Source organism: Geodermatophilus sp. SYSU D00696 (assembly GCF_054050235.1).
Genome location: NZ_JBJGYY010000007.1, coordinates 1 through 56,177, shown reverse-complemented (window position 1 = coordinate 56,177; position 56,177 = coordinate 1). Strand labels below are relative to the sequence as shown.

The window sequence follows — 56,177 nt, the reverse complement described above, 5'->3', positions numbered from 1 at the left end:
CCCGGCGTCAGCGCACACGCTCGGCAGGTCCCACCAACGCGAGCGAGCCCGCCCCACAGGTCGGGGACGGGCTCGTCGGGTGGAGCAGAGGGGTTACGCGCTCTTCTCGCGGCGCTCGCGGGCGGGCTTGCGCGGCACGATGGTCGGGTTGACGTGCTCCAGCACGACCTCCTTGGAGATCACCACGGAGGCGACGTCGTCGCGGCTGGGCACCTCGTACATCACCGACTGCAGCACCTCCTCCATGATCGCCCGGAGCCCGCGGGCGCCGGTGCCGCGGAGGATGGCCTGGTCGGCGATCGCCTCGAGCGCGTCGTCGGTGAAGTCGAGCTCCACCCCGTCGAGCTCGAACAGCCGCCGGTACTGGCGCACCAGCGCGTTCTTCGGCTCGGTGAGGATCTGGATCAGCGCGTCGCGGTCGAGGGCCTGCACGCTGGTGATCACCGGCAGCCGGCCGATGAACTCGGGGATCATCCCGAACTTCAGCAGGTCCTCGGGCATGACCTCGGCGAAGGCGCTCGAGGCCTCGATCTCCTTCTTGCCGCGGATCTCCGCGCCGAAGCCGATGCCCTGCTTGCCGACCCGCTGCTCGATGACCTTCTCCAGACCGGCGAAGGCACCGCCCACGATGAACAGCACGTTCGTCGTGTCGATCTGGATGAACTCCTGGTGCGGGTGCTTGCGCCCACCCTGCGGCGGCACCGACGCCGTCGTCCCCTCGAGGATCTTCAGCAGCGCCTGCTGCACGCCCTCGCCGGAGACGTCGCGGGTGATCGACGGGTTCTCGCTCTTGCGGGCGATCTTGTCGACCTCGTCGATGTAGATGATCCCGGTCTCGGCGCGCTTGACGTCGTAGTCGGCGGCCTGGATCAGCTTGAGCAGGATGTTCTCGACGTCCTCGCCGACGTACCCGGCCTCGGTGAGCGCGGTGGCGTCGGCGATCGCGAACGGCACGTTGAGCATCCGCGCCAGCGTCTGGGCCAGGTGCGTCTTGCCGCAGCCGGTGGGGCCCATCAGCAGGATGTTGGACTTGGCCAGCTCGACGGAGTCGTCGCGGCTGGAGCGCTCACCGCCGGCCTGCACCCGCTTGTAGTGGTTGTAGACCGCGACGGCGAGCGTGCGCTTGGCCTTCTCCTGGCCGATGACGTACTGCTCGAGGAAGTCGTGGATCTCCCGGGGCTTGGGCAGCTCGTCGAACTTCAGGTCCGACGACTCCGAGAGCTCCTCCTCGATGATCTCGTTGCAGAGGTCGATGCACTCGTCGCAGATGTAGACGCCGGGGCCCGCGATGAGCTTCTTGACCTGCTTCTGGCTCTTCCCGCAGAACGAGCACTTGAGCAGGTCACCGCTCTCACCGATTCGTGCCACCTGCTGACCTCCACCTCGGGGGGATGCAGGCCCTGGGGAAGCGGACCTGCCGATTGTGTGTCACTTCTGTGCCCGTGCTCGGTCCCGCTGGTGACGGGTGCCGTGAGGACGGTCCTCCCGGCGCTGCTGGCCGGGGATCGGGCGCTCGCCGACCGTACCTGTCGCCGCCGACGCCGCGGGGCTCCGACGCCCCGGTGCGCCGGGGGCGCTCGGCTCGCTCGTCACTCCCGGCACTGCCCCCCGAACGGTACGGGGTACGACCGCGACACGCGCGGGTTTCTCCCCGTCCCGTTCGGGGGACGACGGCGGTCATGCCGGGAGCGCGTTGAGCTTCCGGCTCTGGATGACCTGGTCGACGATGCCGTACTCCTTGGCCTCCTCGGCCGTGAGGATCTTGTCGCGGTCGATGTCGGAACGGACCTGCTCGGCGGTCCGGCCGGTGTGCCGCGCGAGGATCTGCTCCATCTGCGTGCGCACCCGCTCGATCTCCGCGGCGTGGATCTCCAGGTCCGACACCTGGCCGCCGGCCTCACCGGAGGGCTGGTGGATCAGCACCCGGGAGTACGGGAGCGCCAGCCGCTTGCCCGGGGTCCCGGCCGCCAGCAGCACGGCGGCGGCCGACGCGGCCTGGCCCATGCAGACGGTCTGGATGTCGGGCCGGACGAACATCATCGTGTCGTAGATGGCCATCAGCGAGGTGAAGGAGCCACCGGGCGAGTTGATGTAGATCGTGATGTCACGGTCCGGGTCGGCGGACTCGAGCGTGATGAGCTGCGCCATCACGTCGTTGGCGGACGCGTCGTCGATCTGCACCCCGAGGAAGATGATGCGCTCCTCGAAGAGCTTGTTGTACGGGTTGGACTCCTTCATGCCGTAGCTGGTCCGCTCCACGAAGGAGGGCAGCACGTAACGGCTGGAGGGCATCTCGAAGCTCATGGCAGTTCTCCTCTCAACCGTCAGTTGTCGGTGACCGGGTTGGACTGGTCGGTCATGGCCGCGCGGGTCACGACGTGGTCGACGAACCCGTACTCCAGGGCCTCCTGGGCGGTGAACCAGCGGTCGCGGTCGGAGTCCTTCTCGATCTGCTCGATGCTCTGACCGGTGTGGAAGGACTGCAGTTCGTTGAGCTCGCGCTTCGTCCGGCGGAACAGGTCGGCCTGGATGGCGATGTCGGCCGCGGTGCCGCCGACGCCGGCCGAGGGCTGGTGCATCATGATCCGCGCGTGCGGCAGGGCGTAGCGCTTGCCCTTGGTGCCGGCGGTCAGCAGGAACTGGCCCATCGAGGCGGCCAGGCCCATCCCGTAGGTGGCGACGTCGCAGTCGATGAACTGCATCGTGTCGTAGATGGCCATGCCGGCGCTGACCGAGCCGCCGGGCGAGTTGATGTACAGGTGGATGTCGCGCTTGGGGTCCTCGGCCGACAGCAGCAGCATCTGGGCGGCCAGCTGGTTGGCGATGACGTCGTCGACCTGGGTGCCCAGGAAGATGATGCGCTCGCGCAGCAGGCGCTCGTAGACCGAGTCGTTGAGGTTCATCCCACCGGCGCCACCCCGCAGGAGCGGGGAGTACGCCGGGTTCGGGTCGGTGCTCACGGGTGTGGTGACCTCCGTTGGCGTGGTCGAGTCGGTCTCTCGGTGGGCGGGGATCGGGGCCGGCGGCCCGAGCGGGCCGTACCCCCGGCGTCCGCCCCGAGTCACGTCGACCCTAACGCGCACCCCCCGGCGGGCAGTCCCGGCGCGGGGCGGTGTTCGCCGTGGGCGCAGCGCCGGAGGCGGAGACGACGGACGCCGCCCTCCCCCGCGCAATCGGGGCAGGACGGCGTCCGTCGAGGAGGGGTGGCAGCGTCAGCCCTTGGTGACGTCCTCGCTGTCCTCGGTGGCGCCCTCGGCGGCCTCGACGGCCACCGCGGTGGCGACCTCGGCGTCGGGGGCCTCGTCCTCGGTGGCGTCCTCGGTCGCGGAGGCGTCCTCGGTCGCGGCGGCGTCCTCGGTCGCGTCCTCGGCGGTCGCGACCTCGGCCTCGGGGGCGGCGGCCTGGCCGGCCCGGACGGTCTGCGGGCGCAGCGCGTCGAGGTCGACGACGTTGCCCGACGCGTCGGTGATCGTCGTCTGCTCGAGCAGCTGGGCCAGCGTCTTGGTGCGGCGGACGTCGGCGACGAACTCGGCGATGTTGCCGCTCTGCTGCAGCTGCTGGGCGTACTGCTCGGGGCTCACCCGGTTGCGCGAGGCCTGGGCCATGATCTGCGCCGACAGGTCGTCGTTGTCGACGGTGACCTCCCGCGCGTCGGCGATCGCGTCGAGGACGAACTGGGTGCGGACCGCCTCCTCGATGCTCGTGCGCATCTCGGCGTCGTAGGCCTCGCGGCCGCCCTCGGTGCCCGACATCGACAGGAAGGCGTCCCAGTCCATGCCGGCCTGCTGCAGCTCGCGCTCCAGGGCCTTGTTGCGGAACTCGAGCTCCCGCTCGACGAGGCCCTCGGGGATCGGGACCTCGGTGACCTCGAGCAGGTGCTCGACCAGCTTGTCGCGGGCCTGGGCGCCCTGCTGCATCGTCTTGGCGCGGCCCAGCCGGGTGCGGACGTCGTCGCGCAGCTCGGCGAGGGTGTCGAACTCGCTGGCGGTGGAGGCGAACTCGTCGTCGAGCTCGGGCAGGTCCTTGGCCTTGACCGAGCGGACGGTGACGGTGACCTGGGCCTGGCGGCCGGCGTGCGGGCCCTGGTGCAGGTCGGTCTCGAAGGTCGCCGACTCGTCGGCCGACAGCCCGCGGACGGCGTCGTCGAGGCCGGCCATGAGCGAGCCGGAGCCGACCTCGTAGGACATGCCGCTGGTCGTGCCGTCCTCGAGCACCTCGTCGTCGACGCGGGCCTCGAGGTCGAGGGAGACGTGGTCGCCGTCCTCGGCCGGGCGGTCGACGGCGGTGAGCATGGCGAAGCGCTCGCGCATGACCGAGACCTGCTGGTCGATCTCCTCGTCGGTGACCTCGACGGCGTCGACCGTGACCGACAGGTCCTCCAGCGGCGGGAGGTCGATCTTGGGGGCGACGTCGACCTCGGCGGTGAAGGCGAGGGTGTCGCGGTCGTCGAGGCGGGTGACCTCGATGTCGGGCTGGCCGATCACGCGGACCTGGTTCTCGCGGACGACCTCGGAGTAGACCTCGGGGATCGCGTGCTGGACGACCTGCTCGAGGACCACCGGGCGGCCGACGCGCTGGTCGAGGACCCGCTCGGGCACCTTACCGGGCCGGAAGCCCGGCACGCGGACCTGCCGCTTGAGCTCCTTGTAGACCTCACCGAAGGCGTGGTCCAGGTCGCCCCACGGCACCTCGATCGCCATCCGGACCCGCGTGGGGCCCAGTTCCTCGATGGTGCTCTTCACAGCGGCAGTGCTCCTCGGTACGACGGAAGGGGGGACGCCGGGACGGGCGCCGGGTCGACCCCCGAGTCTAGAGACGCCGGGGGCGGGGTCGGGGTGGCGGGATTCGAACCCACGGCCCCCCGCTCCCAAAGCGGGTGCGCTACCAAGCTGCGCCACACCCCGTGGCGGCTCCCGAGTCTAGGCGCGCCCCCCGGGACGGCTCAGGCGGCGACCGCCGGACGGCGGCCGGCCCACGGCGCGGCCTGCTCCAGCGCCGCGGCCACCCGCACCAGCACGTCCTCCCGGCCGTAGGCGGCGACCAGCTGCACGCCCACCGGCAGGCCGTCGTCGGTCCAGTGCAGCGGCAGGCTGACCGCCGGCTGGCCGGTGACGTTGAACTGCGCGGTGTAGGGGATGTAGCTGTTGATCCGCCGGCCCTCCTGCTCGGGCCCCTCGGCGGTGAACCAGCCCAGCTCCGGCGGCGGCGCCCCGACCGTCGGCGTCACCAGCAGGTCCACTCCCCTGCCGCCCTCCTCCGGCGACGCCCAGAAGGCGGCCATCCGCCGGACCCAGTGGCCCAGCCACGTCCGCGCGCCGAGGTAGTCGGTGGCCGGCATCTCCGCCCCGACCGCCCGGTAGACGGCGTTGCGCGGCTCGAGCTCCTCGTCGGCGACCCGGCGGCCGAGGACCCGCTCGAACGCGGCGATGGTCAGCGCGACGTCGGCGGCGATGGTCGCGGTGAAGAAGCGCGGGAAGCGCTCGTCGAACATGCCGGTGGGCGTGCCGGGCTCGACCGCGCAGCCGAGGTCCTCCAGCAGCCGGCCGGCGTGCTCGACGGCGGCGCGGCAGTGCGGGGAGTCGAGGTAGGCCCCCGGCGGGTCGGTGTCGAGCAGCGCCACCCGCAGCCGGCCGACCGGTGCGCCGACCTCCTCGGCGAGCGGGCGCGGCAGCGGCGGGGCGGTGTAGGGATCGCCGGGCATGGGGCGGCCGATCCAGTCCAGGGCGGTGGCGGTGTCGCGCACCGAGCGGGTGACGACGCCGTCGATCGTGGCTCCGGCCCAGCCCTCGCCGACGTCGGGGCCCTGGCTGACGCGGGCGCGGGTGGGCTTGAGCCCGACCAGCCCGCACTCGCTGGCGGGGATGCGGATCGAGCCGCCGCCGTCGTTGGCGTGCGCGATGGGCACCAGCCCGGCGGCGACCGCGGCCGCCGAGCCGCCCGAGGAGCCGCCGGCGGAGTGCGCCGGGTCCCACGGGTTGCGCGCCGGGGGGTTGCAGGCCGGCTCGGTGGTGACCGTGGTGCCGAACTCCGGCACGTTGGTGCGGCCGACGGTGACCAGGCCCGCCTCGCGGAAGAGCCGGCCGAGGTGGCTGTCGTGCGGCCAGCGCACGCCGGCGAGGAACGACGTCCCGTAGCGGGTCTCCTCGCCGGCGACGTGGCAGCCGATGTCCTTGAGCAGCACGGGCACGCCGCGGAACCGGCCGTCGGGCAGCTCGCCGGCGGCGTCCTTACGGGCGTCCTCGAAGCGGGCCCGGACGACCGCGTGCAGCTGCGGGTTCAGCTTCTCGATGCGGGCGATGGCCGCCTCGACCAGCTCGGCGGGGCTCGCCTCGCCCCGCCGCACCAGCTCCGCCTGCGCCGTCGCGTCCAGCCACGTGGTCTCGGTCACGGGATCGGACGCTAGCGCCACGGCGGCCACCGGGAGGGCCGGGTCAGCCCACGGGCAGGCGCGCCGTTCGGCTCAAGGGTGCCGCGTCAGGAGGAGGTTGGCACGACGACGGCCCGGTGCCAGGCTGTCCCATGACCTCGCCCGTCCCGGTAACCGCTGACACCTCGCCCGAGTCGGTCATCCGCTGGACGTTCGACCGGCTGAACGCGCACGACTCCTCGTCACTGCGGCAGCTCTACGACGACGAGTCCGTGAGCCACTTCCCGCAGCGGGTCTGCCGGGGCGCGGACGAGATCGTGCGCTTCTGGGTGGAGACGTTCACCGGGATGCCCGACTTCCACGTCGAGATCCTCACTCTCGCCGGGCACGGTGATGACGTGTTCGTCCACTGGCGCATGACGGCGACCCATCGCGGCACGCTGCAGGGCATCGCGCCGACCGGGAAGGCGATCGCACTCGAGGGCATGGACCACTTCGTCGTCCGGGAGGGCCGCATCCGCACCGGCTTCGTCGCGTTCGACCAGATGGAGTACGCACGGCAGCTGGGCATGGTCCCGCCTGACGGCTCGCCTGCCGACCGCCTGATGAAGAGGATGTTCAACGCCCGGACGCAGCTGAAGCGCCGACTGCGCGGCTGACGCGCGGACGGCGCCGAGCCGGCAGCGCTGGGGCCCGTCCGTCGGCCGGAGGTCGATGCCGGCGCGGACCACCGCGCGCTCCTCCGCGAGGTCCTCCAGGACGGCAGACACACCCAGCCCGGAACCGGAGTCCTGGGGCGCCGTAGGGCATGTAGTCACGGAGCGGGGCGCGCTCCGGATCCGGCGCGCGCTACCCTCGTGCCGGACTGAACCCCGGTCGATCCTGGTCGCCTGGGTTCTCGTGGCGAGGGGACGGGTTTCCACACGTTCGCTCCCACGGTCTCGCGGGTGTAGCTCAATGGCAGAGCCCCAGCCTTCCAAGCTGGCCATGCCGGTTCGATCCCGGTCACCCGCTCCACGCGTTTCCGCAGCTCCACGGCCCGTCAGCCCTCCCGGAGAAGGTCTGGAGGACCCTCCGGACGGCCCGTTCGAACCCTTTCAGGACCCCTGTCTTCGGCCGTGTGGGTAGTGAGTGGGTCACGCGCTTGTCCTGAAACGGCCCGGTGAGGACCCTCGTCAACGGCAGCGGGACCGACCTCATGACCCAAGTGGGTCACGCGGCAGTTCCTCCCGACTGGGGGCCGCCGAGGTTGACGGCCACCCGGCCAAGTTCGCCGACTCGTTGAGCCCACGCCGGCCCCACGATGCGCCAGCGCGTCGCCACCGTCAGCCCTCCGACCTACGCGGCCGCGGCAACGTGTGTATGCAGCGCAGCAAAGCGGCTCGCCGGCGCGCTCGGCGATCCGGGGCACGTCCTGCCGGGTGAAGAGCCGATGGCCCCCTGGTAGAGGCGGAGCGTTGCAGACTCCGGAGGCGGAACCGCGTCGTCGCCGAGGTGCCGGCGCCAGTGCCCTGGGTCGAACGCGGTCTGCTGCGCCGAGACCCAGGCAGGCCGGTCGGGTGGGTAGCCCGGCAAGGGCAGCGGATGGGCTGACTGCACGTGCACGCCGCCGTCATTCGTCAAGATCAAGAGGGATACACCTCGTGCACTCGGCGTCCCGGAAGTCGTTGTGACGGGTTACCGGAGACCGCCGCAGACGGTGAGGGCCTGGCGAGAAGGGACAGAGTCGACGACCGAGCACGCCGCCGGGAGCGCGAGCGTCAACGCCGCAAGCGCCGGAGCCAGGCAGACCCCAACGAGATCCCTCAACGGCTGACGAGTGCCCCCGGGCAGGCAGTTGACGCGCCAGAGCTATTCACTTGATACCTACTCATGGTGTAGACATCCTGTATGTCGTTGACCGAGCTCCACCTGGCCCTGCTGGCGGGCTCGCCGCGGCACGGCTACGACATCAAGCAGGAGCACGATTCGTGGTTCCCGGACACCCGGCCGCTGCCGTATGGCCAGGTGTACGCGACGTTGGCGCGTCTGCAGCGCGACGGGCTGGCCGAAGTCGTGGAGACCCGTGTAGAGGGCGGTCCCGAGCGGACCGTGTACGCGCTGACCGCCGAGGGTGCCGCGCGGCTACGGGCCTGGCTGGCCGAGCCCGCGGCGCCCACCGGGGTGGGCGCGGAGGAGATCGTCCGAAAGACCGTGGCCGCGTTGCACACCGGCATCGACGTCGCCGGGTTCGTCGCCCGCCAGCGAGCGGCGCACCTGCGGCGCATCCGGGAGCTGCAGGCCACTCCACCGGGCGCCGGCGCGGCCGAGCGACTGGTCCGGGAACACCTCATCGCCCACCTCGACGCCGACCTGCGCTGGCTCGAGCTGGCCACCGACCTGCTGCCGGCCCCTGACGGCCGGCAGACCGTCCGCCCCGATCAGGAGGAGAACCGCGCATGAGCACGGTGGAGCTGTCCAGTGTCAGCCATGTCTACGGCCGCACGCAGGCGCTGAGCGACGTGTCGCTGAGCGTGGAACCCGGGGAGGTCGTCGCCGTGACCGGGCCCAGCGGCTGCGGGAAGTCGACCCTCCTCCTGCTGACCGCGGGAGTGCTGCGCACCCAGTCCGGCCGCGTCGTGGTCGCTGGCACCGAGCTGTCCGGGGCCGACGACGCCGCGCGCGCACGGTTCCGGCGCCGGCACATCGGCCTGGTGCTGCAGTTCGGGCAGCTGGTTGCGGATCTGTCGGTGCGGGACAACGTCGCGCTGCCGTTGCTGCTGGACGGCCACCGGCCGGCCGAGGCCCGCGCTGCGGCCGACGGCTGGCTCGACCGGGTCGGGCTGGACGTCGGGCCCGACACGATGCCGGCGGACCTGTCCGGCGGCCAGGCGCAGCTGGCCGCCGGCGCCCGCGCCCTGGTCACCGGGCCGCAGCTGCTACTGGCCGACGAGCCGACCGCCAGCCTGGACACCACCGCCGGGCGGGCGCTGCTGGACCTGCTGGTGGGCACCACGGCGCAGGCCGGCGGGTCGGTGGTCCTGGTCAGCCACGACAACGCGGTCGCAGCCCGCGCCGACCGTGAGATCCGGCTGCGCCGCGGCGCCATCGCCCACCAGGTGGCCCTGTCATGAGCCCTGTCACGAGGCCTGTCATGAGGCCTGCCGCCCTGTGGCAGCTGGCGGCCCCGAGTGTGCGGGCCTCCCGCACCCGGGCGGCGTTGGTGGCCGGCGGCACCGGCGCGGCCGGCGCGCTGGTCCTGGCCACCGGAGCGCTGTTCCGGGTACCGGCCTTCGCCCTCCCACCTCCCGACACCACCGAGGTCTATGAGGTCTCCTACGACCCCCGCTTCGCCAGCATCGTCACCAGCGCCGAGACCCGCATCGGCGTGGCCACCGCGGTGCTTCTGGTCGCCGCCACCGCCGTGGTCCTGGCGTGGCAGGCCGTGTCCGCCGGCAGCGCGCGCCGCCACCGCCGCGACCGGGCCCTGGCGACCGTGGGGGCCACGCCGGGCGACCTGCGGCGGCTGGGCGCGCTCGAGACCGCCGTCGCCGGCGCGGCGGGGGGACTGCTGGCCGGGCCGGCCTACCTGCTGCTGTGGCTGGTCCTCGGACCCGCGCAGCCGGCGGCCAGCCGGCTGTTGCCCGCGCTGGCACCGGCCGACCTCCTCACCTGGGCGTGCCTGGTGCCGGTGTCCGCGGGGCTGGCCGCCGCCGCCGGCGCCCGTTCGAGCACCGGAAGCCGCCGGCGTCCGCTCCGCGGCTGGTGGTGGGTGGCGCTCGCGGCCGTGGCGCTCACCGGCATGTTCGCCGTTCCGCGACTGAGCCAGATCGCCGACCGGCAGGTGCAGGTGGCGCTGATGTCCGCCGCGGTGACGCTGCTGCTGCTGGCCGCGCTGGGCAGCGGCACGCCCTGGGTCCGGGGCAAGGCCGCCCGGATGAGCCGCCGCACCAGCACCACGGACGTGCTGGCCGCCGGCGGCCTGCGCACCCTCGCGGGACCCGCGGGACGGGCCGCCGGGGTGCTGCTGGGTGCCGGCCTGACCACCGGTGTCGCCACCGTGCTGCTGGGCATCACCCTGCGCGAGGGCACTGCCCTCGGCTCCGGCGGTTCCCTCCCCGGGCTCGTGCTGGCCGCCGTCGCCGCCGGCTTGGCAGGACTGGCCGGACTGGCGACCCTCACCCTGGCCGCGGTCGACGACCTGCTCACCACCCGCCGGGCCCTGGCCGCGATGGCCGCCGTCGGCGCCGACGTGGCCACGCTGCAGGTCGTGCAGCGGCGGCGGCTGCGGGCAGCGACGGTCGCACCTCTGGTCTGCGGCCTGCTCATCGGCGGGCTCGGCTACGGGGCCCTGAGCGCGACCCCAGGATCGGCTCCCGCCGTCGACGCGTGGCCGCTGCTCATCGTCGGCCCGATCGCCGTCGCCCTCCTGGTGCTCGCGAACGCGGGGATCGTGCGGCTTCTGAGCAGCCGCACCCGTGCGGCCATCGACCCGGCCAACCTCCGCGTCGCATGACCAGCGACGAACCCGCCAGCGTCATCGCTGCCCGCCAGCTCGCCGCAGACGCCCGCACACGACGCGATTGCACCGATCCAGGCATGACGGCCAGCCCTTCTCCGGCCCTTCTACGCCGCAGACAGCTCCGGCGACGCACGGCCGATGGCGGCCCGCCGCCGACCGCACGTCCGGCAGCACCCGAGCCACCACGGGAGTGAACAGCGCAGAGCCGGTCGAACATGGCCGCCGACCGACGGGCACCGATCGTCACACCGGACACCGCGGCGCAGAACGGCCCGGCCGGAGCAGGACGACCGGAGGCGTACTGGAGGACGCCGACGAAGCTCCGAGGCAGGACCACCTGGTATGTCACGTCGCCGCTGCTCCGGACACTCTCCGCTCCACGCGCTCCTGCAGGTCGACCGGCCTGTCGACCCCTCCGGAGGAACTCTGGAGAGCCACTGCGGAGGGGCCGTCGGCGGACCTCCCGGAGCGCGTGCTGACCCTGCCCGCCCGGGGCGTCCCCCCTGGTTGCTGCCGAGTCCGGAGGTGTCCGGCCGCTGGAGGCCACTCCACTTGCCGCGTGCACGTGGACGACCGCGACACGTTGTCGCGTCTGGTGCCCACTGCGACGATCCCGGCATGGGTCGACAGCTCATCCGCACCGACCGCGCCCCTCGGTCACCCCTCTACAGCCAGGGTGTCCGGGTCGGTGACCACGTCCACGTCTCCGGGATGACGGGCACCGACCCGGCGACGGGCGCCCTCGCCGGCGAGACGATCCAGGAGCAGACCCGCCAGGCCATCGCGAACTGCCTGGCGGTCCTGGAAGCCGGCGGCGCCGAGAGCTCCGACATCGTGGAGGTCGGCGTCCTCCTGACCGACCCGACGGACCTCGCCGGCCTCAACGAGGAGTACGCGCGGGCGTTCTCGACCGACCCCCCTGCGCGTTACGTCGCCAAACTCGGCGTCGAGCTGCCCGGGGTCCGCGTGTCCATCCGGATGACCGCGATCGTCTCCTGAACGGGTTCGGTCCCCGTCACCCGCTCCGGCGTCAGACCGCGGCGGTCCCGATGAGCCCCTTCCGGGTGACGAGGGCGGCGAGCTGCTCCTCCGAGAGTCCCTCGGTGCCCTCGGGCCGGCGCGGCACCACCATGTACCGCGACTCCGCGCTGGCGTCCCACACCGAGATCCGCGTCGTCTGGGGCAGCTCCAGCCCGAACTCGCGCAGCACGCTCCGGGGGTCGCGCACCACCCGCGAGCGGTACGCCTCGCTCTTGTACCAGCCGGGCGAGGGACCCAGCAGCGCGATCGGGTAGCAGGAGCACAGCGTGCAGACGACGACGTTGTGCTCGTCGGCGGTGTTGGCGACGACCTTCAGCCGCTGCTCCTGCAGGCCCCCGGCCATCGACAGGCCCACCTCGCGGATCGCGTCGTTCGCGTCGGCGAGCAGCCGCCCGGCGAAGCCCGGGTCGACCCACGCGCGGGCGGCGATCCGGGCGCCGTTGGCCGGTGAGCCACCGGCCAGGAACTCGTCGATCCGTCCGTCGATCTCGCCCTCGTCGAGCAGACCCCGGCTCTCCAGCAGCGCCTCCACGTGGCGCACCCGCGCCGAGATCACCGAGCTGGAGTGGTCGCCGCTCATGCAGGCTCCTCGATCGGGGTCAGGTAGTCGGCCCACAACTCCACGGTGACCGTGTGGTCGCCGGAGCCGAACAGGTCCGCAGCCGCGAACCGCACGTGCCACACCGGCTGGGGTGTGCCGGCACGACCTCGGGCGCGGTCATCGGCCAGCGGGTGGCGGCCGGCCTCCTCGACGAGCACACCGACGGCGCCGCGGACGTACCGGGGCAGCCGGGTGTGGCCGTCGGGGTCGGCGGTGCGGGTCCGCACCCGCACGCCGGGAGCGAGGTCAGTCACGTGACAGCTCCAGCTCGCCCGGCGAGGCCACGCCCTTCTCCGCGAGCAGCGTGGTGATCGCGGAGAACCAGCGCTCGTAGTAGGAGGCGGCGAGGTACTCCTCCGGCGGCATCCGCTCGATCGCGTCGCGGAACTCGTCGAGGTTGTAGACGCCCCGCTTGATCAGCGCCCCGTTGAGGGCGAAGACGTGGGCCTCCCAGTCGGCGTGGAACGGCGGCTCGTCCGGTTCCTCGACGATCGCCGGGAACCCGGCCATCCCGCCGACGTCGTTGATGCGGCTCACCCACCCTTCCTACCGTGCCGGGGCGGTCGGTCGCCCGGGAACTCCGCTCGTTGCCCGCGCCGTGCCCGCGGTGGGACCCTCTGCGGGGGCGGCCGGGCGCCGCCGGGGCGCGCGAGGGCAGGCGTGCGGTGCGGATCTTCCTGAGCTACCGGCGCGGTGACGCCGGCGGGTACGCCGGGCGGCTGGCCGATGCGCTGCACGAGCGCATCGGTACGAGGAACGTGTTCCAGGACGTGCTCGACATCGCCCCGGGCCAGGACTACACCGCGGTGATCGACGGTGCCCTCGACCGGAGTGACGCGCTCCTGGCGGTCATCGGGCCGGGCTGGCTCACCGCGTCGACCCCGCAGGGCTCCCCCCGGCTGTCCGCCCCCGACGACTACGTCCGCCTGGAGATCGCCCGCGCGCTGCACCGCGACGTCCGCGTCGTCCCCGTGCTCGTCGGCGGCGCCTCGCTGCCTCCGGCCGGAGCGCTGCCCGCCGACCTGCAGGGACTGCCGCAACGGCAGGCGGTGGTGCTGCGCGACGAGACCTGGCACCGGGACGTCGACGGTCTCCTGCGGGCGCTGCGGGGCGAGCCGGCGCTCCCGACCGCGCGCCGTTTCCCCTGGTGGGCGGCGCTCGGCATCGCCGTCCTGCTCGCCGTCCTGGGTGCGGGGGCGTGGTGGCTGTCCAGGCCCGCCGACAGCAGCGGGGACGACGGGGAGACCGAACCGGAGATCGCGTCGTGTGCGCCACCTACCGGCGACGCCTGGACCGAGATCACACTCAGCACGGACCCGCGTGGCACCGAGGAGGTCGACGGCGGGTCCCTGACCTTCGCCGTGGAGGCCGCCGGCTGGCGCCCGCACGGGACGGCGTGGCAGGTGGTCCTCGCGACGAGCATGGAGGCCGCGGTGCCGGAGGGCGCCTACCACGGCGACTGGCGGTACGACTCCCTCGTCGTCGGCCAGCGGCAGTTCGCGGTGACGTGCTTCTCGCCGACCCCGGAGTTCGTGGACCCCGAGACGGTCGGCGACGCACTCGTCGGCTTCGACGTCACCTGCGAACCGGTCGGCTACGTGCAGCTCCGGCTGGAGGACGACGCGGCCCGCATCGACGTCACCGATCCCGCCCTCGAACCGGGTGGGTGCTGAGGCCGCGACGCGGAACGGCCGATACCGCGCGCGGTGAGGCCATCATCGGAGGACCTCCGAGCACGGCGTCGTCAGCACCAGGGGGGCGGGATGACCCACGACGTTCCGGCGCTGCCGCGGCGGTACACGGGCGAGCCACCCGCGGGCACCGACCCGACCTGGGACCGCCTCCAGGACCAGCTGGCCTGGTACGACCGCAAGAGCCAGGCCGCCCAGCACGCGTACAAGCAGACCAAGATCGTGCAGCTCCTGCTGGCCGCCGGCGTACCGGTCGCCGTCGCGAGCGCGGCGCCGGGCCTGGTGACCGCGCTGCTGGGCGCCCTCGTCGTCGTCCTCGAGGGCATCCAGCAGCTGTACCAGTGGCAGACGAACTGGGTGCTCTACCGGTCGACGCACGAGTCGCTGCGGCACGAGCAGTTCCTCTTCCTGGCCGGCGCCGGGCCCTACAGCGGCCTGGAACGGCACCAGGTCCTGGCCGAGCGGGTGGAGGGACTCGTCTCGCAGGAGCACGCCAAGTGGACCGAGGGGCGGCACCAGGCCGTCGCCGAGCCCGGCGCCGGCCCCCCGCGCCCCGGCTGACCCGGGGTGCAGCCGCTCGCGCGGCACCGCACCGTCACGGGGCGACCACGCGGTCACCGCAGACCGGATGCCCCCGGCCGTGGGATCCTCCGGACCCCTGCCGCTCCCTCGACCCCGGGGCAGGTCCCAGGGAGGCGCCGTGCCCGACGTCCGCCTGTCCGGCTTCGACGTCGTCGCGCTCGTCGTCGTGCTCCTGGCGCACCTCTACCTGTGGTGGCGGCTGGTGCGGGACACCACCCGCCCGGGCCGGGTCCGGCGAGGGCTCACCGTGCTGCTCGCCGTGCTGGCGCTCCTGCTCACCGCCGCCTTCGTCCTCCCGTACCCCCCGGTCGTGCTGGTGCCGGTGCAGTGGGCGGGGTACAGCTGGCTGGGCGTCGCGTTCTACGCGACCCTCGCCCTCCTGCTGCTCGAGCCGGTCAGGGCGGGCGCCGGCTGGTGGCTGCGCCGGCGCCGCCGTCCCGGCGCCCGGACGTCGACCAGCGGGCCGGAGAGCCCGCCGGAGGAGTCCCGGCGCCTCTTCCTCGCCCGGGGCCTGGCGGTGGCAGCGGGCACGGTCGCGCTCGGCGTGGCCGGCAACGGGGCGCGCGACGCCAACAGCGCCCCCGTCGTCCGGCGGGTGCCCATCACCCTGCCCCGCCTGGACCCGGCGCTGGACGGGTTCCGCCTGGTCACCTTCTCCGACGCCCACCTCTCGTCGACGTACTCGGGGCGGCGTTTCGAGCGGGTCGTCGAGCTGGTCGACGCCCAGCGGCCGGACGCGGTCGCGATCGTGGGGGACCTGGTGGACGGCGAGCTCACGCGCCTGCGCGAGGAGGTCGCTCCCGTGGCCGACCTGGTGGCCGCCCAGGGGGTCTACTTCGTCACCGGCAACCACGAGTACTACGCGGACCCGGTGGCCCTCGTGCGCCACCTCGAGACGCTCGGGGTGCGGACCCTGCGCAACGAGCGCGTGGCCCTCGGCCGCGACGGCGCGACCGTCGACCTGGCCGGTGTCGACGACGTGTCGGCGGCCGACTCGGGGTTCCCCGGTCACCGCACCGACCTGGACGCCGCCCTCGACGGCCGGGACGAGTCGACGCCGGTGGTCCTGCTGGCGCACCAGCCCGTGGCGGTCGTGCAGTCCGAGGCCGCCGGGGTCGACCTGCAGCTCTCCGGGCACACGCACGGGGGCCAGCTCTGGCCCCTCGACTACGGCATCCGGTGGGACCAGCCGGCGGTCGAGGGGTACAGCCGGCACGGCGACACCCAGCTGTACGTCACCTCCGGGATCGGCTTCTGGGGACCGCCCATGCGGGTGGGTGCCCGGCCGGAGGTGGTCGTGGTGGAGCTGCGCGCGCTCTGATCAGGCGGCCCGGCGTCCCGGCCGGGCCCTCGTCACCGACCGCGTGAGGACGGCGGCACCGGCGGCCGCGAGCGCCACCTCGGCCCAGCGACGCGAGGACACCGCGCCCGTCCGCCGCTCCGCCCACACCGGCTGCATCTCCAGGGCCAGCCCCGTCGTCCGCCCGGCGGGGTCACGGCCGAACACCGCGCGGATGCCGCCGGTGCCGGGGAGGCCGAGGTCGAGCCGGAAGGCGTAGGGGTCCGCCTCGTCGTCCGGACGCAGCTCGAAGCCCCGGGCCAGCGTGGGCACCGGGGTCAGGAAGCGCACCCACAGCCGGCCGCGGCGGACGGAGACCTCCAGGCCCGCGCCGAGGAACGCGGTCGCCCGCACGTCCGTGACCGGACCGGGCACGCGGTACCGGCCGACCAGTTCCCCCCAGACCTCCGGGTGCTGCGGCACGTCCGTGCGCGGCTCGCGGTGCGGGATGCCGAGCAGGTCCTCGAGCAGTCCGCCGATCTCCCCCGGCAGCCAGAACGGTCCCTGGTGGGTGCCGTTGGTGAACGCCATGACACCGACGCCGTCGTCGGGTGCGACGAAGACCTGCGCGTCGAAGCCGGGCATCGTGCCCTGGTGCTCGACGACGCGGTGACCGCGGCCGTCGACCCGCCAGAACGCCAGTCCCATGCCCGGGATCCGCGGATCGGGCCGGTAGTGCGGCTCGAACATCGTGTCCAGCGTCGCGGGCTGGAGCACCCGGCCGTGCGCGTTGGCACCGCCGCCGGTCAGCGCCGCCAGGTAGCGGGCCATGTCCCGCGGGGTGGAGTAGACGTTGCCGGCCGGGGCGGTCACCGCGTCCCGCCGCGGCACCGGTCGGGGGCCGGCCGGCGACAGCCGGTAGCCGGTGGCCACGCGCGGCCGCAGCCGGTCGGTCAGGACCAGGTCGGAGTCGATCATGCCGAGCGGGGCGAACACGCGCTCGCGCACGTACCGGTCGAACGGCAGGCCGCTGACGTCCTCGACGACCTGCCCGACCGCCGTCGGCCCGTGGTCGGTGTAGCGGAACCGGGTGCCCGGCTCGACGTCGAGCCGCACCCGGCCGCGGTAGTACTCGGCCGGCGTCGGCACCCGTCCGGGCGGGAAGCCGATGCCGTACTGCCGGCGGACGGCGGCCGAGCGGGGCACCTCCTCGGCGATGCCGGCGGTGTGGGTGAGCAGGTGGCGCACCGTCGCCGGCCGCCAGTCGGGCCTCCGTGGCACCAGCCGGTAGGCCCGCAGGTGGTCGTTCGCCGGCGCGTCCAGGTCGACCCGTCCCTGCTCGACCAGCTGCATCACCGCGATCGCGGTGACCGTCTTGGTGATCGAGCCGATGCGGAAGACGGTGTCCTCGGTGACCGGTGTGCGTGACGGGATGTCGGCGAGCCCGTGCGCGGAGAAGGAGTCGAGGGCTCCGTTCCGCACGACGCCCACCGCGAGGCCGACACACGGCTGCCGGCCCCGCACCTCGGCGACCCGCGTCTTAAGCCGGAGCTCGTCCAAGGCGGTCATGGCCCCTCCCCTGCAGACAGACGACCGGTGTCCCGCGACGCCACGGGGAACGTGTCCAGGCTGCCCGGCGCCGGGTCACCGCGGAGAGGGCGAGAGACCCGACCGACCGCCGACGGACGGCCCTGGGCGGTGCCCACCGCGCGGATCCAGGCTCGTCCCCGGGGCAGCGGCGGAGGACGCCATGGACACATCCGGTGCCGGGCACGGCGGTCGGCACGCGGGCCCACGACCGGACCGGGTCGTGGCGCTCCTCGTCGTCCTGCTCGTGGCGCTCCTCGGCGGATGCGGTGGCGGCGGCGACGACACCACGCCACCGGCGGCGACGTCCTCGACGACCCCGTCCACGCCCCACCCCAGCCCCGAGCCGTCCCCGACGGACGAGGCACCCGACGGCGAGGAACCAGGCGACGGCGAGGAGCCCCCGCCCGGCACGGCGATCCTCGGCGAGGGCCTCTCCGGCGAGCAGGCCGAGGCACTGCAGGACGCGGTGGACGGGGGCGCGCAGCCCTGGCGCACCGACGTCGCGGCCGTGGCCGCGGCCTTCGTGGCGCGTGAGCTCCTCTGGGACGACGCCGACGTCGCCCTCGCCGACCCCCACACCGCCGAGGTGACCAACCCCGCGGACGGGCGCATCGTCACCCTGCAGCTCCGCCAGCCGGTCCGCGAGGGCGACGGCGGGATCTGGGTCGTCGTCAGCGGTGTCTGGCTGGGCTGACAGCGATCCGGACGAGCAAGCGGTTCATCGGCGCAACGCATCCACCGAGGAGCGGCTGCGATGACGGAGCCGCAGGCACAGGAGGCGTCACGGTTCCTGCGGGTGGAGGTGGTGGATCACGCAAGGGAAGGCGCGGGTTCCCCGCTGCCACCAGCGGCAGGCGCCCCGCTGCCGCGGTCATCGGGTGGGGAACCGGTAGAGCCACACACCGCCGATCTCCTCCCCCGACGTACCGGCGACACGCGCCGCCCACGTCAACACGGGTGTGTGGTCGACACCGCCCTGTGGCACGACCATCAGCACGGTCACCCCGGTCCGTGCCAGTTCCTGACGCGCTGCCTCGGTGTAGGCGTCGTCGGGCGGCGGCAGGCCCTCGAGCAGCCCTCGACACGCCCCCTCGAACAGGTTCTCCGGCGTCTCCCACAGGACGGGGTGCGTCGGGTCGGAGCCGAGGGCATAGCCACCGGTCGTGCGGTACGCCATCCCGCTCTCGGCCTGCCAGAGCATCGGCAGTGCACCGCCCTCCCAGACACCGGTGGTCCGGGGGCAGACGTCCACGACGTCGGTCGTGCGCAGGTCCTGGCCCGCGACCGCGAAGAAGGCGGGCGTCTCGGCCGCGGCGATCGGCAGCGGTGCCGCCGGCAACCACGAGACCACGGCGCCGATCGCGAGCGCCGCTCCGGTGATCCGGCCTGCTCCAGGGCGCATGCTCGCGACCCGATCGATCCAGAGGCCGACCACGATGGCCACACAGGCGGCGACGAAGACCTGCAGCCGCACCGGATCCGCCTGGGAGATCAGAGGCAGGTCATCCAGCAGCTGCCACGGCAGCCACACCTCCAGGTCCTGCTTCCGCGTCGTCAGGCTCGACCCGAGGGAGAAGGTGAATGCGAGCAGACCGACGACCGTCACGACTCGGGCGACGGTGGACCGGGCCCCGAGGCAGGCGACGACCAGCAGCAGGAGCACCACCACGCCGACGTAGCCGCCCTGCTCGCCGGTGTACGAGTTCAGCTGCCCGGCGGTCGTGGAACCGCCACCGGTGGCGGTCAGGGACGTGGGGATGACGGCGTTCAGCGGATCGGCGCGGACGTCGACGGCCGGGTGGATGGGCCCACCCGGGCGGGTTGGACCGAACAGCACGAGGTACAGCGGATAGGCGCACAGCACGAGGTAGGTGACGACGCAGGCCACCGTCATCCGGGCCGCGGCGGGCCCGCGGGTGAGCAGGCCGTGCGGCCACCGCACGGCGAGAACCACCGTGACCAGCGCGAGGACGAGCGCCGTCAGCGCGAGCGTCTGCGTGTACAGGCCGGTCTGGACCGCCAGGACGCCCCCGGCCAGCACTCCGGCCCGGGTCGGACGGTGCGGCGTCTCCACGGCCAGGGCCCGCACGGCGACGAGGACCAACGGTGGCAGGACGGCCCAGACGACGTTGACGTGTCCCACCGACAGGTGGGCGACCTGGAACGGGGAGAAGGCGTAGAGGCCGCCCGCGACGAGGCGGGAGGTCCAGCGCTGCGTCCAGGGGACCAGGGCCACCGCCATGAGCACCCCGGAGACCACCGGCCCGAGCACCATCGCGACGTTGTACGCGGCCACTGGGCCGGCCGTGAGCGTCACCGGTGCCATCAGGGCGCTCAACACCGGGCACCGTGGTGTTCCACATGCCGTTGACGCCCTCGGGGAAACGCAGGTAGGTCGTGACCAGGGGGTCCTCGCCGCGCTCCAGGGCGGTCGGGAACCACTGGAGCCACCAGACGAAGGCGTCCGAGTCGGCCGACACCCAACCCGCCGTCGCGGTCGTCATCCGGCCCAGCAGGTCCCGATGGAGGGCGAGGGAGCCGAGCAGGTAGATCGCGGCCCCGAGGAGCAGCGCACCCCGTCGTGGTCGGCGGCCCGCCGACGGGGGTGGACTCTCGCTCGCGACCCGCTGCTGGGTCACCACCGATCCACCGTAGAACCGGAACACACTCGACCCGCGGGTCCGTCTGTCCGGCAGTCCCCTGAGGCATCGGTACGCCGAGGAGAACTACGCAGGGTGACGGGCTGGGGACCGGATCGGGGTCAGTACTGCCCTCCCCCCGAACCGGTGGGACAGCAGCCGGCATACCGGGCCGCAGGCCCCGGCTGCACGACCTCGGGGAGGCCCAGGTGTCCGGAACACACCCATGCCGGCTCACACGTTCGGCCTCATGGGAGAGCTGGCGCGCGGGGACTGGCGGTTCCGGCCCAAGCGAGAGCTCGTCCGGGAGTACGCCGAGGGCGCCCGCAGCGGACAGTCGCTCTCGACGCCGGCCGCCGGGGAGCACCGTGGGGCACTCGACCGCAGGACCCTGCGGACGCCTTGCAGCGCCCTTCGACCAGGCAGTGAACCTGGGGCCGCGCTGGACAGCGACCCGCCGAGCCATCTCGCCCACCGGCACCGCCAACTGCCCGGCCACGGGTGCCGGTGGCGCAGTGTGCGCAGTGCGGCGGCCCGGTCGGCCGCCGTCCAGCACCGCGGAGCCGAGTGAGCCCTCGGGCGCCCTTGCCGGCAGGCGTCGGCGTACGGGCGCGCTCGGTGTCGTGGTGCTCGACCCGGTCGCGCGCGGGCACCTCGTGCAGGTGGACACCGGACAGTCCTCGCCCGATGCGGGCCGCGTGGTCCAGCACGACCGATGGAGCCGCCGGGGGCGGTCGCCGCACCAGTCAGGCGCCTGGAGGCCTTGCGCCCTGCCTTGGGCGAACTTCTGCTTTGCGAGACGCGTAAGTCCCGCTACGTTGTGAGGCACCGCACACAGTCGACGCAGAGCAACCACCCCGGGACCTGAGGTGACCGCTCCTGCGGCGATGACGTGCACCCACGTGACGAGCCAAGGGAGCTCCATGAACTTGACGACCGGCCTGCGGGCCGTCCTCGTTGCCGCCCTGTCGGCGCTGGTGTTCGTCGGCCTCGCCGGCACGGCGAGCGCCGCCCCGCCCGCCCAGGCCCAGGGTGCCTCCGACTGCGCCGGCCGCGGCGTGCCGCTCAGCAAGATCTCGATCCAGCTGTACACCTTCGCCGATCACATCGGCTTCGGTGCCGACGCCGACACGCAGGCACGCCACGAGGACGTCCTGCGCTCCCTCGCGGAGATGGGCTACCGCAACGTCGAGCCGTTCACGCTGAGCGGCTGGACCGCCGAGGAGTACGCGGCCGTCCTGGACGAGTACGGCCTCAAGGCGTCGGCCCGCCACGTCGAGGTCGGCACGCACACCGACCCCGCGGACATCGAGCAGATCCTCGAGGAGAACCGCGTCCTCGGCATCAAGTACTTCGGCTCCGGCAGCAGCGCCGGGGCTCCGTGGACCCAACCGCTGCCGACCGAGGCCGACTGGGTCGCCTACGCCGAGTACCTGGACGCCGTCGGCGAGCAGGCGCGCAAGGCCGGTCAGACCCTGATGATCCACAACCACGACTTCGAGTTCACGACCGCCTTCGGCGACCGCACCGCCTTCGACATCCTGATGCAGCACACCCAGGCGAAGAACGTCGTCTCGCAGCTCGACCTCTACTGGGTGTCCTACGCCGGGCTCGATCCGGTCGATGTGATCGAGGAGTACGGCAACCGGATCCAGCTGTTCCACGTCAAGGACATGCGGGCGGGCGACCGGCGGATCGAGATCGTCGGCCGCGGCACCATCGAGTTCCCGTCGATCTTCGCCGCTGCCGGTGGCAGCACCCGCTACTTCGTCGTCGAGCACGACCCGCGCTTCGACGACCCGACGTTCGACCCCTTCGAGGCCGCGCGGGTGGGCCTCGAGTACCTCACCTGCACGACCTACTGAGGGAGTAGCGCCCCGTTGGGGACGGTCCCGGTTCGCCGGGGCCGTCCCCTCGCGCGTGCCGGGGGAGGCGCGGCCCGGTGCACCCGTCACGGACCACTCCCTCGGTCGTGGACCGTCAGTCCGGCCGGTGCCGCCTCGGCCATCCGCGCTACCGCCGTGGCGAGCAACGACACGACACGTCGAGCAGGTCCCTGACGGGTGGCGCCGAAGGGGCGGCTATGCCGGCCGGGCCACGGCTCGGCTCCCCGAACTGCTGATGACGGCGAAGTAGCGCCGTTGGTTGCCGTCGGTCTGCAGCCGCCCGTCGGGGCGCGTGCGGACCCACTTGTGTCCGACGGTCTGCGACACGTTGCCCCCGATGGTGCACACCCGCCCCGGCCGGACGGCGGTGACGATGTCGCAGTGCGTGGCCCGGATCGTGGCGTCACCGATGTTGTCGTAGGTGGCGCCGCTGTTGCTCCGTTCGGCGCAGACGAGGTCGCCGACCTGCGGCGCGATCTCGGTGACCCGGTACGCCCAGAACGGGTTGCCGGCGTTGCGGTCGAGCCGGTTGCGCCGAGCAGCGCGGATGTAGGTCTGGTGCGCCCGGGAGTAGGCGAAGTGCCCTCCGGCACCGGCGGTCCGCATGACGTAGGAGACGAACACGGCGCTCCACGGGTTGCCCTGCTGATGGGCGGCGCGCGCCAGCTGGGCCAGGGGGACCTCCATGCCGACCCCGGTCCGGTAGTACTCCTGCAGGATCGGCCCGGCCGCCCGGTCGGTCTCCACCAGCGCCGGACCCCCTCCGGGTCGCCAGCGGGCGTGTTCCGCCTCGGCGACGCGCGCGATGGCCACCGCCAATGACCCCGCCGCCGGTCTGGGCGCCGGGGCCGGCCCGACGCCTCGACGAGCCAGTGCGCCGGCCAGCGCGGCCCTCGTCCCCGACCCCACGACGCCGTCGACGACGAGGCCGGCCGATGCCTGGAAGTCGCGCACCGCACGTTCGGTGGCGGGGCCGAACACGCCGTCGGCGGTCAGCGGCGTGCCGAGGGTGGTCAGCGCCCTCTGCAGCGCCACGACGCCGGGACCGCGGGACCCGCGACGGAGCGGTGCGTCCCCGAACGCGAACGCGGCGATCTCGACGGTGTTGCCGCCCCCGGCCTCGCTGAGCGCCTCCACGAGCGCGAGCCCCGTGTCGACCGGTAACGCTCCCGTTCCTCTGCCCGGCTCGGCCTCCTCGGCCCGGTCGGTGGACGCGATGTCGACGTACGGAGACCGTCCGCCGTAGAACCAGCGCGTCCCCACCCGCCGCCGAGCCAGCCGGCCGTCCGCACGACGGGTCAGCCGGGCGAGGTGGTAGTGCGGCCGCGGCTGGGGATCGTGGACGACGGTCCACCCCGGCCCGAGGGCCCGCGCCCGGCGCACCGCCCGGGTCCGAGCCTGGGACTCGGCGGCGTACCAGTGGTCCCGCCGCCCCGGCAGCGTCTGCTGGTGCACGGTGCTCCTCCCCCGTCACCCGAGTGCCAGGTCGCGACGCCGGCCGGATCGCACCGGGGCCACCGGGCGCGGCCGGCGATCCTGCGCCGGCAGGGCGGTGACCTGCGGCGCCGCCCGGTCGGTGACCACACCGATCGCCTGGGCGCTGGTCAGCCACTCCTCCGAGTCCTCGGCGACCTGCAGCAGCAGCGCCTCGAACTCCGTGCGGCCGCTCTGCAGCACGTGCGGCTGGGCCAGCCAGCGCAGGATCTCCCGGCCGGTGACCGCCATCCGCTGCCGCGGCGAGGTCATCAGGGGCTCGTGGAAGTAGCGCGTCAGGACCTCCTCCACGACGTCCCACGCGTTGTCGGCCCCGAAGACGCGCTTGACGTCGTCGGCGTCGAGGATGCGGAAGGCCTCCTCGAGCAGCTGCATGACCTCGACGCGGAGCACGTTGATGTTGCCGTAGGACACGAACTTCAGGTTGTTGCGCAGGTCGAGGCCGGCCCGCCGGACGACGGCGATGCTGCCGAACGTCGGGTCGTTGGCGCGGTCGCGGATCACGTCCGAGATGCGCTTGTCCCGCCAGTACTGGGCGACGTGCCGGTTGAACAGCGTGAACAGCGGGTGGAACTCCCGGTTCGGGCGGGCGTCGCCCTGCGGCGTCCTCACCCCGTAGCCGAACGCCCGCCGGTACGCGGCGGCCCGCTCGTACCGGGTCCCGCGCAGGACCTCCCGCCGGTCGAACTGGTACAGCCCGTAGGCGCCCGGTCCCGACGACAGCCGGACGGCGCCGTTGCGGAACAGCTCCCGCAGCTTGCGGACGACGCGGAACACCCCGACGCGCTCGTGCTGGTAGATGTAGTAGAGGTCGCCGATCGCGATGATCCGCTCGGACGTGACCGTCTCGTCGTAGTGCTCGACCCCCTGGGGGATGCGCGTCTGACCGAACTGCCGCGCGGCCTCCGGGCCGAGTCCGACCAGCTGGGCCAGGCCGCTGTCCGGCGGGATCGGCGCGGCCTTGTCGGCCTCCTCCGCCTGACGCACGTAGTCGTCGATCTGGTCGACGAGGGCGTCGGCCAGCCGCGGGGTCTCGAGCAGGTCGACACCCAGCTGGTCGATCGCGTCCTGCCGCAGCTGGGCGAACCGGTCGAGGAGAGCCTGGTACTGCGCTTCGGTCGCCATCAGAAGACCTGCCTCACGCTAGAGGCTGTATAGGGCGTGGTCTCGGCCGCTCGTGGATCGAAGGTGATGACGTGCGGTCCCTCGGTCCCGACGACACCCGAATAGTCCTTACGAGGGCCCTGCTCGGGGTACTCGGTCACGCCGCCGTCGGACTCCAGGCGGTGGACCTTGTACTGGACTGCCCCCATGGGCAGGTCCATGCGCTTTGACCGGTAGAGGCCGTCCGCGCCCCGGTACATCCGGATCTGTCCCCGCCAGTTGCCCATCCGCGCTCCACCTCCCTTGATCACGTACGTCGGGGGGAGCTTCGTGTCCGGTGTCGCCTGGGAGGACGCGAGGACCACCTCGTGGAGGTGACGACACAGTGACCGCAGTGCCTCCTGGACACGCACCGAGTGGATTCCCAGGTCGCCGTCCTGGTCGCCCTCGTCGTCGATGGCCTGGTCCACGAGGTCACGCAGCTCGAGTGCAGCCGGGAGCAGCGCCCTCGGGATCGCCAGGCGGCCACCACCGCGGATGAGGTGCGGGCCCTCCTGCGTGGCGAGGTCCACGGCCCAGTCCAGCAGGTCCTCGAGGATGATGCTGCCGCCGGAGATGGGGATCCGGAACGTCCGGCGCTCGTCGACGTCGATGAGCACCGCGTCGAGGGCCGCGCGCAGCTCGTCGACCGAGCCGGCCACGACGGACAGCTGGCGCTCGAGCCGAACCAGCTGGAGTCCCAGGAAGGGGTTGTCGTCCCCTCCCCCGAAGAAGCGCTTGTCCCGGTCCCAGCTCGTCCGCAGGGACACGAGGTCGTCGACGATGATGCGGAAGCTGGTCAACTGCTGTTCCTCTGCGGCGTTGTTGACCCGGTCGTCCGAGCCGGCCTGCCGCAGGCCCAGTTCCTCTCGGAGCTCCCCCAGCCGGCCCTCCACGAGGTCGGGATCGGTGACCGCCGTGCTCTCGTAGCCGAGGAGGACCCGCCAGAGCTGGTCCACGCGCGGTACGCGGGGCCCGCCCAACCGGCCGAGCTCCTCCACCAGCTCGCGGAACTCGGTCTCGATGACGCTCTTCAACGCGGCGCAGACCTCGTCGTCCGTGGTCTCGAGGAGGGGAGCGAGGTCTCGCAGGAGGCCGACGGAACGACTCAGTGACTCCGTGGCCCGGACGTGGAGGCTCGCCTGCGCGCCCACGACCCCGCCCTCCAGCTCGCTGTGGAAGCTGGCGATGCCGGGCTTGTGGCGATAGAGCACCCGCCCGTGTTTCTCGTACGGCTCGAAGGCCTGCTCCAGCGCGGACAGGACACCGTCGATGCGGGTGGGCCGGCGCCGCCAGCCCAGGACGTTGCCGATCACGCGGTCGACGGAGTCCTGGAGGTCGCCGGTTCCGCCCTCCTCCCGCTCGCGGGCAGGCGCCGTGGCGGTCGTCTGCACCGGGTAGGCCAGGAACTGGCGCAGGGCATCGGCCAGCTCCTTGTCCCCTCTCCCGTTCCCGGCTGGGTAGTTCATCCCGTCCTCCCCGGCGTGTGTACGTAGACCGGCCCCACCGGGGCGCGGTCAGCGAGCTCCTGCCAGCACCGGCACTGCGCCTCCTGGACCGCGGCGACCCGCGGCCGGCAGCGGTCGATCCCCTGCCGGACCACCCGCACCCAGGCCGGCCACGCACCCCCGCGGTGCCGCAGCGCGGCGACCGGTTCCAGGGCGTCGTAGGAGACGAGGTCGTCCCGGAAGCGGTCGGCGAGCACGGTCAGCGCCGTCTGCGCCGCCGCCAGCTGGCGCTGGGCGCCGACCAGGTCGAGCCGCTCCGCGGCCTCGGACGCGAGCAGCGTGCTGTAGTACGCCTCCTCGGCGCGCCCGTCGAGGTCGTCCACGGCCCGCCCGAGCCGGTCCACGACCGACAGGTCCGCCGGCGCGTCCTCGCCCAGCGTCAACCCGAGCGAGCGGAGCTCGGCGCGGAGCTGCCGGCAGCCCTCGGTGAGCTCGGCGAGCGCGGTCGGGACACTCATCGCGCTCACCGCCGGGCGAGGTCGCGGTAGAAGTGGCGGGTGACGACCTCGGGCGGGGCCAGCCGCCGGTCGAAGGCCAGCCGGGCGGCCCCGATGAGGAACCGCTCCGGGAGGATGCCCGGGTCGATCCCCCGGGCCAGGCGCCCCGCGGCCTCCTCGATCATCTGCTGCTCCTTGGGGGCGAAGCGGATCACCTGGGCCAGCGACCGGCGGCCGAGGGCCTCGTACGGCCGGAAGCACATGGTGTCGACGACGAGGCGCACGGCGTCGTCGGCCGACTCCAGCAGCGCCTGCGGGAACGGCGCCGCACGCCGGCCGTAGGTGCGCCGCCACGCCCGCCGCGAGCCCTCGGCCTCCTCGGGGAAACCCATCCGCGTCAGCAGCTCGGCGCTGATGAACAGCCGCAGGTACGGCGTCGGGTGCACCGCCGTCGGGTTGTAGGTCCAGACGCTGACCGGGCCGCGGGCCAGGATGTCCATCAGCGAGGCGACGACGGCGGGACCGCCCAGGAGCAGGCCGCACAGGTCGGCGAAGGTCTCCCGGTTCCACCGACGCCACACCCGGGCGACCTCGGGCTGGTGCCCCGCCTCGACCAGCCGGCGCTCGAGGGTCTCCGGGACCACCCGGGCGAGGCCGAGCTCGTTCTGCAGGTTGTGGCTGACCTCGTGGAGGACCGCGCCCAGCGTCCAGGGGTTCACCAGCCGGTGGTAGGGCAGCTGGATCTGCGGGAAGGGGTTGCGCTGGAACCCCAGCCGCCGCAGCCGGACGTCCCGCCGGAAGGTGGCCGGGGTGGGTCCGGCCTCCATGCAGCACATCGGCGCCGGCTGCGGGACCGACCGGGCGGTGCCCAGGCCCAGGAAGGCGTCCTGGTAGCAGTCGAGCGCGATCCGGTCGCAGCCGAGCAGCCACTCGCCGAACCGGCCCTGCCGCTGGCCGAAGAACGCCATGTAGAAGTCCCAGACCCGCTCCACCGCCCGCACGTGCTCGTGCGCGACCTCCCCGGCCGCGACCAGCCGCCGCAGCCGCTCCGGGGTCGGGTCGGCCTGCGCCCGCGAGGCGAGGGCCGCGACCCGCCGGTTGAGCGTCAGCAGCGGCTCGCGCAGCCGGGTGATCAGCGCGTTGACCGCCTCCACGTGCCCCTGGGTGGGTGCGGCGTGCCCGGTGCCGAACTCCTCACGGGTGAACGGGCGCAGCGCCAGCGCGTGGCGTTCGAGGTTGCGGGCCTGCGCGCTGGTCCACCGGCCGAGGACCGCGGGCGGCCGCGGCGGCGACGGGCGGGGGTCGCTCCCCCGCCCGCGGTGCGTCGCCGCTGCGGCTGGCGCGCTCATGACCACGCTCCTCGACTGGACCCGGCCGGGTGCGTCTCAGCACCGGCACCAGCGCTGCCCGTTGACGACGATCGACCGGCGCGGGACACCGGGCGGGCGACCCGGTCCCCCGCCGTTGGCCTGCGCGGCGCGCCGGCGGGCCTCCGCGAGCCACGCCTGGTCCGCCCGGCGGGCCCGCTGGATCACCCGGCGGCGCCGGTCGGGGTGCCGCAGCGCCTGGGAGGCGTGGTGGGCGAACCGGCGGCTCACCAGGTCCAGGGACACCGGGGCGCCGCGCGAGTACCGCCCCGCGACATCGGCCGTGGTGCGGCGGACGACGTGCGGCAGCGCCTGGACGTAGGGCTTGGCCGCCGGGCTGTTCCACAGCTGCCGGCCCAGCTGCACCGCCCGCTTGGTCAGCTCCGGGACCCAGCGGGCCGCCGCGGGGGCGAGCCGGGCCGCCAGCGCCGGCAGCGCGCCGAGGAAGGCCTCGGCCTCCGACTCGGACTCCGTCTGCGCCGCCATGGCCGCCAGGTGCTCCATGAGCCGGATCTCGGCGGCCGGTGACGTCCCCGCCTCGTACTCCTGGTCGCCGAAGAGCTCGTCCTCGGGGTCGCCGTAGGGCTCGAGCTCGCCGGCGGCCGGGAGGAGGTCCTCCATCGTGATCGACATCGCCGCGTCTCCTCGGGGTCGTCAGCCGGTCAGCGCGCCGCGGCGCGCACGAGGGGGCTGGGTCATCCGGCGGACGGCCCGCTGGTTGCGCTGCGCGGCGCGGGCGGCCACCGGCGGCTGGGTCAGCGCCCGCCGGGTCTGCGTCTGGACGACGCGGCCGACGGTGCTCCGGGTCACCGGCTGCCCGCGCCGGGCACGGCGCACCAGCGGCCGGACGGTCGCGCGGGTCACCGCCGTCGGCAGGATCGTGACGATCGGCTGGGTCCCCTGCCGCCGCCGCGCCATGCGGGTGAGGATGCTGTTGACCTGCACCAGCTTGGGCACGATGTCGGGGACCAGCCGCTGCAGCACGGCCTGCTCGCGCGGCGTGATCATCATGACCGTCGCTGCCCCGATCAGCGCCTCCGCCTCGTGGGTCGACGGCGTCCGGGCGGCCGCCGCGGCCATCGTCTGGGCGATCGCCTCGTTCTTCGTCATGGGCGCGGCCGGGGACTCGTCCTCGTACTCCAGCTCGTACTCCAGCTCGTCCTCGTACTCGCCCTCGTACTCACCCTCGCGGCGACGGACCCGCCTGCGGCGGCGGCCGAACAGGCCGCTGATGGCGCTCATGGCGCCGGGCAGGAACTTGGCGGCCAGGGGCAGGGCCTTGGCGGCGAGGGGCGCCGCCGCGGCCAGGAGCGGGAGGAACTGCTCGTCCTCGTACTCCTGCTGGACCGCCGGGAGCCCGCCGAGGACCTCGTCCTCGTACTCGTCCTCGTACTCGTCCTCGAGCTCCCCGTCGCCGCCCAGGCCGAGCGCGCCGCCGATGCCCTTGAGCAGTCCGCCGAGGAACTCCTCGCCCTCGTCCTCGAACTCGTCCTCGTACTCGCCGAGCGGGCTCTCCGTCGACGGCTCGCCGAACATCTCGTCCTCGAACTCGTCCTCGGGCTCGCCCGCCAGTTCCGGATCGAGCGCCTCGAACCCGACCGCGCCGTCCTGCGAAACGCTCATGAGGCCCTCCCTCATCGTGCATTCCTGGCCGCCCGAGACTAAGGAGGACGCCTTTGCCGGCCCATTCACACGTTCCCGGGTCGCACGTCCCCACGTCGCTCGGACGGGGGACGCCGGCCGCCGTCGGCGAGGAGGCGGGCGACCATGGCGGCCCGGGAGTTCACCTCGAGCTTGGAGAACACGCGGCGCAGGTGGGTCCCGACCGTCCACTCGCTGATGTCGAGGACCGACGCGATCATGCGGTTGGTGCACCCGCGGGCCACCATGCGGACGATCTCCTCCTCGCGGGGGCTGAGCGACACCCCGCCGGGCTCCGCGGGACCGTGGTCCACCACGACCTGGCAGGTCAGGCCGTCGACGTCGAAGCGGACCAGGATCTCCCCGCCCGCGCCGGACCGCTGGCGCAGGAGCGCGCGGACGGCGCGGCGCAGCTCGCCCACGGCCGCGGCGGTCGGGTCGTCGTCCTCGGGGAGGGGTCCTGGTACGACCGCCGCGGACGGCCCGACGTCGGCAGGGGCGAGCGGGGGCTCCGGTGTCCGGCTGGCTGCTGCGGTCGCTCGCACCCCGGCCTCCGCTCGGCTCGCTCCGGTCGGACGGCGCCGACGGTATCCCGCGGGGTAATGCGACCTCGTGTCACACGTCTTCGGGACCCGCCCGTTCTCGTGGGCCCGCGGCGACCATTCCGGCTCGATTCCCAGGCACGCACGAAATGGATCGCGCCGCCATTCCCGGGCAGGTCGGGAACCGGCCCCGGCCGACAGCGCGACGGTCCGCCCGGCGAGGATGCACCGCCGCCGTCACCGGAGCGTCACCACCGCGTCACCGCTCCCGCGCTCCGTGGCGGGACCGTCCGCCGGATCATGCGGCCGGGACGATGCGCCGGCCTCGCGGCAGTGGTCAGGGTCGACCGGTGACGCACTGGGAGCCGCCCGTCGTCCCGCGGTGCCTCGTCCCGACCCGCTCCCTGCCCGCCGCGCGGGGGTGAGCCGGCGTGGTCGTCCGCGGGTCCGGGGCGGTCCTCCGGCGGCTGGAGACGACGTTCACCGGCCGCTGCGTCACCGCCTTCCTGGAGCAGCGCGGCGTCGACCGGGCCATGGCCGTCTCCGCCCAGTCCTTCACCGCGCTGATCCCGCTGCTCCTGCTGGCGTCCCTGTTGGCCCCGGGGGACGACGGTTCCCTGGTCGCCGACGGGGTGATCGAGCGGTTCCGGCTGAGCGGTGCGGCCGCCGAGGACGTGCGACAGGTGTTCGCGGTGGCCGGCGACGCCGGCACCGGCGCGCTGAGCGTCGTCCTGCTCGTGTTCTCCGGCGTCTCGCTGGCCCGCCGGCTGCAGCGGCTGTACGAGCAGGCCTGGCGCCTCCCGGCACGCGCCGGCCTCCGCGCGTCGGTCGACGCGCTGCTGGGCATCGCGGCCCTGGTCCTGACGATCCTGCTGCTGTCGTTCCTGCACGGGTTGGCGGCTCCCGGAGCCGTCCCCCGGGTGCTGGGCTGGACCGGCCACGTGCTGGCGGGCTGCCTGCTGTGGGCCGCGATCCCCTGGCTGCTGCTCGGCGGCCGCCTCCCGTGGCGCCGGCTGCTGCCCACGGGCGTCCTGGCGGCCGTCTGCTCGGCCGCCTACGCACTGGCCACGGCGGTCTACATGCCGCTGCTCATGGAGTCCTACAGCCGCAGGTACGGCCTCTTCGGCGTGACCCTCGCGCTGGTGGGCTGGCTGCTCTGCGTCGCGGTCATCATCGTGGTCACGACGATCGTCGGGGCCGAGCTCGACCGCGCACCCGAACCCTGGGCCCGGCGGCTCCGAGCCGCGCTCGGACCGGCGACGGACCCGGCCGGTGGTCCCGGGCCGGGGCGCCCGGCCTCGTCCTCCGAGGAGGATGCCGCCCGAGCCCGACCCGGGGTCTGATGGCGCCGAGGAGGGACGTCATGGCCCGACAGGCGGAGATCAGCAGCCCGGACGGTACGCGTCGCGACGGTGCACGTCTCAGCGGCGCGGCCATCGCCGCCCTGGCGGGCGGCGGGCTGCTGGTCGCCTTCATGGTGCAGAACCGCGACGACGTGACGGTGCGGTTCCTCTTCTGGAGCTCTACCTGGCCGCTGTGGCTGCTCGTGCTCGTGAGCGCGGTGCTCGGCGGGGTCGTGTGGATCGGGGTGGGCGTCCTCCGGCGCCACCGCCGCCGGAAGGCGCGGCGGGCAGCCCGGGCCGACTGAGGCGCAGCCAGCCGGCAGGAGGAGCGATCGCCGTCCCCGGGCGGTCCCCACCGCGTCGCCGCTCCCGCGCTCAGTGGTGGACGTGGGACGCGTGGACGACGGCGTGCCCGCGGCCGCGGCTCATCATCCAGCGGTTGATCGGCAGGGTGACGACGAACGCCACAGCGAGGGCGGCGGCCAGCGAGAGCCAGAAGAACGCCGAGGTCAGGCCGGCCTCCATCGCACCCGGGACGCTGACCAGGACGCCGTTGTCGACCAGCTCCATCACCGCGATCGAGACGGTGTCGGCGGCCAGGGCTACCCGCAGCGCCCGGCGGAACGGCAGGCCGGCCAGCAGCACCCCGCGCATCGTCAGCGCGTAGCCGAAGACGAACGCCAGCGCGACCGCCAGGACGACGGTCGCCGCGGTGGACCACCCCAGCAACGTGCCGATGACCACGCCGAGCACCTCGCCGATGGCGCAGCCGGTGAGGCAGTGCAGCGTCGCCTGCACCGCCGCGGCCCAGGGGACCCGGCCCGGAGCAGGCGGCGTCTGGTGGGTGCCGTTCTCGTGCGCCGTGTGCGTCGTCATCTCGGCCTCCTCCGTCGACGTCGCCCGTTGTATACCCCACGGGGGTATTAGTCAACGCCCTCCTCCACGACGTCGGCGAGCGCGTCCACGGCGTCTGCCCACGACCCCACCAGGTCGGCGGCGTCACGCAGCCGGTCATCCTGCGCCCGCCGTTCCCGGATGCCGTCGCCGGCGGGAGCCGCCGGCACGGTCATCAGGGCCGCGCGAGCCGCGGCGGCGGCCTCCTCCAGCGCCCGGACGGCATCGGCGCGGTCCCTCACCGTCGGGCTCCCGCCGTGAGCGGGGCCTGGACCGCGGCCGGCTCGGCGGGCAGGCCCAGCCGGCCCTGGGTGCGCCACACCAGCACGGCCGCGACGACCGCCATCGGGACGATCAGGTCCACCTCGCTCAGCAGCACGTGGGCGTAGACGTCGGTGTCGACGAACCCGCCCAGGCGCACCGAGTCGTTGGACAGCCCGTGCATGACGACAGCCAGCGGGACGCTGATCCCGACGCGGTTGCAGAAGTACGCCATGACCAGGCTGAGCAGCACGAACTTCACGGTCAGCACCGCGAACAGGCCCGCGAAGCCACCCGGCCCGTAGAGCAGCGCCAGGTCGAACTTCACCGGCACGTGCCACGCCGACCACAGCACCCCGAGCACCACGGAGGCGGCCACCGGCGCGTACCGGGCCTGCAGCAGCGGCAGCGCGAACCCCCGCCAGGCGCTCTCCTCGAACACCGCACCGGCGTCGAGGAACATCGCCACCAGGAACGCCGCGGCGAACGACAGCGACAGCGACGGCGGCGAGTGGACGAACCCGGCGTCGCGCAGCGTCAGCCAGTGCAGTCCCGCCGAGGCCAGGTTCATCGCCGAGAACACCACGACCGTCACCACCCAGACCCGCAGCCCGCGCCGCCGTCCCACCTCACGCGACCACGGCCGCCAGCGGCGTCGCACGGCCAGCAGGCCGGCCGAGCCGAAGCCGAGGCCGGCGACGACGAGCAGGGCGAGGTCCGGCGCGGCGACCTGGGCGATCGCCAGCCCGACCGCGCCTGCCGCGTAGGGGGCCTCCACCACCAGCCGCACGGCGGTCACCAGGTCGGTGTTGAACCCGATGCCCGACTCCTCGAGCGCCCGGTCCGCCGTCGCCTGCGCGCCGGTGAGCAGGAACGCGGCGATCAGCGCCACCTCCAGCAGCACCGCCACCGTCCACAGCGACGCCACCGGGTGCCGCCGGAAGACCCGTCGCACCACCCGGTCCTCCCCTCGCCTCGGCCCGCCGCGACCGCTCCGCGGCAGGGACGGGAGGAAGCGTGGGGACGGCGCGTCGAGGCCGGTCGAAGACCGTGTCAAGGCCCGGTGAAGACGGCCGTCGCGGACCTCCGGCGGGCCTGGCCGGTCGCTACGGTCGCTGCCGTGAGCGTCCCCGCGACCGCCCCGCCGGCCGGGCCGGAACCCCTGGTGCTCGTCGTCGAGGACGAGCCGCAGATCGCCGAGGTCCTCGAGGCCTACCTGCACCGCGACGGGTACCGCACCGCCCGCGCCGCCGACGGGGTCAGCGCCGTGGAACGCCACCGGGGCCTGCGCCCGGACCTGGTCCTGCTCGACGTGCGGCTGCCCGGCCTCGACGGCTTCGAGGTGCTCCGCCGCATCCGCGCGTCGGCACCCACCCCGGTGATCATGGTGACCGCGAGGGACGAGGACGTCGACAAGCTGCTCGGGCTGCACATGGGCGCCGACGACTACGTGCTCAAGCCGTTCAGCCCGCCCGAGGTCGTCGCCCGGGTGCGGGCCGTCCTCCGCCGGGCCGCACCGGGCCCGCGACCGCCGCGGGTGCTGCGGGTGGGCCCGCTGGAGGTCGACCCCGCCGCGCTGACCGCCACCGTCGGCGGCCGGCCGCTGCCGCTCACGCTGAGCGAGTACCGGCTGCTGGAGCACCTGGCCCGGTCCGCGGGCCGGGTCCTCACCCGCGCGCAGCTGCTCGACGCCGCCCTGCCGGGGTCGGCCGCGCTCGACCGCGTCGTCGACGCGCACCTGTCCAACCTGCGCCGCAAGCTGGCCGCCGCGGGCGAGGACCGGCTGCTGGAGACGGTGCGCGGCGCGGGCTACCGGCTGCGCCGCGCACCCGCGCCGCCACCGCCGTGAACCCGGACGACGCGGCCTCCCCGGGACCCCGACGCCGGCTCCGGTGGCCGCGGCGCAGCATCGCCGTGCGGCTGATGACGGCCATGGCGGCCGTCGCGGCGTTCACCGCGCTGCTCGCCCTGCCGGTGACGCTGGTCTACTTCGAGCGGCGGCTGCCGCCGGAGACCGCCGACCTCGTCGAGGCCCAGATCCGCGGCGGCGACTTCGACGGCGCGGCCGAGCTGGCCCTGCTCACCGCCCTCACCGCGGGGCTCGGGGCACTGCTCGGCCTGCTCGTCGCCCGGCGGCTGGCCCGCCCGCTGCAGGCGGTCTCCGCCGCGGCCCGCCGGGTCGCCGCCGGTGACCTCTCCGCCCGGGCCGGGCCCCTGCTGCCCGCGGGCGGCCGGCGACGGTGGCGGCCCCGGGCGGCCCCGGCGGACGCCCGCGACGAGGCCGCCCGGCTGGTCGGCGACTTCGACGGCATGGCCGCCGCACTCGAGCGGCTGGACACCGAGCGGCGGGTCACCGCGGCCGCGGTCGCCCACGAGCTGCGCACCCCGCTGACCATCCTGCAGGGCCGCCTGGAGGCGGTGCGGGACGGCGTGCTGCCCCTCGACGCCGCGGGCCTCGCCGGACTGGTGCAGCAGACCCGCACCCTCGCCCGGCTCGTCGAGGACCTCAAGACCCTCAGCCTGGCCGACGCCGGTCAGCTCTCCCTGCGGCGGCGTCCGGTCGACCTCGCCGCGCTCGCCGCCACCGTGCTCGCCGGCTTCCGCGCCCGCGCCGTCGACGCCGGGATCGGACTGCACCTGGACCCGCCCCGGGACGGGACCGGGGCCCTCGAGGTCGCCGCGGACCCCGAGCGGCTCACCCAGGTGCTCGGCAACCTCCTCGACAACGCGCTGCGCCACACCCCGGCGGGCGGCCGGGTCGACGTCGGGCTCGACCGGCGCGACGGCGAGGTCCGCCTCACCGTCCGGGACACCGGGGCGGGCCTGACTCCCGAGGACGCGGCGCACGTCTTCGACCGCTTCTGGCGGGCCGGTCCGTCCCGGTCACGGGACACGGGCGGGACCGGTCAGGGGCTCGCCGTCGTCCGGGTCCTGGTCGAGGCGCACGGCGGCCGGGTGCGGGCACGGGGCCAGCCCACCGGCGGCGCCGAGTTCGACGTCCGCCTCCCGGCCGATCCGGGGCGGTGACCGCCGGCCGTCAGGCCCGTGCCGCGTCCAGCTCCTCGGCGGCGGGCAGGCCGAGCCGGGCGAACAGGTCGTTGTCGAGGTCGAGGAAGCTCGTGATGTGCCGGATCCGGTCGCCCTCGATCTCCAGCACGTGCAGGGCCCACGGCGCGTGGCCACCCTCGGCGGTCGGCCGGTACTGGGCCACCGCCGGGCTGCCGTTGGCCTCCGTCTGCACGAACCGCGAGTTCCGGCAGCCGCTGCCGGGGCCCAGCATCCAGGTGCCGATGTCGGCGGCGCTGCCCAGCCACATCTCGAACGGCGGCATGTGCTGGGTGGCGTCCTCGTGCAGCAGCGCGACGAAGGCGTCGATGTCGTAGCGCTCGAAGGCGTCGAGGTAGCGGGCGAGCAGGTCGCGGTGGTCGGCGTCGAGCGGCCGTTCCTCGGGGGTGCCGCCCATCGCGGCCAGCGTGGCCCGGGCCCGCTGCAGCGCGCTGTTGACCGAGGCGACCGTGTTGTCGAGCAGGTCGGCCACCTCGTCGGCCCGCCAGCGCAGCACGTCGCGCAGCAGCAGCACGGCGCGCTGCCGCGGCGGCAGGTGCTGCAGCGCGGCGACGAACGCCAGCCGCACCGACTCCCGGGCCACCGCGCGCTCGGCCGGGTCGCCGTCCTCGGGCAGGACCTGCCGGTCGAGCACCGGCTCCACCCAGGCCTCGGCCGGCCGCTTGGCCGCCAGCGACGCCTCCACCGGCGACCACGACTGCCCGGAGAGGTCCATCGGCAGGGCCCGGCGCCGGCGGCCGGCGAGCTGGTCGAGGCAGACGTTGGTGGCGATCCGGTAGAGCCAGGACCGCAGCGAGGAGCGGCCCTCGAAGTCGGCCAGGCTCTTCCACGCGCGGACCAGCGTCTCCTGCACCGCGTCGTCGGCGTCGAAGCTCGACCCGAGCATCCGGTAGCAGTACCCCGTCAGCTCGCGCCGGTGCTCGAGCAACCGCGGGTCGATCTCACCGGACACCCCGCTCAGCACGCTGGTCACCCCGGACCACCCTCCTCGTTCGGCATCCCCGTCGACTGGGGCGACAGTCCACCACGCGGGACCGACGGAACGGGAGACCCGCGAGGACCGCTCCCCGCCCGGGTGGGCGGGGAGCGTCCTGCTCACGGCAGCAGCGGCTGGCCGTCGCGCACGAGGCGCCAGTTGTCGACGGCGAAGTCCGCCGGGTCGATGACGCCGCGCTCCTGCGCCCAGTCGATGAGCAGCTGGCGGATCTCCTGCTGCTCGTCGTAGATGAGCGGCGCGGCCGCGATGCCGGGGAAGTTCCCCCCGCCGGAGCGGCGGTAGTTGTTCACCGCCACGACGAACCGGTCGCCGTCGGCAACCGCGACACCGTCGACCTCGAGCCGGGTGGCCCGCTGCCCGACCGGCTTGGACACGTCGAGGTCGTAGTCGACGCCGGACAGGACGTCGTAGTTGTAGTCCGGCGTGCTCCCGGCACCGGTGATGGTCTCCGGGTCGACGTCACCGGTGGCCGGCACCTGGGCGAAGTACTTCGCCGAGAACTCGAGGTACGCGCGCACCTCGGCGCCGGTCAGCTCCACCGCCTGCAGGGTGTTGTCGTAGACGTAGAGCCCGGCGATGTCCCGGATCGTCACGTCCCCCTGCGGGAAGACCGCGTCGCGGCTGAACGGCGCGGCGATCGACAGCACCGGCAGGTCGGCCTGCGGCGTGCCCTCGAGCGCGACGTCGACGGTCTCGGTCTGCACCTGCTGGATGAAGTCGAGGATCGCCGTGTCCTCGTACCGGCTGGTCGCCGCCGAGAGCTCCTCGGTGGACCGGGCCACCACCTGGTTGACGTAGTCGACCGTCGTCCGGTGCGCCTCGTCGGTCACGGCGAGGACGTCGGGGTCCTCGGCGACGCCCTTGGTGCGCAGCGCCGCCGCGGTGACGCCGGTGACGTCCCACTGCCCGCGGGTCTTGGCCAGCGAGACGTCGACCCGGCTGACGGTGGCACCCCAGCGGTAGGGCTGGGTGAGCACCACGTCGTCGCCGGTCACCTCGTTCTCGACGACCTGCGAGGGCACGTCACGGTGCGAGTGGCCGACCACCATCGCGTCGATCCCGGGCACCGTACGCGCGATGACGTCGCTGGGGTTCTCGGTCGGCGCGGCGTCGGGCCCGTAGGACGACGTCCCGCCGACGCCGGCGTGCGACAGGACCACGACGACGTCGGCCTGCCGGTCGACGATCGGCACCCAGCGCCGCGCCGCCTCGACCATGTCCTGGAACTCGACCCGGCCCTCGACGTTGCCGCGGTCCCAGATCGCCGAGCCCGGCGTGGTCAGGCCCAGGATGCCCACGGTGACCGGCTTGTGCCCGGGCACCTCCATCTTCTGGAGGGTGTAGGGCGGCAGGTACGGCTCACCGGTCACGGCGTCGACCACGTTGGCGCCGAGCACCGGGTGGTCGACGTCGCCGGCGTAGGCCTGGAGCAGGTCCAGGCCGTAGTTGAACTCGTGGTTGCCGACGACCTGGGCGTCGTAGCCGATCGCGTCGTAGGCGGCGGCCATCGGGTGCTCGGCGCCGGTCTCGGTGACCGGCTCCTGCCGCGCGTAGTAGTAGCTCAGCGGCGTGCCCTGCAGGAAGTCGCCGTTGTCGACGACGAGCACGCTCTCCTCGCCCTGCTCGGCGCGCACCCGGTCGACGACCGTGCCGACCCGCGCCAGGCCGGTGGCGTCGCCGGAGCGCTCGGTGTAGGCCGCGTTCTTGAAGTAGTCCCAGTCCTGCACCCGGCCGTGCAGGTCGGTGGTGGCCAGCAGGGTGATGTCGAGCTCGTCGGACGGGCCGGGCGGCGCCGCCGCCGCGGGCGTCGCCGCCCCGGCGGTCACGGCGAGCACGGCCGCGCTCACGGCCCAGTACCTGCGTCGTGGCATGTGGATGTCGTCCCCCTCGCGGTGCCGCCCGGCGGTCGCGGGCGCCGGGGGACGGTAACCCGTGACGGAGGGTTCCGCCACGCACCCGGCGCGTTACTGGTAGCTGATCAGCTGCGGGCGCGGCGAGACCTGCGCGATGGTCTCCTCGGGGGTGAGCATCGGCGCGTCCTCGTCGTAGAAGTTCTTCCAGCCCCACGCCAGCCCCTCGGGACCGACGCCCTGCAGCACCCGCCAGGTGTCCTGCTTGCTGCCCTGGGGCCCCTGCCCGTCGGCGTGCACCATGACGGCCACCTCGTCGCGGGACAGGTCGACCTGCTCGCGGCCGGGGATCATGTCCACCCGGAACTGGTGCAGGACCAGCAGCTTCTGCGGCAGCCGGTTCTCGCGGGTGAGATCGGCCAGCCAGGTGACCACCCGGTTGACCTCCTCGATGGAGACCGAGCCGATCTGGGTCAGGTGCACCTGGTTCGGGGCCAGCCGCCACTCCGGGTCCAGCGCCAGGCCGACGTGGGGCAGCTCCAGCAGCGGCCGGTACAGCTCGGCCTGGGTGACGAAGTCGGTGCGCCCGGGCTGCAGGTCGAGCACCACGTAGAGGCCCGCGGCGCCGGCCGCCTCCACCCACGGCCGCAGCTGCTCCAGCGGCGCCTCGTAGGAGTAGTCGTTGCCCTCGGTCGGGAACTCCGAGGCGACGGTGGCGATGATCTCGAAGGCGGGGACGACGGTCGCGTCCGGCACCAGCGGCTCGTAGGGCGCGGCGTGGTCGCGGGCGCGCTGGACCGCCGCGTCGACGTCCTGCTCCCCCAGCACGCCGAGCGCGCCGGTGCCGGGGTGGCCGTAGAGGGCGACCAGGAAGTGCTCGGGGAACAGCACCTGCCCGCCACCGGGCAGCTGGGTGCCCGTGGCGGCGGTCTCGAGCTTCCAGTCCAGCCCGTCCTCGGCGCCGAAGCCGGCGCCCAGCGCGACGACGGTGTCCGCGCCCGACACCGCCTCGACGACGTCGCCCGAGGCCCGCGGGTCGGTCCGGCCGTCGGTGACCTGCACCTGCGCGCCGGCGGCCCGGGCGGTGGCCACGCCGGCCAGCGCCGCGGGGTCGCCGTCGGCCAGGACGACGGTGCCCTCGAGCGGCTCGGCGCGCTCGACCTCGGGCAGCTCGCCCGACGCCTCGCCCTCGCCCGGGTCGCCGGCGTCCTCGGGCTGCAGCGCGGCGGGCGCGTCGGGGTCGAGGGCGGCCACGGCGGCCACCTCGCCGCCGTCCGGCACGGGATCGGCGCCGGCGAGATCGAGGCCGGTGGCCGCGGCGACGGCGTCGGCGGTCGCCGGGGCGGAGACCACCTCGGCGTCCCCGGGCGCGGTGTCGGCGCCCACCGCGAGGACGGTGCCCGCGCCGAGCCGGTCGATCTCGGCGGCGACCGCGTCGTCGGCGGAGCCCTCGCCCTCGGGGTCGAGCAGCAGCGGCACGCCCAGGCCGACGGCGGCCGAGGCGCCCAGCAGCGTGGCGGCGGCGTCGCCGTCCGGGGCGACCACGACGACGCCGGACTGCTCGAACAGCGCCCGGCTGGTGCTCACCGCCGCGGCGGCGGGCTCGCCGTCGGCGACCACGGTCAGCTTCTCGCCGGGAGCCGCGGTGGCGGCCTGCGCCGGTCCGCCGTCGCCCCCGCCCTCGTCGGCGGCCGACGAGGTGCACCCGGCGACCAGCAGGACAGCGCTCACGGCGAGGGGGGCGGCCCGATGGCGCACGCGGCACCTCCGTCCGCCGGGCACCCGGTCACGGGAGGACGTGACGACGGCGGCGCACCCGGCTCGCCCGACAGTAACGAGGTCCTGGACACCGCCCGCGCGCGCCGGGAGCATCGGCGGCCGACATGGACGGTGCAGCAGCGGGTGTCGGGCCAGCCCGACAGCGGATCGACCGGGTGACGGGATCGGCCGGACGGCGCCGCGTCGCCAGGCTCGTCCCATGACCAGCGAGACCCTGACCAGCGACACCCCGATCGGCGAGACCCTCCCCATGCCCTCCGTGACCGCGCCGCCGCACTCCCGCTCGCGCCTCGTGCGCCAGGCGCTCGTCGACTCCGGCTACGCGCTGCTGTCCCTGCCGCTCGGCGTGCTCGCCTTCGTCGTCGTGGTCACCGGCGTGGCCCTCGGCGTCGGCACGCTGGTGATCTGGGTCGGGGTCGCGGTCCTCGCCGGCACCCTGCTCGCCGCCCGCGGTCTCGCCGGCCTGGAGCGGGCGCAGCTGCCCGCGGTCCTGGGGCGCCCGGTCCCCCGGCCGGCCTACCTGAGGCCCGAGGGCGGGCGGGTGCGCCGGCTGCTCACCCCCCTGCGCGACCCACAGTCCTGGCTGGACGCGCTGCACGCGGTGCTCCGCCTGCCGCTGGGCGTGCTCGCCTTCTCGGTCACCGTCACGTTCTGGGCGCTGGCACTGGGCGGCATCACCTACGGCGCCTGGGACTGGGCGCTGCCGGACCCCTCCGCCGACCCCGACAACCACGACCTGTTCGAGCTGCTCGGCCTCGAGTCCTCCCCCGGCCTGCGCATCCTCGGCTACACCGTGATCGGCCTGCTGGCCGCGGTGGCGCTGCCGTTCGTCGTCCGCGCCGTCGCCCTGCTGCAGGCGCAGCTGGGCCGGGCGCTGCTGACCTCCCGCGCCGCCGCGCAGGCCGAGATCGGCCGGCTGTCGCGCGGCCGCGACGCCGCGGTCGCCGCCGAGGCGGTGGCGCTGCGCCGGCTCGAGCGCGACATCCACGACGGCCCGCAGCAGCACCTGGTGCGGCTGGGCATGGACCTCTCCCGCGCGCAGCGGCAGCTCGACCGCGATCCCGCCGCCGCCCGCACCACGATCGCCGAGGCCGGCGTCCTCGCCCGCGAGGCGCTGGAGGAGCTGCGCGCGCTGTCCCGCGGCATCGCCCCGCCGGTGCTGGCCGACCGCGGCCTGACCGCCGCCCTGGCCGCGCTGGCCGCCCGCTCGCCGGTGCCCGTCGAACTCGCCGTCGACCTGCCCGAGCAGCGGCTGGCGCCGGTCACCGAGAACACCGCCTACTTCGTCGTCAGCGAGGCGCTGGCCAACGTGGCCAAGCACAGCGGGGCGAGGGTGTGCCGGGTCGAGGTGGGCCGGGCCGGGGACCTGCTGCGGGTCGTCGTCGAGGACGACGGCGACGGCGGGGCGCTGCTGGTGCCCGGCCACGGCCTGGCGGGGCTGGCCGACCGGCTGCGCGCGGTGGACGGCGTGCTCACCGTGGACAGCCCGCGCGGCGGCCCGACCCGGACCACCGCCGAGCTGCCGTGGGCGTGAGCCCGGCCGACCGGCCGCTGCGGGTGGTGCTCGGCGAGGACTCGGTCCTGCTCCGCGAGGGGCTGGTCCGGTTGCTCGAGGAGGCCGGCACCACCGTGGTGGCCGCGGTCGGCGACGGCCCGTCGCTGGTGCGCGCGGTCACCGAGCTGCGTCCCGACGTCGCCGTCGTCGACGTGCGGATGCCGCCGACGCACACCGACGAGGGGCTGCGCGCCGCCGTGGAGGTGCGCCGGGCGGTGCCGGGGACGGCGGTGCTGGTCCTCTCGCAGTACGTCGAGGTCGCCTACGCCGACGAGCTGCTCGCCGACGGCCGGGGTGGCGCGGGCTACCTGCTCAAGGACCGGGTGACCGACCTCGACCAGCTGCTGGCCGCGCTCGACGACGTCGTCGCCGGCGGGACGGTGCTCGACCCGCAGGTGGTCGCCCAGCTGTTCGCCCGCCGCCGCGCCGACGACCCGGTGCGCCGGCTGACGCCGCGGGAGCGCGAGGTGCTCGGACTCATCGCCGAGGGGCACTCCAACACCGCGATCGCCCGGCTGCTGGTGGTCACCCCCGGCGCGGTGGAGAAGCACACCCAGCGGATCTTCGCCAAGCTGGGCCTGGCGCCCGACGAGGACCGCAACAGCCGGGTGATGGCGACGCTGGCCTACCTGCGCGGCTGATCCCCGAGCGCCCGCTCGAGGTTGCCCACCATCCGCGCCAGCCCCGCGACGACCTGCGCGTACTCCTCGGCGGTCATCCCGTCGGCCACGCGGCGGCGGAACGCCGCGACCGCACCGGCCAGCCGGCCGTGCGCGGTCCGCCCCTCCGCGGTCAGCGACAGCGTCCCGCCGTCGTCGGCCAGCCACCCCCGCGCGGCCAGGTCGGCGAGCACGGCGTCGAGGGCCCGCGGACCGGCGAAGCCGCCCAGCGCGGTGTGCAGGTCCGTGCGGGACACCGGCCCGTCCGCCGCCGACTGCAGCAGCTGCCAGTGCCGCCGGGTCAGCCCCTCCCCCGCGACGACGCCGTCGAGGCCCTGCTCGAGCAGCTCGTCGAGCCGCCTGGCCCACCACCCCACCCGTCCCTGACCCTGCACGGGGGCATCGTGGCACCGCGGAACGCGGTCGCGGACGGTCGTCCCCGCCCGGTAGACAGCAGGGGTGACCGACCCCGCCGACCTCCGCCCCGCCACCGCCGAGGAGTGGCCGGCCTTCGGCCGCGCCCTGTTCGACACCTTCGGCGAGGACCCCCCGGCCTCGTTCGTCGACACCGTCCCCGTGACCGCCGAGCTCGACCGGTCGCTGGGGCTGTGGGAGGGCGACCGGGTGGTGGCGACCTCGGGCGTCTACAGCCGGGAGCTGACCGTGCCCGGCGGCGTCGTCCCCTGCGCCGGGGTCACCTGGGTGAGCGTCGCCCCGACCCACCGGCGGCGCGGGGTGCTGACGGCGATCATGCGGCGGCAGCTCACCGAGCTGCACGAGCAGGAGCGGGAGCCGGTGGCGGCGCTGTGGGCGTCGGAGTCGGCCATCTACGGCCGCTTCGGCTACGCGCCGGCCACCTGGCGCGGCGGCCTGTCCGGCGACGTCGCGCGGATGCGGCTGCGGCCCGACGTCGACCCGGGCACCGGGCGGGTGGACCGGGTGGACGCCGACGCCTACCGCGCGGCCGTCGTGGGCCTGCACGACCGGCTGCGGCGGACGGTGCCGGGCAACCTGGCCCGCGACGACCGCTGGTGGAGCCGCCTGCTCGAGGACGACCCCGGCCAGCGCCGCGGCGCCACCGAGCGGCGGTACCTCCTGCACACCGAGACCGACGGGACGGTCACCGGCTACGCCGCCTACCGGGTGAAGGGGCGGTGGACCGACGACGGCCAGCCCGACGGCACCGCCGAGGTCGAGGAGCTGCGCGGCGCCTCACCCACGGCGTACGCGGCGCTGTGGCGGTTCGTGCTGTCGCTGGACCTGGTGCGCACCGTGCGCGCGCCGGGCGCCTCGCCGGACGAGCCGCTGCGGCACCTGCTGGCCGAGCCGCGGGCGCTGCGCTCGCAGCCCGTCGACGCGCTGTGGGTCCGGCTGGTCGACGTCGGCCGCGCCCTGGCCGCCCGCCGCTACCCCGCCGTGGTCGAGCTGGTCGTCGAGGTGCGTGACTCCTCCTGCCCGTGGAACGACGGGCGCTGGTGGCTGCGGGGCCACCCCGCCGGGGCGTGGTGCGCCCGTACCGAGGCCGACCCCGACCTGGTGGTCGACGTCGAGGCGCTGGGCGCGGCCTACCTCGGCGGCGTCTCGCTGGCGACGCTGCAGGCGGCCGGCCGGGTCACCGAGGTCAGCCCTGGGGCGGTGACCCAGGCGAGCACCGCGTTCCGCTGGCCGGTCACCCCCTGGTGCCCGGACGAGTTCTAGGCGTCAGACGGCGTCGCCCCGCGTGGGCAGGCCGCCGGCGGGGCGGTGCCGGTTCTGCTCGTAGTCGTGGATCAGCCCGATCCGGCGGACGTGCCGCTCGTCGTCGCTGAACGGCGTCCGCAGGAACTCCAGCACCAGCTCGGTGGCCTCCTCGACGGAGTGCTGGCGGGCGCCGATGGAGACGACGTTGGCGTCGTTGTGCTGGCGGGCGAGCTGGGCCGTCGCGGTGTTCCACACCAGCGCGGCGCGCACGCCGGGCACCTTGTTCGCCGCCATCTGCTCGCCATTGCCCGACCCGCCGATGACGACGCCGAGGCTGCCCGGCTCGACGACGACGCGCTCGCCCACCTCGAAGCAGAACGGCGGGTAGTCGTCCTGCGGGTCGTAGTCGAAGGCGCCGCAGTCGACCGGCTCGTGCCCGGCGTCGGCGAGCGCCTGCTTGAGGTGCTCCTTGAACTCCAGCCCGGCATGGTCGGTGCCCACGAAGACGCGCATGGCGCGAGTCTGTCAGGGTCGGCCCGTGGCGGTGCTCGGGGTCGACGGCTGGCGCGGGCGCTGGGTCGGCGCCCTGCTCGAGGGCCGGTCGGTGCGGCTGCTCGACCTGCCCGACGCCGCCGCGGTGCTCGCGGTGCCCGGCGTCGAGGTGGTCGCCGTCGACATGCCGATCGGGCTGTCCGACGACGGCCCGCGCGCCTGCGACGTCGCCGCCCGCGCCCGCCTCGGGCGGGCCGGCAGCTCGGTGTTCCCGGCCCCCGTGCGGGCGGTCCTCGGCGCGCGGGACTACGCCCACGCGCGGGAGCTGTCGGTCGCGGCCACCGGCGGGCGCTCGCTGTCGGCGCAGGCCTTCCGGCTGACCGCGTCCATCCGCGCCCTCGACGACGCCCTCGGCGACCCGCCGGTGGACCACGTCGTCGAGGCGCACCCCGAGCTGGCGTTCCGGGCGCTCGACCCCGCCGTCGCCGACCCGAAGGTCACCGCCCGCGGGGTGGCCCAGCGGCTGGCGGCGCTGCGGACGGTCGTCGACGTCGACGCCGCCCTGGCCGCCGCTCCCCCGCGGGTGCCGGCCGTCGACGCGCTCGACGCGTGCGCGGTGGCGTGGTCGGCGCGGCGGGTGGCCGACGGCACCGCGGAGTGCGTCGGCGACGGCTCCCGCGACGCTCGCGGCCGGCCGATGCGGATCTGCTGGTGAGCTTCCGGGAGGTGGCCGCCGGGGTCTTCGTCCGCCGGCACGCGTCACTCGACCTCAACTGCGGCCTGGTCGTGGGCGACGGCGCCTGCCTCGTCGTCGACACCCGCTCCTCCCTGGCCGAGGCCGCCGACCTCGCCGCCGCGGTGCGCCGGGTGACGCCGCACCCGTGGACGGTGGTCAACACCCACGCTCACCACGACCACTGCTTCGGCAACGCGGCGTTCCGGCCCGCGACGGTGTGGGGGTCGCGCGGGTGCGCCGCCGACCTGCTGGCCACCGGGGAGGGGCAGCGCGCGGCCCGGGTGGCCGAGCTGCTGGCCGACGGCGACGTCGCGGCCGCCGAGCAGGTGCGGCAGGCGCCGCTGGACCCGCCGGACGCGCTCGTCGACGACGTGGCCGTCCTCGACGTCGGCGGGGTCGAGGTGGTGCTGCGGTTCCTCGGCCGGGGGCACACCGGGCACGACCTGGTGGTGGAGGTCGAGGACGGGACGGTCTTCGCGGGGGACCTGGTCGAGGAGGGCGCCCCGCCGGCGTTCGAGGACTCCTTCCCCGCGGAGTGGCCCGCGACCCTGGGCCGGCTGCACGCGCTCGCCCGCGGCGCGGTGGTCCCGGGGCACGGGGCGGTCGTGGACGCGGCGTTCGTCGGCGCCCAGCGGGAGGAGCTGCTGGCGGTGCTCGCGGCCGTCCGGTCCGGCCGGCTCGACCGGGGCCCCTACGACGAGCCGACCATGCGCCTCGCCGCCTCCCGTCTCAGGTCAGGCGGCTGAGCACGGGCAGCGGCAGCACCCGCAGCAGGGCCGACACCGGCCGCCAGGGCCACTCGGGGACGTAGGCGCGCACCGGCTCCCGCTCGATGGCCGCGACCAGCGCGTCGACGCCGGTGTCGAGGTCGACGGTGAACGGGCCGCGGCGGCCGACGTTGATGTCGGTCTCGATGTAGCCGGGCAGCACCGTGGTCACGCGGATGCCGGTGCCCAGCAGGTCCGCGCGGATGCCCTCGGCGAGCCCGTTGAGTGCGGCCTTGCTGGCCCCGTAGGCGGTGCGGCTGCCGGTCATGCCGCGGACGGAGGCCACCGAGCTGATCACCACCAGGTGGCCGTGCCCCTGCGCGCGGAACAGCTCGACGGCGGCCTCGCACTGCGCGTGGGTGCCCAGGACGTTGGTGGCCAGGACCGCCCGGTTCACCGCGGACGCGCCGGTCCCGATCGAGCGCCCGTTGCCGATGCCGGCGTTGGCGACGAACCGGTCGATGCCGCCCAGCTCGGCGGCGAGCTCGGGGACCCCGCGGGCGACGGCGTCGGCGTCGTCGACGTCCATGGCGGCGGTGACCACCCGGATGCCCGGGTGCGCGGCGAGCAGCTCGTCCCGCAGCTGCTCGAGCAGGGGCACGCGCCGGGCGACGAGGGCGAGGTCGCGCCCGCGGGCGGCGAAGCGGCGGGCCATGCCCATGCCGAGGCCGGAGCTGGCGCCGGTGACCAGGATGCGCTGGCGGACGGGACGCGACATGCGGTCAGCATGCCAAGCGTGCACTTCCGCGGATGTGCACGGTGCACATCCCCGGAAGTGGACGGACGGGTCAGCGGCGGGTGAGCTCCAGGGCGTCGGCGGGCACCGAGCTCATGTCCGGGTCGGAGGTCCGGGTGCGCTTGAGCTCCCAGAAGTCGGGGAGGTTGGCCAGCAGGACGGCGCCGTCGAAGGCGCGGCCGGCGTCCTCGCCGGTGGGGACCTTGCTGATGACCGGGCCGAAGAACGCGACGCCGTCGATGTGCATCACCGGGGTGCCGACGTCCTCGCCGACCGGGTCCATGCCGGCGTGGTGGCTCTTCTCCAGCGCCTCGTCGTGGTCGGTGGAGGTCGCCGCCTCGGCCAGCTCGACCGGGAGCCCCACCTTCTCGAGCGCCGGGACGACCAGCTCGTCGAGCTCCTTGCCCTCGTGGTGCCGCAGCGTGCCCATGGCGGTGTAGAGGTCGCCGAGGACCTCCTCGCCGTGCTTCTCGGCGGCGGCGATCGCGACCCGCACCGGGCCGATCGCGGCCTTCATCATCTCCTGGTACTGCTCGGGCAGGTCGCGGCCGCGGTTGAGCACCGCCAGCGACATGACGTGCCAGTGCAGGTCGATGTCGCGCACCTTCGCCGCCTCGAGGACCCAGCGGCTGGTCAGCCACGCCCACGGGCACAGCGGGTCGAACCAGAAGTCCACCCGCGCCCTGGTAGGGGCGCTCTGCACTGCCTCGGTCATCGCTTCTCTCCCGCTCTCGTCGTCGTCCCGCCGCAGGCCGCGGTGGTCCGCTGTCCGCTGCCAAGTGCCCCGGCCGGGCGGTTGTTCCCCGTGCCCGCCGGGCGTGTCGGCGGTCCGTGGGAAGCTGCCGCGTGTGGCCGTACCCAACCTGACCCGCGACGACGCCGCCGCGCGCGCCCGCCTGCTCGCCGTCGACAGCTACGACCTGCAGTTCGACCTCACCGACGGTGAGGGGCGACCGGGCACCGGGACCTTCCGCTCGACGACGACGGTGACCTTCACCTGCCGCGAGCCCGGCGCCGCCTCGTTCATCGACCTGGTCGCCGAGACCGTCCGCTCGGCCACGCTCAACGGGGCGGAGCTCGACGTCTCCACCTACACCGAGGAGGGCGGCCTGCCGCTGCCCGACCTCGCCGCCGAGAACACCCTCGTCGTCGACGCCGACTGCCGGTACTCCAACTCCGGGGAGGGCCTGCACCGCTTCGAGGACCCCGAGGACGGCCAGGTCTACCTCTACACGCACTTCGAGCCGGCCGAGGCCAAGCGCGTGTTCGCCTGCTTCGACCAGCCCGACCTCAAGGGCAGCTACACCGTCCACGTCGTCGCGCCGTTCGACTGGCAGGTCGTCTCCAACACCGGCGGCCGCACCATCGAGGCCGGCCCGGCCGGCTCGCAGCTGGTCCACTTCACGCCCACGAAGCGGCTGTCGACCTACCTGGTCGCGCTGATCGCCGGGCCCTACGCGCGGGTCACCGACGCCTACGAGGACATCCCGCTGGGGCTGTACTGCCGCGCCTCGCTGGCCGAGCACCTCGACCCCGAGGCGCTGTTCCGGGTCACCAAGCAGGGCTTCGAGTTCTTCCAGCGCGTCTTCGACTACCCGTACCCCTTCGACAAGTACGACCAGCTCTTCGTCCCGGAGTTCAACGCCGGCGCCATGGAGAACGCCGGCGCGGTGACGATCCTGGAGGACTACGTCTTCCGGTCCCGGGCCACGCGGGCCACCTACGAGCGCCGGGCGGAGACGGTGCTGCACGAGCTCGCGCACATGTGGTTCGGCGACCTCGTGACCATGCGCTGGTGGGACGACCTGTGGCTCAACGAGTCCTTCGCCACCTACATCTCCACGCTGTGCCAGGCCGAGGCCACCGAGTACACGACCGCGTGGACGACGTTCGCCAACGTCGAGAAGGCCTGGGCCTACGCGCAGGACCAGCTGCCCTCCACCCACCCGATCGCCGCGGACATGGTCGACGTCGCCGCCGTCGAGGTGAACTTCGACGGGATCACCTACGCCAAGGGCGCCTCGGTGCTCAAGCAGCTGGTGGCCTACGTCGGCCGGGAGGAGTTCCTCGCCGGCATCCGCCAGTACTTCCGCACCCACGAGTACGGCAACACCACCCTCGCCGACCTGCTCGACCCGCTGTCGGAGGCCACCGGCCGGGACCTGTCCGAGTGGTCGCGGCAGTGGCTGGAGACCAGCCAGGTCAACACCCTGCGCCCGGTGATCGAGGTCGGTGACGACGGTCGATACGCGTCGTTCGCCATCGAGCAGACCGCCGTCCCCGAGCACCCGGTGCTGCGCCGGCACCGGCTGGCCGTGGGCCTCTACGACCGCGGGCCCGACGGGCTGACCCGCACCGCCCGGGTGGAGCTCGACGTCGACGGCGAGCGGACCGAGGTGCCCGACCTGGTCGGCCGCCCCGCCGCCGACCTCGTGCTGGTCAACGACGACGACCTGACCTACGCCAAGCTCCGGCTCGACGAGCGCTCGCTGGCCACGCTGCGCGAGGCGATCGGCACGATGTCCGACCCGCTGCCGCGGGCGCTGTGCTGGTCGGCGGCGTGGGACATGACCCGCGACGCCGAGCTGCCCGCCCGCGAGTGGGTGCAGCTGGTGCTGGCCGGCATCGACGCCGAGACCGAGATCAGCGTGGTGCAGTCGCTGCTGGGGCGGGTGCAGTCGGCCCTGACCTCCTACGCCGACCCGGCGTGGGCCCCGACCGGCTGGACGGCGCTGGCCGACAAGGCGCTGGAGGCGCTCGAGGCGGCCGAGCCGGGCAGCGACGTGCAACTGCAGTGGTCGCGCACGCTGGCCGCGGCCGCGCGGACCGAGCAGCACGCGGCGGTGCTGCGCGGGCTGCTCGACGGGTCGCGCACCGTGCCGGGGCTGGCCGTCGACGCCGACGCCCGCTGGGCCCTGCTCAACGGCCTGGTCGCGATCGGCGCGGCCGGTGACGCCGAGATCGACGCCGAGGCCGAGCGGGACGCCACCGCCACCGGCGCCCGGCGGGCCGCGACCGCCCGGGCGCTGCGGCCGGCCGCGGAGGCGAAGGAGGAGGCCTGGAAGAAGGCCTTCCACGACCCCGACGTCCCCAACGCCGTGCACGAGGCGCTGGTGGCCGGCTTCTGGCACCCCGCGCAGCGCGAGCTGACCGCCGGGTACGTCGAGCGCTACTTCACCGAGTGCGGCCCGATGTGGGACCGCCGCCCGGGCGAGATCGCGAAGAACGCCGTCCAGTACCTGTTCCCGCCGGTGGTGGAGGAGCGCACGCTGCAGGCCGCCGACGCGTGGCTCGGGCACGAAGGCGCGCCCGCCCCGCTGCGCCGGCTGGTGACCGAGGGCCGCGACGGCATCGCGCGCGCGCTGCGGGCGCGGCAGCGGGACGCCGCCGCGGGCTGAGCCGCACGGCCGGCGAGGGCCCGGGAGGACGTCGTCCTCCCGGGCCCTCCCCGTGTCGGGCACCCGCCGGGAGAGCCAATGTCGCGATATGGGCCCCTCGACGGCCTGGGCGGAGCCGATGTCGCGACCAAGGCCCCCGGAACACGACGGAGCCCGGCCGGACGAGGTGTCCGGCCGGGCTCCGCTGCGGTCAGTGGACGCGCGCGCTGCGCGGGTGGCCCGCCTGGTCGGAGAGCTGGCGCAGGCCGTTGACGATCCCGCCGACGAGGTCACCGGAGGCGAACGAGTTCGTCATCGACAGGACGGCCAGGGCGCAGGCCCGGTCGGGCAGCCGGCGGGCGGCCGACGAGCCGGTGACGACCTCGATCACCCGCTGGCCCGGCGAGACGGCCAGCAGCACGGACTCCGTCGGCTGGCCGCCGCGGGCGTGCAGCTCCTCGGCGCGGATGCGGGTCTTCGGGCCGAGGTCGCCGATGTAGAGGGTGAAGCGCAGCCCGGTCTCCCGGGAGGCCATGGTCAGCGCCTCGTCGAGCCGGGCGAGCTCGCGGTAGCTGAAGACCGTGTCGTAGCCCTCGTCGGCCCGGTTGGGCGCGGTGTCGACCGTGCCCGTGTCGTGGGGCTCGGCCTGCAGGACGCGGGTCATCGCCGGTCTCCGGATTCGGTGCGGTGGGTGGGGGTCATCGGGTCACCAGGTCCCGCGGGCGCCGCCGAGCGGGCCGCCCGCGGACGGGACCGGCGCGGAGTCCGAGGCGATCACGTGCGACCCGACCGTCGCCCCGTGGTTCGGCCCGTGCGCCGTCGCCCCGTGCGCCGTGGCGCCGTGGGCGGTCGCCCCGTCGGCCGGGCCGTGTCCGTCGCCGGAGCCGATCGCGGCGGGCTCGCCGTAGAGCGAGGAGCCGACCGCCTGGGTGTCGCCGTGGCCGGCGGCGTGCGTGGGCGCGTTCTTCGGCTGCGGCTCGTACCAGACCGGCTCGTGGTCCCAGGGCTGTCCCGGCTTGTACCGGACCCCGGCGCGCCGCCGGCCCCCGGGCAGGTAGGTCAGCGCCCACAGCAGGAGGTACACCGCGAGCGGCGCGGCGACGAAGACGAGCAGGGTCTCGACGACGGTCACGCCCGGAATCTACCGCCGGGCGTGGTCGCCTGTGCGTCGGCGTCCCAGCACGGCGGGTGCCGGTGCGCCCACGGCCGGGCCTGCTCCAGCTGGGCCGCGAGGGCGATCAGCGTGACCTCGTCGGCGGGGCGCCCCACGAGCATCGTGCCCACCGGCAGCCCGTCGCCGGTCCAGTGCAGCGGGACGCTGAGGGCCGGCTGCCCGGTGACGTTGTAGAGCGCGGTGAAGGCGGCGTACCGCTTGTTCCGCTCGAAGTCCGCGGCGCCGTCGCCGTCGGCGTCGAACCAGCCCAGCGGACGCGGCGTCGTGGTCGTCACCGGGGCCAGCAGGACGTCGAAGGCGTCGGTGGCCGCGACGTAACGCCGCGAGAACAGCCGCAGCGCGGTGAGCGCCTCCATCGCCGCCTGCGCCGACAGCGCTAGCCCGCGGGCGCGCAGCTCCCGGGTGAGCGGCCGCAGCTCCCCCACCCGGTCGGCCGGCACCGGCAGCAGCGTGGCCGACAGCGACCACACCCGCTCGAACGCGCCGAGCACGTCGGGGCCGAGCAGGCCGCCCGGGACCTCGACCACCTCGTGCCCCAGCGACTCGAGCAGCCCGGCGGCGTCGTCGAGGGCCGCGGCGACCTCGGGGGCGAGGACCGCCTCGGGCATCGGGGACTCCACCGTGCGGCCGATCCGCAACCGGCTCACCGGCTGGTCCGCGGCGCCGAGGAAGGTCTCCCCCGGCGGCAGCGGCGGGGCCCAGGTCGCGTCCCCGGTGACCGGGCCGGCCATCGCGTCGAGCAGGGCCGCGGCGTCGCGGACGGTGCGGGCGATCGGGCCGTTGGTGCCCAGGCCCGTGACGTCGCTGCCGAACGGGGCGTTGCTCACCCGTCCGCGGGCCGGCTTGATGCCCACCAGGCCGTTGACGGCCGCCGGGATGCGGATCGAGCCGCCGCCGTCGCTGCCCTGGGCGAACGGCAGCATGCCCGCCGCCACGGCGACCGCGGCGCCGCCGCTGGAGCCGCCGGCCAGCAGGGTGGGGTCCCACGGGCAGCGGGCGGGACCGGCGAGGTCGTTGTCGGTGTAGGCCGGATACCCGAACTCCGGGGTGTTCGTCTTGCCCAAGCTGATCGTCCCGGCGGCGGCGAGCCGGGTGACGACGGCGTCGTCGACGGTGGGGACGAAGTCGGCGAAGACGGTGCTGCCGAAGGTGGTGCGCACGCCGGCGGTGTTGTTGAGGTCCTTGACCGCCGTCGGGACGCCGAGCAGCGGGGGCAGGTCACCGCCGCGGACCGCCGCCCGGTCGGCCGCCGCGGCGGCGGCCACCGCCCGCTCGGGGGTGACGGTGACGAACGCGCCGAGGCCGGCGTCGAGCGCCTCGATCCGGGACAGGGCGTGCCGCACCAGCTCGGTGGGGCTCACCTCCCCCGCCCGGACGGCGGCCGCCTGCTCCAGGGCGGTGAGGTCGTGCAGCTGCGTCACGGAGGCGACGCTAGCCTCCGCCGGTGGGGCTCGGCCGGGCGTTCTGGACCTTCTGGTCGGCGTCGGTCCTGGTCAACCTCGGTGACGGCATCCGCCTCGCGGCCTTCCCGCTGCTGGCCGCGTCCCTGTCGACCGACCCGCTGGTCGTCAGCGCGGTCGCCGCCGCGGGCACGCTGCCGTGGCTGCTGACCGGGCTGGCTGCCGGATCGCTCGCCGACCGGCACGGGGCCCGGGCGCTGGTGCCGCTCGCGGACGGCCTGCGGGTCGTGGTGCTGGCGGTCCTGGTGGCGCTGCTCGTGGCCGACCGGGCGTCGGTCGTCACGGTGGCCGTCGCGGCCCTCCTCCTGGGGGTGGGTGAGACGGTCCGGGACGTCGCGGCCGAGACCGTGCTCCCGCGGCTGGTGCCCGCCGACTCCCTCGAACGCGCCAACGGCCGGATGGCGGCGGGCCAGGTGGCCGGCAACGAGTTCGTCGGGCCACTGGTCGGCGGTGTCCTGTTCGCGGCCGGCGCCGCACTCCCCTTCGTGGTCAACGGTGCGACGACGGCCGTTGCGGTCCTGCTGGTGCTCTCGCTGCCGCCTGCGGCGCTCTCCGCGCTCCGGCCCGCCCCGCATGCACCGGTCGACGTCGGCCGGCGGACCGTGGCGGGCGTCGTCTGGCTGTCCCGGGACCGGCGGCTGCGCACGCTCGTTCTCACCGTGGCCACGGTCGCGCTGGCCGACAGCGCCTGGTTCAGCGTCTTCGTCCTCTACACCGGGGAGCGCCTCGGGCTGACCGCCGTCGGCTTCGGCGCCCTGCTGGCGCTCGGCGCCGGCGGTGGCCTCACCGGAGCGCTGCTCGCCCACCGGCTCATCGCCGGACGGCGGCACCGCGGCGTCGTGGCGTGGTCCGCCGCCGTCGCGGCGACCAGCCCGGTCCTGCTGTTCGCGCTGCCGCGGACCTGGGTCGCCGGCGTGGTCGTCGTCGTGTCCAGCGGCGCCTTCGCGGTGCTCAACGTGGCGACGGCGTCCCTCCGTCACCGGCTGGTCCCCGACGCCCTCCGTGGCCGGGTCACGGCGGCCTGGCGCACGACGGTCTACGGTGCCGGCGCCGCCGGCGCGCTCGGCGGCGGCGCGCTGGCGACACTGGCCGGGCTCGAGGCACCGTTCGTGCTCAGCGCCGTCCTGGGCACCGGAGCCGCCCTTGCGTGGTGGTCGGTGTCGGCACCGCGGCCGCGTGCCGCCTGAGAGGAGACCCGTGGACCTCACCCGCGCCGCCGCCGAGGCGCTCGACGACGCCGACCCGCTCGCCGGCTACCGGAGCCGGTTCGCCGGCACCGACGACGACGGCCCCGACCGGCTGGTCTACCTCGACGGCAACTCGCTGGGCCGGATGCCGCGGGAGACACCGGCGGCGCTGGCGCGGGTGGCCGAGCAGGAGTGGGGCCGCGGGCTGGTGGGCTCCTGGGCGTCCTGGATCGACGTGGCCACGCGGGTCGGCGACGTCATCGGCACCGGCGTCCTCGGCGCGCGGCCCGGCGAGGTGCTGCTGGCCGACTCCACCACGGTCGACCTCTACAAGCTGCTGGTGGCCGCCGCCGACGCCCGCCCGGACCGTGACGTGCTGGTCTGCTGCGCCGACGACTTCCCCACCGACCGCTACGTCGTGGCCGGGGTGGCCGCCGCCCGCGGGATGACCGTCCGGGAGGTGCCCGCCGACATCGACCAGGGCCTCGACCCGGCGGTGCTCGCGGACGCGCTCGACGAGCGGGTCGCCGTCGTCGTGCTGTCGGCCGTGGCCTACCGCTCGGGGGCGCTCGCCGACGTCGCGGCGGTGACGGCGGCCGCCCGGGAGGCCGGCGCGCTGGTGCTGTGGGACCTCTCGCACGCCGCGGGCTCGGTGGCGGTGGACCTCGAGGCGAACGGCGTGGACCTCGCCGTCGGCTGCACCTACAAGTACCTCAACGGCGGGCCGGGGGCGCCGGCCTTCCTCTACGTGCGGCGGGAGCTGCAGGACCGGCTGCGGCAGCCGATCTGGGGCTGGTTCGGCCAGCGCGACCAGTTCGCGATGGGCCCGGTCTACGACCCGGTTCCCGGCATCGGCCGCTTCGGCGTCGGGACGCCGCCGGTGCTGGCCGCCGCGGCGGTCGAGGTGGGCGCCCGGCTGGTGGCCGAGGCGGGCATCGGCCGGCTCGCGGCCAAGGGGCGGGCGCTGACCGGCCTGCTGGTGGAGCTGGCCGACGCCTGCCTCGCCCCGCACGGCGTGGCGCTGGCCAGCCCGCGGGATCCCGACCGCCGCGGGTCGCACGTGACCCTGGCGCACCCGGCGGCGTGGCAGCTGACGCAGGCCCTGGTCGACCGCGGCGTCGTCCCGGACTACCGCACCCCCGACCGCGTGCGGCTGGGCCCGGCTCCGCTCTACACGCGGTTCGTCGACGTGTGGGACGCCGTCGACCGCTTCCGCGTCCTGCTCGAGGACGGCGCCTGGCGCGGCTACCCCCAGGAGCGCGCCCGCGTCACCTGACGCGGGCACTTCCGCGGACGTGCCCGCTCAAGCCTGCGCGACGACCACCAGGTTCTCGGTGGAGGCCTTCCCGGCGCGCTGGAAGCAGGTGATGAGCACCAGCCGCCCGGGCACGGCCGCCCAGAGGTCGGCGGTGCCGGCGAGCGCGTCCTTGGCGTAGCGGCCGGTCCGCTCGACGGTGTAGTCGACGGTCCCGCCCGGGGTGCTGACCTCGACCACGTCGCCCGGCCGCAGCCCCTCGTCGGCCGCCTCGGCGTCCACCAGCGGGTCGAACCCGTACTCGCCGGTGCCGGTCGCGTGGGCGGCGATGTAGAGCGTGTTGTCGGCCTGCTCGGCCGCGCCCACCGGGTCGCCGTAGGAGTCGATCCAGTACGCCGCGGTCAGGCCGGGCGGGTTGATCGCCCCGTCCTGCGGTGTCAGCGGCAGCACGGGCAGGTCCAGGCCCAGCGCCGGGACGGTCACGTGCACGTCCGAGGACGGCGTCGGCAGCGTCTCGCCCTCGGGCGGCAGCGTGGGCTGCGCCGGCTCGGCGACCGGCGCGGTGGCCGCGGCCACCGGGTCGGCGGACCCGGTGGCCGC

At 74.6% G+C, this 56,177-nt stretch carries 54 protein-coding genes and 2 tRNA genes; 23 read left to right on the top strand and 33 right to left on the bottom strand.

The genetic code is table 11. The annotated features are described in order from the left end of the window. Positions 1-93 precede the first annotated feature (93 nt). The 6 genes from clpX to ACI79O_RS06550 all read right to left on the bottom strand — a co-directional run bounded on the left by clpX (position 94) and on the right by ACI79O_RS06550 (position 6,388). Positions 94-1,368, bottom strand: a complete 1,275-nt coding sequence (gene clpX, locus ACI79O_RS06575) for an ATP-dependent Clp protease ATP-binding subunit ClpX (RefSeq protein ID WP_456875615.1) — start codon at positions 1,366-1,368, stop codon at positions 94-96. A gap of 309 nt (positions 1,369-1,677) precedes the next feature. Next, complete coding sequence (locus ACI79O_RS06570) at positions 1,678-2,304, bottom strand: ATP-dependent Clp protease proteolytic subunit (RefSeq protein WP_456875616.1); 627 nt, start codon at positions 2,302-2,304, stop codon at positions 1,678-1,680. A gap of 20 nt (positions 2,305-2,324) precedes the next feature. Beyond that, on the bottom strand, positions 2,325-2,960 hold the full coding sequence (locus tag ACI79O_RS06565) for an ATP-dependent Clp protease proteolytic subunit (protein WP_456875617.1): 636 nt from the start codon (positions 2,958-2,960) through the stop codon (positions 2,325-2,327). Between the two features lie 252 nt (positions 2,961-3,212). Next, on the bottom strand, positions 3,213-4,742 hold the full coding sequence (gene tig / locus ACI79O_RS06560) for a trigger factor (protein WP_456913618.1): 1,530 nt from the start codon (positions 4,740-4,742) through the stop codon (positions 3,213-3,215). Between the two features lie 88 nt (positions 4,743-4,830). Beyond that, positions 4,831-4,904, bottom strand: a tRNA-Pro gene (locus ACI79O_RS06555). Between the two features lie 38 nt (positions 4,905-4,942). Further along, positions 4,943-6,388, bottom strand: coding sequence for an amidase (locus ACI79O_RS06550; RefSeq protein ID WP_456913617.1), 1,446 nt, complete (start codon positions 6,386-6,388; stop codon positions 4,943-4,945). Between the two features lie 131 nt (positions 6,389-6,519). Between ACI79O_RS06550 and ACI79O_RS06545 the strand changes: the two genes are divergently transcribed. The 6 genes from ACI79O_RS06545 (at position 6,520) to ACI79O_RS06520 (ending at position 11,867) form a co-directional block, all read left to right on the top strand. Next, positions 6,520-7,026 carry an ester cyclase gene (locus ACI79O_RS06545; protein WP_456913616.1) on the top strand — a complete coding sequence of 169 codons (507 nt, stop codon included), beginning with the start codon at positions 6,520-6,522 and terminating at the stop codon, positions 7,024-7,026. A 284-nt stretch (positions 7,027-7,310) separates the two neighbouring features. Continuing rightward, positions 7,311-7,384, top strand: a tRNA-Gly gene (locus ACI79O_RS06540). Between the two features lie 873 nt (positions 7,385-8,257). Further along, on the top strand, positions 8,258-8,809 hold the full coding sequence (locus tag ACI79O_RS06535) for a PadR family transcriptional regulator (RefSeq protein ID WP_456889109.1): 552 nt from the start codon (positions 8,258-8,260) through the stop codon (positions 8,807-8,809). Beyond that, positions 8,806-9,480 (top strand): ABC transporter ATP-binding protein, encoded by a 675-nt coding sequence (locus tag ACI79O_RS06530; RefSeq protein WP_456913615.1) that lies wholly within the window; start codon positions 8,806-8,808, stop codon positions 9,478-9,480. Before ACI79O_RS06535 ends, ACI79O_RS06530 begins: the two co-directional genes overlap by 4 nt. A gap of 20 nt (positions 9,481-9,500) precedes the next feature. Continuing rightward, positions 9,501-10,862, top strand: coding sequence for a hypothetical protein (locus ACI79O_RS06525; protein WP_456913614.1), 1,362 nt, complete (start codon positions 9,501-9,503; stop codon positions 10,860-10,862). 624 nt (positions 10,863-11,486) lie between these two features. Further along, entirely contained in the window at positions 11,487-11,867 is a 381-nt protein-coding gene (locus tag ACI79O_RS06520; RefSeq protein ID WP_456913613.1) for a RidA family protein, read from the top strand. A gap of 31 nt (positions 11,868-11,898) precedes the next feature. On the opposite strand, the gene ACI79O_RS06515 is transcribed toward ACI79O_RS06520, so the two are convergent. Genes ACI79O_RS06515 through ACI79O_RS06505 form a run of 3 tightly spaced genes read right to left on the bottom strand, consistent with a single transcriptional unit; the run spans position 11,899 to position 13,047 of the window. Next, complete coding sequence (locus ACI79O_RS06515; protein WP_456889117.1) at positions 11,899-12,489, bottom strand: nitrile hydratase subunit alpha; 591 nt, start codon at positions 12,487-12,489, stop codon at positions 11,899-11,901. Beyond that, positions 12,486-12,764, bottom strand: a complete 279-nt coding sequence (locus ACI79O_RS06510; protein ID WP_456889118.1) for an SH3-like domain-containing protein — start codon at positions 12,762-12,764, stop codon at positions 12,486-12,488. Before ACI79O_RS06510 ends, ACI79O_RS06515 begins: the two co-directional genes overlap by 4 nt. Further along, positions 12,757-13,047: a hypothetical protein gene (locus ACI79O_RS06505; protein WP_456889120.1), complete on the bottom strand. Its 291-nt coding sequence runs from the start codon at positions 13,045-13,047 to the stop codon at positions 12,757-12,759. The genes ACI79O_RS06510 and ACI79O_RS06505 overlap by 8 nt, the downstream gene beginning before the upstream one ends. Positions 13,048-13,175: 128 nt before the next feature. On the opposite strand from ACI79O_RS06505, the gene ACI79O_RS06500 reads away from it, so the two are divergent. From ACI79O_RS06500 to ACI79O_RS06490, 3 genes are all read left to right on the top strand, one after another. Further along, positions 13,176-14,183 (top strand): toll/interleukin-1 receptor domain-containing protein, encoded by a 1,008-nt coding sequence (locus ACI79O_RS06500; protein ID WP_456913612.1) that lies wholly within the window; start codon positions 13,176-13,178, stop codon positions 14,181-14,183. A 90-nt stretch (positions 14,184-14,273) separates the two neighbouring features. Further along, on the top strand, positions 14,274-14,762 hold the full coding sequence (locus ACI79O_RS06495; RefSeq protein WP_456913611.1) for a DUF4231 domain-containing protein: 489 nt from the start codon (positions 14,274-14,276) through the stop codon (positions 14,760-14,762). A 139-nt stretch (positions 14,763-14,901) separates the two neighbouring features. Further along, on the top strand, positions 14,902-16,104 hold the full coding sequence (locus ACI79O_RS06490) for a metallophosphoesterase (protein ID WP_456913610.1): 1,203 nt from the start codon (positions 14,902-14,904) through the stop codon (positions 16,102-16,104). Here ACI79O_RS06490 and ACI79O_RS06485 read toward each other — a convergent pair whose 3' ends face one another. Beyond that, positions 16,105-17,631 carry a serine hydrolase domain-containing protein gene (locus tag ACI79O_RS06485; protein WP_456913609.1) on the bottom strand — a complete coding sequence of 509 codons (1,527 nt, stop codon included), beginning with the start codon at positions 17,629-17,631 and terminating at the stop codon, positions 16,105-16,107. A 241-nt stretch (positions 17,632-17,872) separates the two neighbouring features. Between ACI79O_RS06485 and ACI79O_RS06480 the strand changes: the two genes are divergently transcribed. Further along, positions 17,873-18,346, top strand: coding sequence for a hypothetical protein (locus ACI79O_RS06480; protein WP_456889128.1), 474 nt, complete (start codon positions 17,873-17,875; stop codon positions 18,344-18,346). 177 nt (positions 18,347-18,523) lie between these two features. On the opposite strand, the gene ACI79O_RS06475 is transcribed toward ACI79O_RS06480, so the two are convergent. Then, entirely contained in the window at positions 18,524-19,990 is a 1,467-nt protein-coding gene (locus tag ACI79O_RS06475) for a hypothetical protein (protein ID WP_456913608.1), read from the bottom strand. A gap of 1,224 nt (positions 19,991-21,214) precedes the next feature. Here ACI79O_RS06475 and ACI79O_RS06470 point away from each other — a divergent pair. Beyond that, positions 21,215-22,156, top strand: coding sequence for a sugar phosphate isomerase/epimerase family protein (locus ACI79O_RS06470; RefSeq protein WP_456913607.1), 942 nt, complete (start codon positions 21,215-21,217; stop codon positions 22,154-22,156). Between the two features lie 216 nt (positions 22,157-22,372). On the opposite strand, the gene ACI79O_RS06465 is transcribed toward ACI79O_RS06470, so the two are convergent. From ACI79O_RS06465 to ACI79O_RS06430, 8 genes are all read right to left on the bottom strand, one after another. Further along, positions 22,373-23,632 (bottom strand): DUF2272 domain-containing protein, encoded by a 1,260-nt coding sequence (locus ACI79O_RS06465; RefSeq protein ID WP_456889132.1) that lies wholly within the window; start codon positions 23,630-23,632, stop codon positions 22,373-22,375. A gap of 15 nt (positions 23,633-23,647) precedes the next feature. Next, the gene (locus ACI79O_RS06460) at positions 23,648-24,796 is read right to left on the bottom strand and encodes a hypothetical protein (protein WP_456889134.1); all 1,149 of its coding nucleotides are present in this window, start codon (positions 24,794-24,796) and stop codon (positions 23,648-23,650) included. Further along, the gene (locus ACI79O_RS06455) at positions 24,796-26,283 is read right to left on the bottom strand and encodes a hypothetical protein (protein ID WP_456913606.1); all 1,488 of its coding nucleotides are present in this window, start codon (positions 26,281-26,283) and stop codon (positions 24,796-24,798) included. Before ACI79O_RS06455 ends, ACI79O_RS06460 begins: the two co-directional genes overlap by 1 nt. Beyond that, on the bottom strand, positions 26,280-26,780 hold the full coding sequence (locus tag ACI79O_RS06450) for a hypothetical protein (protein WP_456889138.1): 501 nt from the start codon (positions 26,778-26,780) through the stop codon (positions 26,280-26,282). The genes ACI79O_RS06455 and ACI79O_RS06450 overlap by 4 nt, the downstream gene beginning before the upstream one ends. Positions 26,781-26,785: 5 nt before the next feature. Next, positions 26,786-28,108, bottom strand: coding sequence for a hypothetical protein (locus tag ACI79O_RS06445; RefSeq protein ID WP_456889140.1), 1,323 nt, complete (start codon positions 28,106-28,108; stop codon positions 26,786-26,788). Positions 28,109-28,144: 36 nt separating this feature from the next. Beyond that, a complete protein-coding gene (locus tag ACI79O_RS06440; RefSeq protein WP_456889144.1) occupies positions 28,145-28,759 on the bottom strand; it encodes a hypothetical protein in 615 nt (204 codons plus the stop codon). Between the two features lie 21 nt (positions 28,760-28,780). After that, positions 28,781-29,749: a hypothetical protein gene (locus tag ACI79O_RS06435; protein WP_456913605.1), complete on the bottom strand. Its 969-nt coding sequence runs from the start codon at positions 29,747-29,749 to the stop codon at positions 28,781-28,783. Between the two features lie 65 nt (positions 29,750-29,814). Further along, the gene (locus ACI79O_RS06430; protein WP_456877530.1) at positions 29,815-30,189 is read right to left on the bottom strand and encodes a helix-turn-helix domain-containing protein; all 375 of its coding nucleotides are present in this window, start codon (positions 30,187-30,189) and stop codon (positions 29,815-29,817) included. A gap of 551 nt (positions 30,190-30,740) precedes the next feature. Between ACI79O_RS06430 and ACI79O_RS06425 the strand changes: the two genes are divergently transcribed. Both ACI79O_RS06425 and ACI79O_RS06420 read left to right on the top strand, forming a co-directional pair. Further along, on the top strand, positions 30,741-31,652 hold the full coding sequence (locus ACI79O_RS06425; protein ID WP_456913604.1) for a YhjD/YihY/BrkB family envelope integrity protein: 912 nt from the start codon (positions 30,741-30,743) through the stop codon (positions 31,650-31,652). Between the two features lie 20 nt (positions 31,653-31,672). Next, entirely contained in the window at positions 31,673-31,957 is a 285-nt protein-coding gene (locus ACI79O_RS06420; protein ID WP_456913603.1) for a lipopolysaccharide assembly protein LapA domain-containing protein, read from the top strand. A gap of 70 nt (positions 31,958-32,027) precedes the next feature. On the opposite strand, the gene ACI79O_RS06415 is transcribed toward ACI79O_RS06420, so the two are convergent. From ACI79O_RS06415 to ACI79O_RS06405, 3 genes are read right to left on the bottom strand one after another with little or no spacing between them, the layout of a single operon-like run. Continuing rightward, a complete protein-coding gene (locus ACI79O_RS06415; RefSeq protein WP_456889158.1) occupies positions 32,028-32,528 on the bottom strand; it encodes a DUF4396 domain-containing protein in 501 nt (166 codons plus the stop codon). A gap of 47 nt (positions 32,529-32,575) precedes the next feature. Continuing rightward, positions 32,576-32,788 carry a hypothetical protein gene (locus ACI79O_RS06410; RefSeq protein WP_456889161.1) on the bottom strand — a complete coding sequence of 71 codons (213 nt, stop codon included), beginning with the start codon at positions 32,786-32,788 and terminating at the stop codon, positions 32,576-32,578. Continuing rightward, the gene (locus ACI79O_RS06405; protein ID WP_456913602.1) at positions 32,785-33,765 is read right to left on the bottom strand and encodes a CPBP family intramembrane glutamic endopeptidase; all 981 of its coding nucleotides are present in this window, start codon (positions 33,763-33,765) and stop codon (positions 32,785-32,787) included. Before ACI79O_RS06405 ends, ACI79O_RS06410 begins: the two co-directional genes overlap by 4 nt. 162 nt (positions 33,766-33,927) lie before the next feature. On the opposite strand from ACI79O_RS06405, the gene ACI79O_RS06400 reads away from it, so the two are divergent. Further along, a complete protein-coding gene (locus tag ACI79O_RS06400; RefSeq protein ID WP_456889166.1) occupies positions 33,928-34,656 on the top strand; it encodes a response regulator transcription factor in 729 nt (242 codons plus the stop codon). Positions 34,657-34,730: 74 nt separating this feature from the next. Then, positions 34,731-35,834, top strand: a complete 1,104-nt coding sequence (locus tag ACI79O_RS06395) for a sensor histidine kinase (RefSeq protein WP_456913666.1) — start codon at positions 34,731-34,733, stop codon at positions 35,832-35,834. A gap of 10 nt (positions 35,835-35,844) precedes the next feature. Here ACI79O_RS06395 and ACI79O_RS06390 read toward each other — a convergent pair whose 3' ends face one another. The 3 genes from ACI79O_RS06390 to ACI79O_RS06380 all read right to left on the bottom strand — a co-directional run bounded on the left by ACI79O_RS06390 (position 35,845) and on the right by ACI79O_RS06380 (position 40,451). Next, positions 35,845-36,846, bottom strand: a complete 1,002-nt coding sequence (locus ACI79O_RS06390) for a sigma-70 family RNA polymerase sigma factor (RefSeq protein ID WP_456889170.1) — start codon at positions 36,844-36,846, stop codon at positions 35,845-35,847. A gap of 122 nt (positions 36,847-36,968) precedes the next feature. Further along, positions 36,969-38,741, bottom strand: a complete 1,773-nt coding sequence (locus tag ACI79O_RS06385) for a bifunctional metallophosphatase/5'-nucleotidase (RefSeq protein WP_456913601.1) — start codon at positions 38,739-38,741, stop codon at positions 36,969-36,971. Positions 38,742-38,834: 93 nt separating this feature from the next. Further along, entirely contained in the window at positions 38,835-40,451 is a 1,617-nt protein-coding gene (locus tag ACI79O_RS06380; RefSeq protein WP_456913600.1) for a hypothetical protein, read from the bottom strand. A 247-nt stretch (positions 40,452-40,698) separates the two neighbouring features. Between ACI79O_RS06380 and ACI79O_RS06375 the strand changes: the two genes are divergently transcribed. Together ACI79O_RS06375 and ACI79O_RS06370 are read left to right on the top strand one after the other, a co-directional pair. Continuing rightward, positions 40,699-42,033: a sensor histidine kinase gene (locus ACI79O_RS06375; protein ID WP_456913599.1), complete on the top strand. Its 1,335-nt coding sequence runs from the start codon at positions 40,699-40,701 to the stop codon at positions 42,031-42,033. Further along, complete coding sequence (locus ACI79O_RS06370; protein WP_456889178.1) at positions 42,030-42,695, top strand: response regulator; 666 nt, start codon at positions 42,030-42,032, stop codon at positions 42,693-42,695. The genes ACI79O_RS06375 and ACI79O_RS06370 overlap by 4 nt, the downstream gene beginning before the upstream one ends. Here ACI79O_RS06370 and ACI79O_RS06365 read toward each other — a convergent pair. Next, positions 42,680-43,108, bottom strand: coding sequence for a hypothetical protein (locus ACI79O_RS06365; protein WP_456889179.1), 429 nt, complete (start codon positions 43,106-43,108; stop codon positions 42,680-42,682). The two genes, ACI79O_RS06370 and ACI79O_RS06365, sit on opposite strands and share 16 nt — an antisense overlap. Positions 43,109-43,172: 64 nt before the next feature. On the opposite strand from ACI79O_RS06365, the gene ACI79O_RS06360 reads away from it, so the two are divergent. Beyond that, a complete protein-coding gene (locus ACI79O_RS06360; RefSeq protein WP_456913598.1) occupies positions 43,173-44,411 on the top strand; it encodes a GNAT family N-acetyltransferase in 1,239 nt (412 codons plus the stop codon). A gap of 3 nt (positions 44,412-44,414) precedes the next feature. Here the strand turns inward: ACI79O_RS06360 and ACI79O_RS06355 are convergent, their stop codons facing one another. Continuing rightward, positions 44,415-44,906, bottom strand: coding sequence for a ribose-5-phosphate isomerase (locus ACI79O_RS06355; RefSeq protein WP_456913597.1), 492 nt, complete (start codon positions 44,904-44,906; stop codon positions 44,415-44,417). 25 nt (positions 44,907-44,931) lie between these two features. Here ACI79O_RS06355 and ACI79O_RS06350 point away from each other — a divergent pair, with 25 nt between their 5' ends. Beyond that, positions 44,932-45,600 carry a DUF429 domain-containing protein gene (locus tag ACI79O_RS06350; RefSeq protein WP_456913596.1) on the top strand — a complete coding sequence of 223 codons (669 nt, stop codon included), beginning with the start codon at positions 44,932-44,934 and terminating at the stop codon, positions 45,598-45,600. Then, a complete protein-coding gene (locus tag ACI79O_RS06345; RefSeq protein WP_456913595.1) occupies positions 45,597-46,367 on the top strand; it encodes an MBL fold metallo-hydrolase in 771 nt (256 codons plus the stop codon). Before ACI79O_RS06350 ends, ACI79O_RS06345 begins: the two co-directional genes overlap by 4 nt. On the opposite strand, the gene ACI79O_RS06340 is transcribed toward ACI79O_RS06345, so the two are convergent. After that, complete coding sequence (locus tag ACI79O_RS06340; RefSeq protein ID WP_456889188.1) at positions 46,351-47,106, bottom strand: SDR family oxidoreductase; 756 nt, start codon at positions 47,104-47,106, stop codon at positions 46,351-46,353. The genes ACI79O_RS06345 and ACI79O_RS06340 overlap by 17 nt on opposite strands. A 70-nt stretch (positions 47,107-47,176) precedes the next feature. Further along, on the bottom strand, positions 47,177-47,839 hold the full coding sequence (locus ACI79O_RS06335) for a mycothiol-dependent nitroreductase Rv2466c family protein (RefSeq protein ID WP_456889191.1): 663 nt from the start codon (positions 47,837-47,839) through the stop codon (positions 47,177-47,179). A 133-nt stretch (positions 47,840-47,972) separates the two neighbouring features. On the opposite strand from ACI79O_RS06335, the gene pepN reads away from it, so the two are divergent. Further along, positions 47,973-50,522, top strand: a complete 2,550-nt coding sequence (gene pepN, locus ACI79O_RS06330; RefSeq protein WP_456889192.1) for an aminopeptidase N — start codon at positions 47,973-47,975, stop codon at positions 50,520-50,522. A gap of 190 nt (positions 50,523-50,712) precedes the next feature. Here pepN and ACI79O_RS06325 read toward each other — a convergent pair whose 3' ends face one another. The 3 genes from ACI79O_RS06325 to ACI79O_RS06315 are packed head-to-tail and all read right to left on the bottom strand — an operon-like array spanning position 50,713 to position 53,096. Then, positions 50,713-51,165, bottom strand: a complete 453-nt coding sequence (locus ACI79O_RS06325) for a DUF5130 family protein (RefSeq protein ID WP_456889194.1) — start codon at positions 51,163-51,165, stop codon at positions 50,713-50,715. A 42-nt stretch (positions 51,166-51,207) separates the two neighbouring features. Continuing rightward, positions 51,208-51,633: an aa3-type cytochrome oxidase subunit CtaJ gene (gene ctaJ, locus ACI79O_RS06320; RefSeq protein ID WP_456889196.1), complete on the bottom strand. Its 426-nt coding sequence runs from the start codon at positions 51,631-51,633 to the stop codon at positions 51,208-51,210. Continuing rightward, the gene (locus ACI79O_RS06315; protein ID WP_456889198.1) at positions 51,630-53,096 is read right to left on the bottom strand and encodes an amidase; all 1,467 of its coding nucleotides are present in this window, start codon (positions 53,094-53,096) and stop codon (positions 51,630-51,632) included. Before ACI79O_RS06315 ends, ctaJ begins: the two co-directional genes overlap by 4 nt. 23 nt (positions 53,097-53,119) lie before the next feature. Between ACI79O_RS06315 and ACI79O_RS06310 the strand changes: the two genes are divergently transcribed. Continuing rightward, on the top strand, positions 53,120-54,322 hold the full coding sequence (locus ACI79O_RS06310; RefSeq protein WP_456889201.1) for an MFS transporter: 1,203 nt from the start codon (positions 53,120-53,122) through the stop codon (positions 54,320-54,322). A 10-nt stretch (positions 54,323-54,332) separates the two neighbouring features. Continuing rightward, positions 54,333-55,598: a kynureninase gene (gene kynU, locus ACI79O_RS06305; protein WP_456913594.1), complete on the top strand. Its 1,266-nt coding sequence runs from the start codon at positions 54,333-54,335 to the stop codon at positions 55,596-55,598. 27 nt (positions 55,599-55,625) lie between these two features. On the opposite strand, the gene ACI79O_RS06300 is transcribed toward kynU, so the two are convergent. After that, the coding region (locus ACI79O_RS06300) for a class F sortase (protein WP_456913593.1) at positions 55,626-56,177 on the bottom strand (552 nt) is incomplete at its 5' end.

Bases quoted from the DNA above. Each gene is read 5' to 3' on its own strand.
- ACI79O_RS06570 (WP_456875616.1), bottom strand. From the start codon at position 2,304: ATGAGCTTCGAGATGCCCTCCAGCCGTTACGTGCTGCCCTCCTTCGTG.
- ACI79O_RS06545 (WP_456913616.1), top strand. From the start codon at position 6,520: ATGACCTCGCCCGTCCCGGTAACCGCTGACACCTCGCCCGAGTCGGTC.
- ACI79O_RS06535 (WP_456889109.1), top strand. From the start codon at position 8,258: ATGTCGTTGACCGAGCTCCACCTGGCCCTGCTGGCGGGCTCGCCGCGG.
- ACI79O_RS06530 (WP_456913615.1), top strand. From the start codon at position 8,806: ATGAGCACGGTGGAGCTGTCCAGTGTCAGCCATGTCTACGGCCGCACG.
- ACI79O_RS06525 (WP_456913614.1), top strand. From the start codon at position 9,501: ATGAGGCCTGCCGCCCTGTGGCAGCTGGCGGCCCCGAGTGTGCGGGCC.
- ACI79O_RS06520 (WP_456913613.1), top strand. From the start codon at position 11,487: ATGGGTCGACAGCTCATCCGCACCGACCGCGCCCCTCGGTCACCCCTC.
- ACI79O_RS06515 (WP_456889117.1), bottom strand. From the start codon at position 12,489: ATGAGCGGCGACCACTCCAGCTCGGTGATCTCGGCGCGGGTGCGCCAC.
- ACI79O_RS06495 (WP_456913611.1), top strand. From the start codon at position 14,274: ATGACCCACGACGTTCCGGCGCTGCCGCGGCGGTACACGGGCGAGCCA.
- ACI79O_RS06485 (WP_456913609.1), bottom strand. From the start codon at position 17,631: ATGACCGCCTTGGACGAGCTCCGGCTTAAGACGCGGGTCGCCGAGGTG.
- ACI79O_RS06470 (WP_456913607.1), top strand. From the start codon at position 21,215: ATGAACTTGACGACCGGCCTGCGGGCCGTCCTCGTTGCCGCCCTGTCG.
- ACI79O_RS06460 (WP_456889134.1), bottom strand. From the start codon at position 24,796: ATGGCGACCGAAGCGCAGTACCAGGCTCTCCTCGACCGGTTCGCCCAG.
- ACI79O_RS06455 (WP_456913606.1), bottom strand. From the start codon at position 26,283: ATGAACTACCCAGCCGGGAACGGGAGAGGGGACAAGGAGCTGGCCGAT.
- ACI79O_RS06450 (WP_456889138.1), bottom strand. From the start codon at position 26,780: ATGAGTGTCCCGACCGCGCTCGCCGAGCTCACCGAGGGCTGCCGGCAG.
- ACI79O_RS06445 (WP_456889140.1), bottom strand. From the start codon at position 28,108: ATGAGCGCGCCAGCCGCAGCGGCGACGCACCGCGGGCGGGGGAGCGAC.
- ACI79O_RS06440 (WP_456889144.1), bottom strand. From the start codon at position 28,759: ATGTCGATCACGATGGAGGACCTCCTCCCGGCCGCCGGCGAGCTCGAG.
- ACI79O_RS06435 (WP_456913605.1), bottom strand. From the start codon at position 29,749: ATGAGCGTTTCGCAGGACGGCGCGGTCGGGTTCGAGGCGCTCGATCCG.
- ACI79O_RS06420 (WP_456913603.1), top strand. From the start codon at position 31,673: ATGGCCCGACAGGCGGAGATCAGCAGCCCGGACGGTACGCGTCGCGAC.
- ACI79O_RS06415 (WP_456889158.1), bottom strand. From the start codon at position 32,528: ATGACGACGCACACGGCGCACGAGAACGGCACCCACCAGACGCCGCCT.
- ACI79O_RS06395 (WP_456913666.1), top strand. From the start codon at position 34,731: ATGACGGCCATGGCGGCCGTCGCGGCGTTCACCGCGCTGCTCGCCCTG.
- ACI79O_RS06385 (WP_456913601.1), bottom strand. From the start codon at position 38,741: ATGCCACGACGCAGGTACTGGGCCGTGAGCGCGGCCGTGCTCGCCGTG.
- ACI79O_RS06375 (WP_456913599.1), top strand. From the start codon at position 40,699: ATGACCAGCGAGACCCTGACCAGCGACACCCCGATCGGCGAGACCCTC.
- ACI79O_RS06355 (WP_456913597.1), bottom strand. From the start codon at position 44,906: ATGCGCGTCTTCGTGGGCACCGACCATGCCGGGCTGGAGTTCAAGGAG.
- ACI79O_RS06340 (WP_456889188.1), bottom strand. From the start codon at position 47,106: ATGTCGCGTCCCGTCCGCCAGCGCATCCTGGTCACCGGCGCCAGCTCC.
- ACI79O_RS06335 (WP_456889191.1), bottom strand. From the start codon at position 47,839: ATGACCGAGGCAGTGCAGAGCGCCCCTACCAGGGCGCGGGTGGACTTC.
- ACI79O_RS06325 (WP_456889194.1), bottom strand. From the start codon at position 51,165: ATGACCCGCGTCCTGCAGGCCGAGCCCCACGACACGGGCACGGTCGAC.